This is a genomic window from Bradyrhizobium pachyrhizi (genome assembly GCF_029714545.1).
In the GTDB taxonomy this organism is placed as follows: domain Bacteria; phylum Pseudomonadota; class Alphaproteobacteria; order Rhizobiales; family Xanthobacteraceae; genus Bradyrhizobium; species Bradyrhizobium pachyrhizi.
The window spans coordinates 5,781,392-5,837,363 of the sequence record NZ_CP121667.1; the positions used below are offsets into that span (position 1 = coordinate 5,781,392).

The 55,972-nt window shown below is 65.6% G+C and carries 55 protein-coding genes and 2 tRNA genes (1 of these 57 only partly in view); 20 read left to right on the forward strand and 37 right to left on the reverse strand.

All coding sequences use genetic code 11. The features are described 5' to 3' along the window. Positions 1–109: 109 nt before the first annotated feature. Positions 110–400, reverse strand: coding sequence for an usg protein (locus QA639_RS27430; RefSeq protein ID WP_026192965.1), 291 nt, complete (start codon positions 398–400; stop codon positions 110–112). A gap of 394 nt (positions 401–794) precedes the next feature. Between QA639_RS27430 and groES the strand changes: the two genes are divergently transcribed. The 4 genes from groES (at position 795) to QA639_RS27450 (ending at position 3,909) form a co-directional block, all read left to right on the forward strand. Beyond that, positions 795–1,109 (forward strand): co-chaperone GroES, encoded by a 315-nt coding sequence (groES, locus tag QA639_RS27435; RefSeq protein ID WP_021077770.1) that lies wholly within the window; start codon positions 795–797, stop codon positions 1,107–1,109. A gap of 42 nt (positions 1,110–1,151) precedes the next feature. Then, positions 1,152–2,792, forward strand: coding sequence for a chaperonin GroEL (groL, locus tag QA639_RS27440; RefSeq protein ID WP_157343304.1), 1,641 nt, complete (start codon positions 1,152–1,154; stop codon positions 2,790–2,792). Between the two features lie 663 nt (positions 2,793–3,455). Next, the gene (locus QA639_RS27445; RefSeq protein ID WP_028352345.1) at positions 3,456–3,671 is read left to right on the forward strand and encodes a hypothetical protein; all 216 of its coding nucleotides are present in this window, start codon (positions 3,456–3,458) and stop codon (positions 3,669–3,671) included. A 40-nt stretch (positions 3,672–3,711) separates the two neighbouring features. After that, positions 3,712–3,909 carry a hypothetical protein gene (locus tag QA639_RS27450; RefSeq protein WP_057018449.1) on the forward strand — a complete coding sequence of 66 codons (198 nt, stop codon included), beginning with the start codon at positions 3,712–3,714 and terminating at the stop codon, positions 3,907–3,909. An 18-nt stretch (positions 3,910–3,927) separates the two neighbouring features. Here the strand turns inward: QA639_RS27450 and QA639_RS27455 are convergent, their stop codons facing one another. The 6 genes from QA639_RS27455 to QA639_RS27480 all read right to left on the reverse strand — a co-directional run bounded on the left by QA639_RS27455 (position 3,928) and on the right by QA639_RS27480 (position 11,277). Then, positions 3,928–4,722, reverse strand: a complete 795-nt coding sequence (locus QA639_RS27455) for a Crp/Fnr family transcriptional regulator (RefSeq protein WP_244481753.1) — start codon at positions 4,720–4,722, stop codon at positions 3,928–3,930. 281 nt (positions 4,723–5,003) lie between these two features. Next, positions 5,004–8,363: an adenylate/guanylate cyclase domain-containing protein gene (locus QA639_RS27460; RefSeq protein ID WP_283087725.1), complete on the reverse strand. Its 3,360-nt coding sequence runs from the start codon at positions 8,361–8,363 to the stop codon at positions 5,004–5,006. 227 nt (positions 8,364–8,590) lie between these two features. Further along, positions 8,591–9,682, reverse strand: coding sequence for a slipin family protein (locus QA639_RS27465; RefSeq protein ID WP_157343378.1), 1,092 nt, complete (start codon positions 9,680–9,682; stop codon positions 8,591–8,593). A 410-nt stretch (positions 9,683–10,092) separates the two neighbouring features. Further along, positions 10,093–10,159: transfer RNA gene (locus QA639_RS27470), tRNA-Ile, on the reverse strand. A gap of 2 nt (positions 10,160–10,161) precedes the next feature. Continuing rightward, positions 10,162–10,233 (reverse strand) — tRNA-Phe (locus QA639_RS27475). Positions 10,234–10,437: 204 nt separating this feature from the next. Further along, the gene (locus tag QA639_RS27480) at positions 10,438–11,277 is read right to left on the reverse strand and encodes a LysR family transcriptional regulator (protein ID WP_157343302.1); all 840 of its coding nucleotides are present in this window, start codon (positions 11,275–11,277) and stop codon (positions 10,438–10,440) included. Positions 11,278–11,400: 123 nt separating this feature from the next. On the opposite strand from QA639_RS27480, the gene QA639_RS27485 reads away from it, so the two are divergent. Further along, a complete protein-coding gene (locus tag QA639_RS27485) occupies positions 11,401–11,994 on the forward strand; it encodes a cysteine hydrolase family protein (protein ID WP_157343300.1) in 594 nt (197 codons plus the stop codon). Positions 11,995–12,017: 23 nt separating this feature from the next. On the opposite strand, the gene QA639_RS27490 is transcribed toward QA639_RS27485, so the two are convergent. From QA639_RS27490 to QA639_RS27535, 10 genes are all read right to left on the reverse strand, one after another. Further along, the gene (locus tag QA639_RS27490) at positions 12,018–13,514 is read right to left on the reverse strand and encodes an AMP nucleosidase (protein WP_157343298.1); all 1,497 of its coding nucleotides are present in this window, start codon (positions 13,512–13,514) and stop codon (positions 12,018–12,020) included. 107 nt (positions 13,515–13,621) lie between these two features. Further along, on the reverse strand, positions 13,622–13,972 hold the full coding sequence (locus QA639_RS27495) for a DUF779 domain-containing protein (RefSeq protein ID WP_157343296.1): 351 nt from the start codon (positions 13,970–13,972) through the stop codon (positions 13,622–13,624). A gap of 63 nt (positions 13,973–14,035) precedes the next feature. Beyond that, a complete protein-coding gene (gene adh, locus QA639_RS27500; RefSeq protein WP_157343294.1) occupies positions 14,036–15,553 on the reverse strand; it encodes an aldehyde dehydrogenase in 1,518 nt (505 codons plus the stop codon). Positions 15,554–15,740: 187 nt separating this feature from the next. Further along, positions 15,741–16,697: a GAF domain-containing protein gene (locus QA639_RS27505; protein ID WP_157343292.1), complete on the reverse strand. Its 957-nt coding sequence runs from the start codon at positions 16,695–16,697 to the stop codon at positions 15,741–15,743. Between the two features lie 218 nt (positions 16,698–16,915). Beyond that, entirely contained in the window at positions 16,916–18,154 is a 1,239-nt protein-coding gene (locus QA639_RS27510) for a DUF2778 domain-containing protein (protein WP_244978501.1), read from the reverse strand. Between the two features lie 329 nt (positions 18,155–18,483). After that, entirely contained in the window at positions 18,484–19,179 is a 696-nt protein-coding gene (locus QA639_RS27515; RefSeq protein WP_157343290.1) for a DUF899 family protein, read from the reverse strand. A 78-nt stretch (positions 19,180–19,257) separates the two neighbouring features. Beyond that, positions 19,258–20,760, reverse strand: coding sequence for a glycosyltransferase family 39 protein (locus QA639_RS27520; RefSeq protein WP_283087727.1), 1,503 nt, complete (start codon positions 20,758–20,760; stop codon positions 19,258–19,260). 7 nt (positions 20,761–20,767) lie between these two features. Further along, positions 20,768–21,901, reverse strand: a complete 1,134-nt coding sequence (locus QA639_RS27525) for a glycosyltransferase (protein WP_157343286.1) — start codon at positions 21,899–21,901, stop codon at positions 20,768–20,770. Between the two features lie 249 nt (positions 21,902–22,150). Next, entirely contained in the window at positions 22,151–22,357 is a 207-nt protein-coding gene (locus QA639_RS27530) for a hypothetical protein (protein WP_028336817.1), read from the reverse strand. Positions 22,358–22,423: 66 nt separating this feature from the next. Further along, positions 22,424–22,795, reverse strand: coding sequence for a hypothetical protein (locus tag QA639_RS27535; protein ID WP_050383285.1), 372 nt, complete (start codon positions 22,793–22,795; stop codon positions 22,424–22,426). Between the two features lie 139 nt (positions 22,796–22,934). Between QA639_RS27535 and QA639_RS27540 the strand changes: the two genes are divergently transcribed. Next, on the forward strand, positions 22,935–23,762 hold the full coding sequence (locus QA639_RS27540; protein WP_028336815.1) for a DUF72 domain-containing protein: 828 nt from the start codon (positions 22,935–22,937) through the stop codon (positions 23,760–23,762). 10 nt (positions 23,763–23,772) lie between these two features. Continuing rightward, a complete protein-coding gene (locus QA639_RS27545) occupies positions 23,773–24,246 on the forward strand; it encodes a DUF488 domain-containing protein (protein ID WP_157343284.1) in 474 nt (157 codons plus the stop codon). Here QA639_RS27545 and QA639_RS27550 read toward each other — a convergent pair. The 6 genes from QA639_RS27550 to QA639_RS27575 all read right to left on the reverse strand — a co-directional run bounded on the left by QA639_RS27550 (position 24,243) and on the right by QA639_RS27575 (position 30,451). Further along, entirely contained in the window at positions 24,243–25,160 is a 918-nt protein-coding gene (locus QA639_RS27550) for a PhzF family phenazine biosynthesis protein (protein WP_283087728.1), read from the reverse strand. The genes QA639_RS27545 and QA639_RS27550 overlap by 4 nt on opposite strands. 164 nt (positions 25,161–25,324) lie before the next feature. Continuing rightward, on the reverse strand, positions 25,325–26,641 hold the full coding sequence (locus QA639_RS27555) for an adenylate/guanylate cyclase domain-containing protein (protein ID WP_283087729.1): 1,317 nt from the start codon (positions 26,639–26,641) through the stop codon (positions 25,325–25,327). A gap of 139 nt (positions 26,642–26,780) precedes the next feature. Beyond that, positions 26,781–27,944 (reverse strand): ABC transporter permease, encoded by a 1,164-nt coding sequence (locus tag QA639_RS27560; protein ID WP_283087730.1) that lies wholly within the window; start codon positions 27,942–27,944, stop codon positions 26,781–26,783. A 31-nt stretch (positions 27,945–27,975) separates the two neighbouring features. Next, on the reverse strand, positions 27,976–28,935 hold the full coding sequence (locus QA639_RS27565; RefSeq protein WP_283087731.1) for an ABC transporter ATP-binding protein: 960 nt from the start codon (positions 28,933–28,935) through the stop codon (positions 27,976–27,978). After that, complete coding sequence (locus tag QA639_RS27570) at positions 28,932–29,729, reverse strand: HlyD family secretion protein (protein WP_283087732.1); 798 nt, start codon at positions 29,727–29,729, stop codon at positions 28,932–28,934. The genes QA639_RS27565 and QA639_RS27570 overlap by 4 nt, the downstream gene beginning before the upstream one ends. Further along, positions 29,726–30,451, reverse strand: coding sequence for a TetR/AcrR family transcriptional regulator (locus QA639_RS27575; protein ID WP_428841066.1), 726 nt, complete (start codon positions 30,449–30,451; stop codon positions 29,726–29,728). Before QA639_RS27575 ends, QA639_RS27570 begins: the two co-directional genes overlap by 4 nt. A 279-nt stretch (positions 30,452–30,730) precedes the next feature. On the opposite strand from QA639_RS27575, the gene QA639_RS27580 reads away from it, so the two are divergent. Then, entirely contained in the window at positions 30,731–31,600 is an 870-nt protein-coding gene (locus QA639_RS27580; RefSeq protein ID WP_283087734.1) for a bestrophin-like domain, read from the forward strand. Between the two features lie 29 nt (positions 31,601–31,629). On the opposite strand, the gene QA639_RS27585 is transcribed toward QA639_RS27580, so the two are convergent. Next, complete coding sequence (locus QA639_RS27585; RefSeq protein WP_028336807.1) at positions 31,630–32,040, reverse strand: DUF2000 family protein; 411 nt, start codon at positions 32,038–32,040, stop codon at positions 31,630–31,632. 293 nt (positions 32,041–32,333) lie between these two features. Here QA639_RS27585 and QA639_RS27590 point away from each other — a divergent pair, with 293 nt between their 5' ends. Continuing rightward, positions 32,334–33,551 (forward strand): NAD(P)/FAD-dependent oxidoreductase, encoded by a 1,218-nt coding sequence (locus tag QA639_RS27590; RefSeq protein WP_157343270.1) that lies wholly within the window; start codon positions 32,334–32,336, stop codon positions 33,549–33,551. 45 nt (positions 33,552–33,596) lie between these two features. Here the strand turns inward: QA639_RS27590 and QA639_RS27595 are convergent, their stop codons facing one another. The 9 genes from QA639_RS27595 to QA639_RS27635 form a co-directional block, all read right to left on the reverse strand. After that, positions 33,597–33,947: a DUF4189 domain-containing protein gene (locus QA639_RS27595; protein ID WP_420888210.1), complete on the reverse strand. Its 351-nt coding sequence runs from the start codon at positions 33,945–33,947 to the stop codon at positions 33,597–33,599. A 277-nt stretch (positions 33,948–34,224) separates the two neighbouring features. Then, positions 34,225–35,829 carry an NTP transferase domain-containing protein gene (locus tag QA639_RS27600; RefSeq protein WP_028336804.1) on the reverse strand — a complete coding sequence of 535 codons (1,605 nt, stop codon included), beginning with the start codon at positions 35,827–35,829 and terminating at the stop codon, positions 34,225–34,227. Further along, positions 35,826–36,527, reverse strand: coding sequence for an XdhC family protein (locus tag QA639_RS27605; RefSeq protein WP_283087735.1), 702 nt, complete (start codon positions 36,525–36,527; stop codon positions 35,826–35,828). Before QA639_RS27605 ends, QA639_RS27600 begins: the two co-directional genes overlap by 4 nt. Before the next feature lie 2 nt (positions 36,528–36,529). Beyond that, entirely contained in the window at positions 36,530–36,853 is a 324-nt protein-coding gene (locus QA639_RS27610; protein ID WP_018272401.1) for an XdhC family protein, read from the reverse strand. A gap of 12 nt (positions 36,854–36,865) precedes the next feature. After that, a complete protein-coding gene (locus QA639_RS27615) occupies positions 36,866–38,068 on the reverse strand; it encodes a vWA domain-containing protein (protein ID WP_028336802.1) in 1,203 nt (400 codons plus the stop codon). Between the two features lie 105 nt (positions 38,069–38,173). Then, the gene (locus QA639_RS27620; RefSeq protein WP_076828515.1) at positions 38,174–39,079 is read right to left on the reverse strand and encodes an AAA family ATPase; all 906 of its coding nucleotides are present in this window, start codon (positions 39,077–39,079) and stop codon (positions 38,174–38,176) included. A gap of 48 nt (positions 39,080–39,127) precedes the next feature. Further along, positions 39,128–39,934, reverse strand: a complete 807-nt coding sequence (locus tag QA639_RS27625; RefSeq protein ID WP_050383296.1) for an FAD binding domain-containing protein — start codon at positions 39,932–39,934, stop codon at positions 39,128–39,130. Positions 39,935–39,989: 55 nt separating this feature from the next. After that, a complete protein-coding gene (locus QA639_RS27630; RefSeq protein WP_028336799.1) occupies positions 39,990–40,475 on the reverse strand; it encodes a (2Fe-2S)-binding protein in 486 nt (161 codons plus the stop codon). 155 nt (positions 40,476–40,630) lie between these two features. Beyond that, the gene (locus QA639_RS27635) at positions 40,631–41,077 is read right to left on the reverse strand and encodes an SRPBCC family protein (protein WP_016840413.1); all 447 of its coding nucleotides are present in this window, start codon (positions 41,075–41,077) and stop codon (positions 40,631–40,633) included. A gap of 209 nt (positions 41,078–41,286) precedes the next feature. Between QA639_RS27635 and QA639_RS27640 the strand changes: the two genes are divergently transcribed. The 3 genes from QA639_RS27640 (at position 41,287) to QA639_RS27650 (ending at position 44,143) form a co-directional block, all read left to right on the forward strand. Continuing rightward, positions 41,287–42,642 (forward strand): 3-carboxy-cis,cis-muconate cycloisomerase, encoded by a 1,356-nt coding sequence (locus QA639_RS27640; RefSeq protein ID WP_157343268.1) that lies wholly within the window; start codon positions 41,287–41,289, stop codon positions 42,640–42,642. 83 nt (positions 42,643–42,725) lie between these two features. After that, positions 42,726–43,508: a 3-oxoadipate enol-lactonase gene (gene pcaD / locus QA639_RS27645; protein WP_069279692.1), complete on the forward strand. Its 783-nt coding sequence runs from the start codon at positions 42,726–42,728 to the stop codon at positions 43,506–43,508. Positions 43,509–43,759: 251 nt separating this feature from the next. Beyond that, the gene (locus QA639_RS27650) at positions 43,760–44,143 is read left to right on the forward strand and encodes a carboxymuconolactone decarboxylase family protein (RefSeq protein ID WP_028336796.1); all 384 of its coding nucleotides are present in this window, start codon (positions 43,760–43,762) and stop codon (positions 44,141–44,143) included. A 102-nt stretch (positions 44,144–44,245) separates the two neighbouring features. Here the strand turns inward: QA639_RS27650 and QA639_RS27655 are convergent, their stop codons facing one another. Then, positions 44,246–44,779 carry a hypothetical protein gene (locus QA639_RS27655; protein ID WP_028336795.1) on the reverse strand — a complete coding sequence of 178 codons (534 nt, stop codon included), beginning with the start codon at positions 44,777–44,779 and terminating at the stop codon, positions 44,246–44,248. Between the two features lie 194 nt (positions 44,780–44,973). On the opposite strand from QA639_RS27655, the gene QA639_RS27660 reads away from it, so the two are divergent. Then, entirely contained in the window at positions 44,974–45,732 is a 759-nt protein-coding gene (locus QA639_RS27660) for a hypothetical protein (RefSeq protein ID WP_157343267.1), read from the forward strand. Between the two features lie 94 nt (positions 45,733–45,826). Here the strand turns inward: QA639_RS27660 and QA639_RS27665 are convergent, their stop codons facing one another. Continuing rightward, the gene (locus tag QA639_RS27665) at positions 45,827–45,973 is read right to left on the reverse strand and encodes a hypothetical protein (RefSeq protein WP_016840407.1); all 147 of its coding nucleotides are present in this window, start codon (positions 45,971–45,973) and stop codon (positions 45,827–45,829) included. Between the two features lie 368 nt (positions 45,974–46,341). On the opposite strand from QA639_RS27665, the gene QA639_RS27670 reads away from it, so the two are divergent. From QA639_RS27670 to QA639_RS27695, 6 genes are all read left to right on the forward strand, one after another. Then, positions 46,342–47,259: an ABC transporter permease subunit gene (locus QA639_RS27670; RefSeq protein WP_028336793.1), complete on the forward strand. Its 918-nt coding sequence runs from the start codon at positions 46,342–46,344 to the stop codon at positions 47,257–47,259. Positions 47,260–47,269: 10 nt separating this feature from the next. Further along, positions 47,270–48,595 carry a high-affinity branched-chain amino acid ABC transporter permease LivM gene (livM, locus tag QA639_RS27675; protein ID WP_092088592.1) on the forward strand — a complete coding sequence of 442 codons (1,326 nt, stop codon included), beginning with the start codon at positions 47,270–47,272 and terminating at the stop codon, positions 48,593–48,595. After that, positions 48,592–49,425 (forward strand): ABC transporter ATP-binding protein, encoded by an 834-nt coding sequence (locus tag QA639_RS27680; protein WP_050387696.1) that lies wholly within the window; start codon positions 48,592–48,594, stop codon positions 49,423–49,425. The genes livM and QA639_RS27680 overlap by 4 nt, the downstream gene beginning before the upstream one ends. After that, positions 49,422–50,171, forward strand: a complete 750-nt coding sequence (locus QA639_RS27685; protein ID WP_018272406.1) for an ABC transporter ATP-binding protein — start codon at positions 49,422–49,424, stop codon at positions 50,169–50,171. The genes QA639_RS27680 and QA639_RS27685 overlap by 4 nt, the downstream gene beginning before the upstream one ends. A 165-nt stretch (positions 50,172–50,336) precedes the next feature. After that, positions 50,337–51,455, forward strand: coding sequence for a branched-chain amino acid ABC transporter substrate-binding protein (locus QA639_RS27690; protein ID WP_283087736.1), 1,119 nt, complete (start codon positions 50,337–50,339; stop codon positions 51,453–51,455). Between the two features lie 178 nt (positions 51,456–51,633). Then, positions 51,634–52,629: a P1 family peptidase gene (locus tag QA639_RS27695; RefSeq protein ID WP_283087737.1), complete on the forward strand. Its 996-nt coding sequence runs from the start codon at positions 51,634–51,636 to the stop codon at positions 52,627–52,629. A gap of 102 nt (positions 52,630–52,731) precedes the next feature. On the opposite strand, the gene QA639_RS27700 is transcribed toward QA639_RS27695, so the two are convergent. Further along, a complete protein-coding gene (locus QA639_RS27700; protein ID WP_157343266.1) occupies positions 52,732–53,529 on the reverse strand; it encodes an EF-hand domain-containing protein in 798 nt (265 codons plus the stop codon). A gap of 252 nt (positions 53,530–53,781) precedes the next feature. Here QA639_RS27700 and rpe point away from each other — a divergent pair, with 252 nt between their 5' ends. After that, positions 53,782–54,483 carry a ribulose-phosphate 3-epimerase gene (rpe, locus tag QA639_RS27705; RefSeq protein ID WP_283087738.1) on the forward strand — a complete coding sequence of 234 codons (702 nt, stop codon included), beginning with the start codon at positions 53,782–53,784 and terminating at the stop codon, positions 54,481–54,483. A gap of 13 nt (positions 54,484–54,496) precedes the next feature. Here rpe and QA639_RS27710 read toward each other — a convergent pair whose 3' ends face one another. Beyond that, positions 54,497–55,972 carry the 3' portion of a serine/threonine protein kinase gene (locus QA639_RS27710; protein WP_157343263.1) on the reverse strand. 3 nt of this gene lie beyond the right edge of the window, so only the last 1,476 of its 1,479 coding nucleotides appear in the window; the start codon falls outside the window, past its right edge; the stop codon is at positions 54,497–54,499.

Genomic DNA, 55,972 nt, shown 5'->3' on the forward strand with positions numbered 1-55,972 from the left:
TTCGCCTCCCGTCTTTTTGTGACGGAGAGAGGCTAACACAAGTCGCGCACCGCGAGGCGAGCAAAGGCGCACAGCGCGCTTTTGCCCCCAAAGCCGGGGTTCAGCCCGCTCAATGCAGCCGGAACACGCCGTCGACGGCACGCAGCTCGGCCGGCTTGACCAGCTTGGAATGCGCCACCGTCACCGAAAACAGCGGGCCCTCGAGCTTCGCTTGCCAGAACGCGAGGAAATCCTGCAGCGCCGGAAATTTCGGAAACAGGTCGTAGTTCTGCCAGACATACGTCTGCAGCAACGAGGGGTGATCCGGCATCCGATAGAGGATTTGCGCCGTCGTCAGCCCGTACCCCAGCAACTGCTTCCGGAAATCGTCGGAAACAACCCCACCAACTCGCGAGACCATGCCAACCTCCTGTGACGGAGCGCATTCACGTGGTGGCCGACCTCCCCCGCCGGACCACCGGCAATGGATGCGCTCACATGAGAGAAATGTGACGCACGCGACTAACCCATCTCAAGCCTAAATGTTTAATAGGTTGTTGAAATTTCTTGCGTTGGCAGCAGCTTACCGCATCTGCTAATAGCCCCGGCGCCCCCTCTCGGCGGCATTAAGGATGCCGAAATGATCTCGGCATCCTTCTGGCAGACCGCACTCACGAGTGCCAATTTTTCTGCTAGAGGCACTTGCCCGCCGCCAAGGCTTGGCCTATCTCCTGCCCAACCAGTCTGGCACTCGCTGGACTGGACTGCTAACTCTCCAAAAATCTACAGCATCTACAAATGTTTAGGAGGACTGCATGAAATTCCGTCCGCTTCACGACCGCGTCGTGGTCAAGCGTATCGACGCCGAAGAGAAGACTGCTGGCGGCATCATCATTCCGGACAGTGCCAAGGAAAAGCCCTCGCAGGGCGAAGTCATCGCCGTTGGCCCGGGCGGCCGCGATGAAGCCGGCAAGCTGATCCCCATCGACGTCAAGGTCGGCGACCGTGTCCTGTTCGGCAAGTGGTCGGGCACCGAGGTCAAGATCGACGGCGAAGACCTGCTGATCATGAAGGAAAGCGACATCATGGGCGTGCTCGACGTCCCCGCTTCCAAGAAGAAGGCGGCCTAAGCGCCTCTTTCCCTCCAGTCATTCTCTCAAGGAAAAACTCAGATGGCAGCTAAAGAAGTCAAATTCTCCGTCGAGGCGCGCGACAAGATGCTGCGCGGCGTCGACATCCTCGCCAATGCGGTGAAGGTGACCCTCGGCCCGAAGGGCCGCAACGTCGTGCTCGAGAAGTCGTTCGGCGCTCCCCGCATCACCAAGGACGGCGTCACCGTCGCCAAGGAGATCGAGCTCGAGGACAAGTTCGAGAACATGGGCGCCCAGATGGTGCGCGAAGTCGCCTCCAAGTCCGCTGACGCGGCCGGCGACGGCACCACCACCGCGACCGTGCTGGCCGCGGCGATCGTGAAGGAAGGCGCCAAGTCGGTCGCCGCCGGCATGAACCCGATGGACCTGAAGCGCGGTATCGACCTCGCGGTCGAAGCCGTCGTTGCGGACCTCCAGAAGAACTCCAAGAAGGTCACCTCGAACGAGGAGATCGCCCAGGTCGGCACCATCTCCGCCAACGGCGATGCCGAGATCGGCAAGTTCCTCTCCGACGCCATGAAGAAGGTCGGCAACGAGGGCGTCATCACGGTCGAGGAAGCCAAGTCGCTCGAGACCGAACTCGACGTCGTCGAGGGCATGCAGTTCGACCGCGGCTACATCTCGCCCTACTTCGTCACCAACGCCGACAAGATGCGCGTTGAGATGGACGACGCCTACATCCTGATCAACGAGAAGAAGCTCTCCTCGCTGAACGAGCTGCTGCCGCTGCTCGAGGCCGTGGTGCAGACCGGCAAGCCGCTGGTCATCGTCGCCGAGGACGTCGAAGGCGAAGCCCTTGCCACCCTCGTCGTCAACCGCCTGCGTGGCGGCCTGAAGGTCGCGGCCGTCAAGGCTCCGGGCTTCGGCGATCGCCGCAAGGCCATGCTGCAGGACATCGCGATCCTGACCGGCGGCCAGGCCATCTCGGAAGACCTCGGCATCAAGCTCGAGAACGTCACGCTGCAGATGCTCGGTCGCGCCAAGAAGGTGATGATCGACAAGGAGAACACCACGATCGTCAACGGCGCCGGCAAGAAGGCCGACATCGACGCCCGCGTTGCCCAGATCAAGGCGCAGATCGAGGAGACCACCTCGGACTACGACCGTGAGAAGCTGCAGGAGCGTCTCGCCAAGCTCGCAGGCGGCGTCGCGGTGATCCGCGTCGGCGGCGCGACCGAGGTCGAGGTGAAGGAGCGCAAGGATCGCGTTGATGACGCGATGCACGCGACCCGCGCGGCTGTCGAGGAAGGCATCGTCCCGGGCGGCGGCGTCGCCCTGCTCCGTGCCTCCGAGCAGCTCAAGGGCCTGCGCACCAAGAACGACGACCAGAAGACCGGCGTCGAGATCGTGCGCAAGGCGCTGTCGGCTCCGGCTCGCCAGATCGCGATCAACGCCGGTGAAGACGGTTCGGTCATCGTCGGCAAGATCCTGGAGAACAAGACCTACAACTACGGCTTCGACTCCCAGACCGGCGACTATGCCGACCTCGTCAAGAAGGGCATCATCGACCCGACCAAGGTCGTGCGCACCGCGATCCAGAACGCTGCCTCGGTTGCCGCGCTCTTGATCACTACGGAAGCGATGGTTGCCGAGCTGCCGAAGAAGAACGCCGGCGGCCCCGCGATGCCTCCGGGCGGCGGCATGGGCGGCATGGACTTCTGATCCAGCCACCCAAGGCAATCCACGAAATGCAAAACCCCGGCAGCGATGCCGGGGTTTTTGTTTGGGGCAGGCTCGCCGGGCGACTTACCGCAGCGCGGCCGATGCGAATACCTCCACAACCTCGCACTGATGCAGAGCCTTACGCTGCTCACAGCATGCACGTTATGCACAACACTCTCCGTAAATATACGTTGGTCTGAGTTGACAATTTCAAAAAAAATTTCATGCGAGAGTCGCAAACCGAACCGACAGTGTCGTCAGCGTCCCGCACAGTAGGCTCGGGACGAGATCGAAGTTCACTCAAAAATCTGAATTGAGCACGGAGCGTCAGCTCCCGTGACGCGAGCAAGCGTTGCGGAGAATGCGTTCACTTGCGAGGGAGGCAGTGCAGTGAGCGAAAGCGACAAGGCTCTCAGCCGAGCCGCCTGAAGAAGCGGCGTTGAAGTCACATTGAGGATTCGTTCAAGGAGGGACCTGGCCGGTTGGAAGAAGCCCAGTGACGAGAGCATGCAGCCCCCACTGCCCGATGCTCCGTCAACCCGCCGCAGGTGCGCGATGCCCCCCCAACTACCCCGCGCACCGATCTGGGGCCAATCCAACCGGCCGGACTATTCTGCAAGGCAAAAGGCAAAAAGCAAAAGGCAATATGGGAGGGAGGCGCTCATGGGCATGGTGATGGTCAGATGTCCGCAAACCGGACACGCGATTTCCACCGGAATCAAAACCGATCGCGAGAGCTTTCGACGCAGTACCGTGTTCTTCTCGCGCACGCCCTGTCCATTTTGCCGTGCGGATCACGCCTGGTTTGCGCGGGACGCCTGGGTCGACGAGCCGAGCATCCGCGTGCGGCGACGCCGCGGCGGCGGTTCACCGGCCTGAAAATGGCCACCACTTTTGACGACCGCGATGGAGGGACACCATGGCGCAGGTGCAGATCTCGACCGAAACGTCTGCCTGGCTGCTGCAGGCCAAGGACTTTCTCGATGAGGCACGACGGCTGAAGCCCGGTCCGAAGCGCAATGAGTTGCGCGAGACCGCAAAGGTGCTGCGCGAGATTGCGGAGCTCGAAAGGGTATCCTCCCCCACGCGGGAGCTTGATCGGCGGCCAGGAAGCTGATCGCACCAGGGAACGCGCTTACACGGCGTCATCCGCCTCGATTTCCGGGATGCGCGGATCGTTGGCCGGCGCCATTCCTCGCGTTCGAATCTTGCTACCCGAGAAGATCTCCTCGGCCTCGAGACGCATGACGCGATGGCATTCGCACGCCGCCGCCAATAGCCGCGCCCGGTCGATCTCGATCTGACCTCGTTGATCTGACCTGATCGCACCGCGCTTGCGCAGATTACCCATCAGCAAGGTCACCGTCGTTCGTCGTACGCCGAGGATTTGCGACAGCGCTTGCTGGGTCAGCGGGAGGACGTCGCTGTCGACGCGGTCGCGAAGCTGAAGCAGCCAGCGCGCCATCCGCGCCTCGACCGGGTGGAGCGCATTGCACGCGGAGCCGAGCTGAAACTGGATCAGCATCGATCTGACGTGCTTCTGGATCGCCTGCCGGATCCCCGGACTGCGGCCGAAAGCGGCATGAAAGCGCGCCGCCGGGACCCGCGAAGCGGTACCAGCCGCACGAACGACGGCGGTAATGCCTGACGGCGAGGCTCCGAGAACCGAAAGACTACCCACGGCCCCTTCGCATCCGACCACACCGGTCGCGACCGTCTGCCCATCCGCCATGTCGATCATCAACAGGATCGCGCCGCTGTGAGGAAAGAAGACGTAGTCGATCTCGTCACCGGCGCGCGCCAGGACTGCATCCTGTTCGAGCGCAACGGTCTCAAGTTCGGGTCTCAGGAGGTCCAGATCCGCCGGCGACAATGTCGCGAGAAGGCGATTACAAGTTCCACCGGAAATGCTCACCTGCGGGAACGTCAAGGGTCGCACAGCATACTCACTCAAACACAGGATGAAAAACAAATTCCAAACGCTTGACCGCAAGGCGGAATTCTCCGCAGCGGCGTTTTTAAAGTAGATGCAAATGCGCCAGCGGACGCAATAGCAAAATGCGCATCGTCGCACCGTAGAACTTCGGGAACCCAACAGTTCCAGTTTCGCACCGCTAGCGTCTTGCGCGACATCCGAGCCTGCTCTTTCACCACTTGCGCGGGCGCAGGAAGGTGGGCGGACGCGGTGTGACCGCTCCGCTGCGGCACCCGTCACGATGCGCGCGAGTGGTGGTCCGGCCACCGACGCGCCTGCGTGAGCAGTTCCTGCGCGTCCTTGACCTCGGCAAGATCGAGCGTCGAATCGAAACCGGCGAGCACCGGCGCCAGCAATTGAGATATCTCCTCTGCCCGGCCGCTGCGGCTGTAAAGACGTGCAAGTCCCAGCGCGCTGCGCAGCTCGAACGTCCTGGTCTGCTGCCTTCGCGCGATCTCGAGGGCGCGATGGAATGCATCCTCCGCGCCTGAAATGTCGGGGCTGTGACGACGCGACAGCAGCCCACCCTGCACGCGGTACAGCTCGGCATCGAGCCAGTGCTGCCCGGACTGCTCCGTCGCCTCGATCAGCTCATTGATGATGTCGAGCCCGGCATCGACATGCCCGGCCTCCGCATTGGCCACGGCAATCTGTAATCCCCAGAACGGTTCACAGAGGTAGCAGTCGTTCTCGTGAAGCAACGACCAGCCACGCTGCATCTCCGCAAGACCTGCGGCGCGATCGCCGGCACGCCACTTCTCCAGACCATTGAGATAGGTGCCGGCGGCGACATACAACGGCATCGTGTGGTCCCGCGCCAGGCCCAGGGCCAGGATCGTCTCGGTCTGGCGCAACCTGCTGCCGCACAGCCCGTCGAAGACGGCCTTGTGAACCAGCGCATTGGCGCGCGCGAGCGCGCGCTGTTTTCCGACGTCCACCGCGGCGCCCGCGAGCTGCCGGGCCCGATCGATTTCGCCGCGCGGCCAAAGCACCAGGGCGAGAAATCTCATGATGACGAACGGCAAGTCGAGCGTCGACGCCTTGAAGGTTGCCGGATCCGGCTCGGTCGCATAGGCCGCGAAGGCCTGCTCGAGATGGATGCCCGCGTTCAGGTACTCGCCCGCGAACCAGGAGGTTACCCCGCTGGCCCAGCGCGCGACGATGGTCGCCACCGGCGAATCCGGATGCCGCTCCGCTGCGCCCATGATCGCCTCCGCCAGTTCCCGCATCGGCGCGAGCTCGCCGTGGGTCAAGCAGGCGTTGAAGAGACCCGACTGGATCGGCGCCAGTTCGATCGGATCATCGATGTCGGAGGCGAACTGCCGGGCGCGCGTCCAGGCGGCGACCGTCTCGGGGGCGCTGTGCCCGAGACTGCCCCGCAGCGCGCGGCCGTAGGCGATTTGCAGATGGAGCCGGCCGATCATCCGATCCGGCTCGTCGGGCAGCTCATCGGCGATGGCGACCGCCTTGCCGAGATGCGCGATCGCCTCGCAATAGGCCGAGCGCTTCAGCGCCTGCTGACCGGCCTTGCGCCACCACGCCAGCGCGGTCTCGCCGAGCCCTGCCTCGGTGAAATGGTAGGCGACGACTTCCGGCTCGATCTCGGCCATCTCGGCAAACTTGTCGCGCAACACATCGCCGATATGCTTGTGAAGCAACTGCCGGCGGCTCTTGAGCAGGCTCTCGTAAGCCGCTTCCTGGACCAGCGCGTGCTTGAAACTGTAGCTTGCGTCCGGCGGCACGCCCCGGCGCAGCAGCAGCTCGGCCTCTTCGAGCTGGGCAAGCGCCGCGCCAAGCGTCAGATCATCGCGCCCGGCCACGCTGCGCAGCAGCGCATATGAGAACTCACGGCCGATCGCCGCACCGATCTGCGCCACCTCCTTGACCGGCGCCAGCCGGTCGAGCCGTGCCATCAGCGAGTCCTGCAGCGTCGCCGGGATCGCCAGCGGCGGCAGCGGATTGTCGAGGCGATAGCGCCCGGCATTCTCGACCAGCAGCCCCGACTCCATGACCATCTTGGTGAGCTCCTCGACGAACAGCGGGACACCATCCGTCCGCTCGATGATCTGCGCCATCATCTCGCCGGGCAGCAACCGGCCGACGGTCACCTGCTCGATCAGCGCGCGCGTATCCTGCCGGTCGAGCCGATCGAGCCGCAGCAGGCTGACATTGGCGAGCCCGGCCCATGGCGGCTCGAACTCGGGCCTGAACGTCATGAGCATCAGGATCGGCAGTCCCCTGATCCGGTCGACCGCGAGGTCGAGCAGTTCGAGCGACGTGGCATCGGCCCAATGCACGTCTTCGCAGACGACAAGCACCGGCTGCTGCCGGGCGAGGCCCTCGAGCTGGTCGAGCAACGCTGCGAATGTCTGCCGCCGCTGCTGCGCCGGGCTGAGGCCGAGCGGCGGATAGCGGTCGCCGGTCGGGATCGACAGCAGCGCCGCGACCAGCGGTGTCACGCTGGGCACGTGCTGCGTGCCGAGCGCCAGCATGGCTTCGAGCTTGTCCAGCTTCTGCTCCGGCGCATCTTCCGACCTGATGCCGGCGGCACGCTCGAGCTGGGCGACAAAGGGGTGCAGCGCGCTGTTGGTGTGATAGGGCGAGCATTGATACCGCACACGGCGGTGTGTCCCGGGCGCCAGGCTGTCGGAGAGCATCGCCACGATGCGCGATTTGCCGATACCCGCTTCGCCCGATATCAGCACCGCCTGGCCCTGGCCCTGCCACGCTAGTTGCTGGCGCGACAACGCAAATTCGATCTCCGCCTTGCGGCCGACGAAGCCGATCGAGCGCGCGGTGCGCACCGCCTCGAAACGGCTTTCCGATGCCGGCTCGCCTTCGACGGCCCACACCGCGATCGGCTCGGAGATGCCCTTGACCTCGCGGCGGCCGAGGTTGCGCAGCGTGAACAGATTGCCGAGCAGCCGGCGGGTCGAGGCAGCCACGACGACCACGCCCGGTTCCGCCAGGCTTTGCAGCCGCGCCGCGATGTTCGGTGCATCGCCGACCAGCGCCTGCTCCTCCGACGCGCCGCCGGAGACGAGGTCGCCGACCACGACGAGCCCGCTCGCGATCGCGATCCGCACCGCAACTCCCTCTTTCGCGCGGGTCTCGAGCTTGCCGATTGCGGCGATGACGTCGAGGCCGGCGCGCACCGCGCGCTCCGCATCATCCTCGTGGGCGCGGGGATAGCCGAAATAAGCAAGGATCCCGTCGCCGATAAATCTGGCAACGGCGCCGTCGTATGTCGTGATCACCTGCGCACAGGCTGCGCGATAGGCGCGGATCACCTCCCACATGTCCTCGGGATCGAGACGTGCCGATAACGCCGTCGAGCCGACCAGGTCGCAGAACATCACAGTGAGGTGGCGGCGCTCGGCATCGTGCGGTGAAACCGGCGCGGCGATCAGTCCGGCTTGATTGAGATCAGCGATCGCGCGCAGCATCTTGCGGCGATGGCCGAGCAGGACGCCGAGCCGGTCGAAGTCTTCATCCGTCAATTCGGGAAGAACGCCGAGGTCGATCCCGTTCTCGGCAAAACGCAGCGCGTATTGCCCAAGTCCCAGCTTCTCGAGCCATTCCGCAATCTGCTGCACTGGCTTCACCGACGGGTTGACGGCTGGCCGAATGGACCACGGTGCATGAACGTTATCGCAATCTGACCGGAGTGGCACCTCTGTTTTGCGGCGTGGCGCGGGACATGCGAATTGTGGCCGTGGCGGTGCCCGGTTACAGCCGTCTGCACGCTAACATTCGTACGAGTGCCGGCGGCCCGTCCCGGCGAAAAAAATCGAAGGGCCGCCCGTGGGCGGCCCTTCCTGTCTTACGCGCTCTCGGGCGCCTTGAGACGCACCAGCTTGGTCAGCAGCGCATCGAGGCCCTGGCCCTCGCCCGCATGCAGGTCGATGCGGCCGACCTTCTCGACCAGACGCTCGAGCGACTCCAGCTCCTTGAGCCGCAGCAGCAGAGGGTTCTCCTCCATCAGCCTGGCGGTGTTCAGGAGCGAACGCGTCGCCGCGGTCTCCTCCTGGCGGCGGATCAGGTTGGCCTTCGCCACCCGCTCCGCCTCCACCACCTTGTTGACCAGCTCGCGGATCTCGCCGGGCAGGATCACGTCCTTCACGCCGAGCTCGGTGACCTCGACGCCGCTGTCCGCGACACGGTCACGGACAAAGTCGCGAAGCTCCGTATCGAGCGCCGTCTTCGCAGACAGCACCTCGTCCAGCGTGCGGCCGGCCACCGCCTCGCGGATCGCGAACTGCACCAGGCGGTACAGCCACGCATCCACGTCGGGCACCGTTGCCACGACCCGCTCGGGATCGACGATCCGGCGGAACGCGGTCAGCGTCACGCGCAGCGCGATGCGATCCTTGGTCAGCATCTCCTGCGCCGTGATCTCGACCGCCTGGGGACGCAAATCGAGGCGCCTGACCTCGATCTTGCGGCCCGCGATCCAGAACGCGTGCCGGCCGGGCGCGAGCCGCTCGACCAGCTTGCCCTCGACCGTGAGCAGACCGGCCTCGTGGTTCTCGACCACCGCCTCGGTGATGACGCCGGCCCGGTTGGGCTGGATCATCGCGAGATGGCGTGCCGTGACCCTGGGATCGCTGGTGACGTCGATGCGCTCGACCTCGACCGACGTCGCGATCTTCCAGTACACGCGCGTCTGCCAGGGCGTCATCAGCTGCACGGGACGGCCGTCGAGGCTGACGATCGCGATCTCGTTCGCGCGGGTCTCGATCGCCTCGAACAGCTCGTCGGCCAGATCAGGGCGCGCGGCCTTGATCACCGCGAAGCGATCCGCGGGGAATTCGGTCCGCACGACGCTGAACAGCTCGGCCTTGAGCTGATGCAGGGGATCGAACAGGCGGTGACGTCCGGGCGCGAGCACCTGCTCGAGCCGGCCGTCGCGCATCAGCAACGCGCGCTCGCCATCCTTCACCGTCAAATTGGTCGTCAGGAAGTGCCAGGTCCTCTTCAGGGTCACGACACGCCTCCATCGTTTGCCGTCAGGCCCATGGGCCTGAGAGCGGGTTTCATTTTGCAAAGGACGTGAGGACGCGAACGCGGCTTCCTGTCAGCCAAGCGGGCCGTGGCTTAGAGCTTGCGCGATGACGGGCGCACGCGCGCGTTCGCGCGACGAATGTCGCGCGGCCGTGCGGAGCCACCCGGCATCAGCGCAAGCGGTATCCACCGCGGCGCAAAGCCGGTCTCACAGTGTCGATGTTCGGACGAAAAGCCTTGCGGCGAGACGGCCGGACTGCGACTGAAGCGCGCGTCCGGTCCCCTTCAGAGGTATCAGCTTTACAGGCTGAAACGGAGCGCTTGGAGCGGGAATCGAACCCGCGACCCGATGAGTATCATTCACCTGCTCTAACCAACTGAGCTATCCTTTGTGAGAGACCGGATTCGAACCGATACCTTCGGGATTTCATCCCCGACGCTCGCCCATGAGCTTCATCTCGCGATCTTCATTTCGGCGGAACACGACACCGCAAAGCGGCCCGCGCCGGTCGGGATCTCAACGAGCCCGAACCCGTGGCCGAAACGAAGGAGCGGGCTAATAGACGAAGCACGTCCGGGTTGCAAGAGGGCTGCGTGTGATTTTTTCATGACGCGGCGGTGCTGTGACCCAAGCGTCGCAGCAGGTCCCGTCATTGCGCGGGCACCTCATCCCCTCTGCGCGGCATCCTGGAAGCAGGCGCGCAGCCAGTCGATGGTGACGCGCGTTGCCGCGTCGCGCTTGAGATGGTTCTGCACCAGGAGCCAGACGTCGCGTCGCTTCGGCAGCAGCGTGGCGCGCAGACGGCGGTCGGTCAGCAGGTCCGCGCAGCTGTGCTCCGGCAACACACCGACCGCGTGATGCGACCGGATCAGCGTGTGGATGATCCGGACATTGTCGGTGACGCAGCGTGCGCGAAGCCGCTTCGCGCGCAGGAACTGCATTTCCGGAATCCCTCCGAGCTCGTCGGGATAGGCGCACAGCATCGCTTCGCCGGCTGTCGTCGTGGCCGGCTCGAAGAAATACGAGCGGACCTCGGCGAGCTTCGAGATCGCAAAGTCGCCCTTGTCGGGCTTGCGCAAGCGGATCGCGAGATCGGCCTCCCAGCGCGAGAATTTTACATTCTCGCTGGACGTCAGAAACTGCAGCGTCAGGCCCGGATGGGCGCGCAGGAATTCACTTGCGCGCGGCGCCAGCACCTCCTCGGCGATCGCACTGGTGGAGGCGATGCGCAGCCGCCCGACCGGACCAGGCAGGCTTTCGCCGATCCGGCCGATCTCCTCGGCATGCGCGGCCATCGCCTGGATGTGCGCGAGCACCATGTCGCACTGCCGGGTCGGCTTGCGGACACCATCGACGGCCTCGAACAGGCGCAGGCCGAGCGCGCGCTCGATCCGCGTCAGCCTGCGCCCGACCGTGGTCTCGTCGATGCGCAGCCGCGCGCTGGCGCCGGCGTAAGTGCCCTCGTCCCTGACGGCCGCGATGATGCGAAGATCGTCCCAGTTCATGGCGGCAGGCTACATCGTGCGGCCGCCACCTGCAATAACGCAGCCACCGGCTGCAATATCCCTGCATAACGGCAGGCCGCTTCCGGGCTATGTTTTCGGCGACACATCCGCTGGAGAACGACCATGACATCAGCCAAGACATTGATGCAGCTTGCCGGTATCGACCTCACCCCGCCCCGCCTCGGCGACAGCTGCCTGGTGCTGATCGATATCCAGAACGAATACCTTGCCGGTCCGCTGGCCCTGCCCGACGCCAACCCGGCGATTGCGCGCGCGACGGCATTGCTCGCCCGCGCCCGGGAAAGCGGCGCCGCGATCATCCACATCGCGCACAAGGGCCAGCCGGGCAGCCTGTTCGACCGCAGCGCGGAGCGTGGCGCGATCGTCGCGCCACTGGCGCCGCGGCCGGGCGAGATCGTGATCGAGAAGCAATTGCCGAACGCGTTCGCCGGCACCGACCTCAACGCGCAGCTTGCCGCGACCGGCCGCAAGGAGCTGGTGCTCGCCGGCTTCATGACGCATATGTGCGTGAGCTCGACGGCTCGCGCCGCACTCGATCTCGGCTTCCGCACCACGATCGACGCCGACAGCTGCGCCACCCGCGACCTGCCCGACGGTGTCGGCGGCACGATTGCCGCGAGGCTCATTCACGACGTCGCGCTCGCCGAACTGTCCGACCGCTTCGCGATCATCACCCGCGGCAACGCGCTCGCCTGAGGGCCGTTCCGCCCAGCGTTGCGCTACTGAAACGCGACCTCGGCGAAGCTGCGCAGCTTGCGCGAATGCAGGCGTTCGGATTCCTGCTGCTTGAGCCGCTCCAGCGCCTTGAGACCGATCTCAAGGTGCTGGCCGACGCGCTGGCGGTAGAATTCGCTGGCCATGCCTGCGAGCTTGATCTCGCCGTGCAGCGGCTTGTCGGAGACGCACAGCAGCGTGCCGTAGGGTACGCGGAAGCGATAGCCGTTGGCGGCGATCGCCGCCGATTCCATGTCGAGCGCGACCGCGCGCGACTGCGACATGCGCCGGATCACCTGCGGCCCGCTGATCTCCCAGTTGCGGTTGTCGACGCTGGCGACCGTGCCGGTGCGCATCAGCCGCTTGAGCTCGAAGCCGGAGAGCCCGGTCACCTCGCCGACGGCTTCCTCGAGTGCAACCTGCATTTCCGCAAGCGCCGGGATCGGCACCCAGAGCGGCAGCTCGTGATCGAGCACGTGGTCCTCGCGCACATAGCCGTGGGCGAGCACATAATCGCCGAGCCGCTGCGTGTTGCGCAGCCCGGCGCAGTGCCCGATCATCAGCCAGGCATGCGGCCGTAGCACCGCGACGTGATCGGTGATGTTGCGCGCATTGGACGGACCGATTCCGATATTGATCAGGGTGATGCCGCGATAGCCGGGCCGGACCAGATGAAAGGCCGGCATCTGCGGGACGCGTTCGGACGGGGTCCCGGTGGTGCCGCCGCCGAGCCGCGCATTGTGCGTGGTCACATTGCCGGGCGCGACGAAGGCCTCGAGACCGGCCTCGCCCGACGCAAGCCGCTGCTGGGAGAGCTGCACGAAGGCATCGACATAGAACTGGTAGTTCGTGAAGATCACGAAATTCTGGAAGTGCTCCGGGTCGGTGCCGGTGTAGTGGTAGAGCCGGCGCAGCGAGTAATCGACCCGCGCCGCGCGGAACAGCGCGAGCGGCTCCGGCACGCCCGGCGTCAGCTCAAAGGTGCCGTCGGCGATCGCATCGTCCATCGCCGCGAGATCGGGCGTATCGAAGATGTCGCGCAGCGACCTTGTGAACGCCGAACTGTCGGCGATGGTCAGCGCCGCCTCGATATTGATGTCCCGCCGGTAGGCGAAATGGATCGGGATCGGCTCGTTCGACTCGCCGATCTCGACCGCCACGCCATGGTTCTTGATCAGCAGCCCGATCTGCTCGGTGAGATAGGTCCGGAAGATGTCGGGCCGCGTGATGCTGGTCTCGTGGACGCCGGGTCCTGCGACGAAGCCGTAGGCAAGCCGCGAATCGAGCCGCGCATGCGACGAGGTCGTGATGCGGACGAACGGATAATGCGCCCGCACCCGCGTCGTGATAACAGCGCCGTTGACATAGGCCTCGAAACGATTGCGCAGGAAGCCGGTGTTGCGCTCGTAGATCTCTTCGAGACGGACAACGGCGGCTGCGGCATCGACGAACGCTTCGGTCGTGATCGGCGGCGGGGTTTCGATGGAGGGTGTGGGAGACATGTTCGCGTTGCACCAGATCCGTTGCCGAGCTTGGACTCGCCTGGATCAGCACAATATAACGACAATGGCCTCCAGTTCCAGATCGACGCCGATCGCGACAGGCTGCCCTACTCCGCCTCGCCGGGCGGCAACGCGCAGATTTCGGACCGGGTCAGGAACCGGCGCTCGCGCCCGTTGTCGAGCGAGAACATGCCGCCGCGTCCGGGAACGACGTCGATGATCAGATCGGTGTGCTTCCAGACGCCATACTGCGCGCCGCTGATGTAGAACGGCGCGCCGCCGATCTCGCCGAGCTTGACGTCGTGATCACCGATCAGGAATTCGCCTTGCGGATAGCACATCGGCGACGAACCGTCGCAGCAGCCGCCGGACTGGTGAAACAGCACCGGCCCGTGATCGGCGACGATCTCGGCGATCAGCTCCAGCGCGGCCGGCGTCGCGGTCACCTTGTCAGCCATCTCGACCTCCGTGATGGGAGCTTCGGCGGCCTCGCCGCCGAAGCCCGTCGCGTCTACAGGATCCTAGAAGAAGCCGAGCTTCTTCGCGCTGTAGCTCACCAGCATGTTCTTGGTCTGCTGGTAATGGTCGAGCATCATCTTGTGGTTCTCGCGGCCGACGCCGGATTGCTTGTAGCCGCCGAACGCCGCGTGCGCCGGATAGGCGTGGTAGCAATTGGTCCAGACCCGGCCGGCCTGGATGGCGCGACCGAAGCGATAGCAGCGATTGGCATCGCGGCTCCAGACCCCCGCACCGAGGCCATAGAGCGTGTCGTTGGCGATCGAGAGCGCTTCCTCGTCGGTCTTGAAGGTCGTGACCGACACCACCGGCCCGAAAATCTCCTCCTGGAACACGCGCATCTTGTTGTTGCCCTCGAACACGGTCGGCTTGACGTAATAGCCGCCCGACAATCCGCCGCCGAGATTGTTGCGCTCGCCGCCGGCCAAGACCTTGGCGCCCTCCTTCTTGCCGATGTCGATATAGGAGAGGATCTTCTCGAGCTGTTCGGAGGAAGCCTGCGCGCCGATCATGGTGGTCGGGTCGAGCGGGCTGCCTTGCGTGATCGCCGCCACCCGCTTCAACGCGCGCTCCATGAAGCGGTCGTAGATCGATTCGTGAATCAGCGCACGGCTCGGGCAGGTACAGACCTCGCCCTGGTTGAGCGCGAACATCACGAAGCCCTCGATCGCCTTGTCGAAGAAATCATCGTCTTCCGCGCAGACGTCCTTGAAGAAGATGTTGGGCGACTTGCCGCCGAGCTCGAGCGTCACCGGGATCAGGTTCTGCGAGGCGTACTGCATGATCAGCCGGCCCGTCGTGGTCTCGCCGGTGAAGGCGATCTTGGCGATCCGGTTCGACGAGGCCAAGGGCTTGCCGGCCTCGAGGCCGAAGCCGTTGACGACGTTGAGGACGCCCTTGGGCAGGAGATCGCCGACCAGTTCGAGCCAGGTCATGATCGACGCCGGGGTCTGCTCGGCGGGCTTGATCACGACGCAATTGCCGGCGGCGAGTGCCGGCGCAAGCTTCCACGTCGCCATCAGGATCGGGAAATTCCAGGGAATGATCTGCCCGACGACGCCGAGCGGCTCATGGAAGTGGTAGGCGACGGTGTCGTGATCGATCTCGGAGATCGATCCCTCCTGGCCGCGGATCGCGCTGGCGAAATAGCGGAAGTGGTCGATCGCGAGCGGTATGTCGGCCGCCATGGTCTCCCGGATCGGCTTGCCGTTGTCCCAGGTCTCGGCGGTGGCGAGCTTCTCGAGATTGGCCTCCATCCGGTCGGCGATCTTGTTGAGGATGAGCGAGCGCTCGGCGACGCTGGTCTTGCCCCAGGCGTCCTTGGCTGCATGCGCCGCGTCGAGCGCGGCCTCGATATCCGCGGCATCCGAGCGCGGGATTTCACAGATCGGAAGTCCCGTGACCGGCGAGACGTTGTCGAAATACTTCCCGGAATGGGGCTCGCGCCATTCGCCGCCGATGAAATTGCCGTAGCGCTTGGCGAACGGCGCCTTGAGCACGGACTGCATGTCCACCTTGTTCATGTGTTCCTCCGTTGGCACGCCGATGCACACGGCGTTGGCCGGAACGCTCGATCAAATCAGGCATACAGAACAGGGGCTCGCCCCAAGGGCCACGAGGGAACTGTCGCAAATCTGAGACAGAGTGCGCCGCAAATTGCACAGACGCAGCAGCGCTTTGGACGCAGCGCTCCGGGCTTCGTGAGATAGCCTAACGGTGCAAGCCGAGTTGCTTGAGCTTGCGATGCAAGGTCGCCCGGGACATGTCGAGGTCTTTGGCGGCCTTCGACACATTGCCGGCGGCGCGCGCTAGCGCCCGTTGCAACGCTGCTCGTTCCGCGGCAGCCAGGTCACCCGCGTCGCGCGTCTCGCCGATCAGATCGGCCGCCGGCAACGGCCGCGCCAGCGACGCCGCGTTGAGGCCGAGTGCACGGCGCGCAGCCCGCGTCGCACCGATCACGAGATCGTCGCGATCGACCGCCAGCAGCGAATTGACGGCGCGCTCGTTCTTCGGCGTCAGCAGAATTCGCGCATCGGGAAACGCGCGGCGAAAATTCTCGGCCTCGATCGTGCGCGCGGCGTCGGTGACCGTGGTCGCGATCAGCCGGGAAAATCCGCCGGTCAAATCCGCCCGGCAGGAGGAAACGTCGAGCGCGGCGGCAAGCTCGCCATGCTCATCGAAGATCGGTGCGGTGGTGCAGAACAGTCCGGAATTGCGGGTGAAGAAGTGCTGCTCGCGGTCGATCGACAGCGGGCGCTTCTCGACGATGCAGGTGCCGATGCCGTTGGTCCCCTCGTATTTCTCGCTCCAGACCGCGCCGGTCCAGAGCCCCCAGGCGTCGAAGGTCGCATCATCGGCGCCCGCACCGCGGCGGTCGACGACGACGCCGTCGCGGTCCGCGAGCAGCACCGAGCAGCCAACCCCGCCGACCGCAAGAAACAGCCGGTCGAGCGTGCTCTGAGCAACTTTCAGGAATCCGCCGAGCCGCTGCTGTGCAGCGGCGATGTCAGCCTGGCTGAGACGATGGGAAGGCAGGCGGCTCGCCGGATCGAGCGCGTGCAGATGGCCGGAACGACGCCACGACGCCGACAGGTCGGATGGCGCCCCACCTCCGGCAAGCACGTCGAGAACCTTGTCCGTATGCATGACGCCCGCCGACCGGGTCATGCTTCCCTCCCCTGCTCCCCGGGTTCTCTGCCCCTCGGGAACGCGGCGCTGTTGGCCCTGGCACCCTTGTATGCGACAGGATATAGCGCGCTCCACAGCCTTTCAAGGGATGGCAACCGGGACCTTCGGACAGGAACTGACGATGGAGCGGTGGCCGTTCCAGGCGGTTGACCGCGGGAGAGGCCAAGGGGACAAGCGTCCCCTCCAGCAGAATGCGCCTACTGAATCCGCGCGAGCACCGCGAGACGGCGGATGCCCTTGTTACGGTAGGCATCGAGGAACGCGTAATAGTCCTTGAACGAGACGCAGCCGTTGGAGTCGCCGTTCGGACCGAGCATGAAGGTGTGCGCGAGCAGGCCGACGCGGTTGAAGATCTTGCCTTCGCCGCCGATCGGGTTGAGCCGCAGCGCCGGCACGCCGTGGAACAGTGCCTCGCGCGGCTTGAGCTCATAAATGTGCGGCGGCGTCACGCCGACCATCTTCAGGTGCGAGGACCTGGGATCGTCGAGCCTGGAGCCGAGGCCCGAATGCGCCTCGAGGCGCGTGCCGTCGGGCAGGTACACGGTCCTGGCCGAGATGTCGTAGACCGCCGTCTGGCGGTCATAGGGCGGCGAGCCGCCGAGCATCGGGCTCTGGTCCAGCGTCGAAGGAATGCTGCCGGTCACGTTCGCATCGGCTGAAGCGAAGGAGAGCAATCCACCGCTCGACTCCCGCTTGCCCCACAGTTTCTCGACCATGGTCTGCCGTTCGTTCGATGCGATCGACATCACCGCGGCCTTGGCGCGCGCGGCCATGTCGCGAACGCCGCCGGATTTAGTCGCCTGCCTGGCCTCGGCAGGCTTCGCCTCGGCTGCCTTGTCGGCCCCCTTGGGCTGAACGTCCGCAGCGGGATCGTTGAGCACCACCTTCAGATTGGCGGCGGCCTGCTTCTTGGCGGTCTCGACCGACTTCGGCGCCGGCAACGGCTTCGATGTCTCGGCGAGCTCCGCGGAGGCGACCGCCCTCGCCGCTTCGGCGACCTTTGGCGCAGCGGCCTGCTTGATCGGGTCGATCTGCGATGCGGCGTCAGCCACGACGCTGGACGCGACGCCCTCGGGCGAGGCGGCCGCAAACCGATCGTTAAACATAAGCGACGATGCCGCGGCTTCCGACTTCGCGACCTCGGTCTTCGCGGGCGCCGCTGGTGCCGGCGTCAGGGACGCGAACACCTCGTTGAAGGCAGGCGTCGGCCGCGCAGCGACCGCGACGGGCCGCTTGATCACCGGCGCATCGAACGACGCATTGCCCACGGAGGGATAGACGCTCGCCGCAAAAATGTTGGCGTAGACGGTCCAGGCGCAGCCAAGCACCAGCCCCGCCACCGCGGCGCTGCCGAGGAAATGCTGTGGGAGGATTTTTCGGGAGGATTTCTTGCGGCTTGGCGCCCCAAGAACATACGCACTCGCACTCGTACCCATACGCCCGGCGCTCAAAACAGGTCCACCTTTGTCCCTCACTCGACGCGGGGTCGAACGGAGTTCGGCTCAACGTCGCGCGGGGGCACAGACGGCCATTAAGGCGACTTTTAGTTAAATGCGACTTAACCGGATGCGATCCCCTGCAGCGCGGGAAGTGCCTGTGGCGTAGGGCTTTTTTAAGATGACATTGGACCGCCAAAGCGGCTTTTCTGTCCCATCATGGGACATTCCGGCATGCCGCTCCAGCGCGGCATGCCGGAATATATTCAGGGGAGAATTTCCTTGCCGATCGCCCCGTAATCGCGCGGGGATCGAGCAAAAAACATCTCTCAGTAGCTGAGCTTCGGATACCAGTCCTTGCCGCGCCCTTCAGGCGTCGTGTCGAGCAAGGTCCAGAGCGGATCCATGTCCGGCGCGCCGCGCGGGTCCTGGCCGGGGTCCATGGTGCCCGCCCCCATTTCGCCGGCCCAGAAATGACGGATCGTGCCGTTGTGGCGCGTGAAGACATTGTATCCCGGCAGATCGCTGTCATCCTTGCTGACATAGTCGCACGTGTAGTCGCCCGACGCATCCGAGTAGATCCTGTGACGCGTCCAGCCGCGCGCCTTCTTCGCCTCGATCAATCGAGCGATCGGCGAGCGCGCCACGAACACGAACGACACGCGCTGCTCGATATCGGGCAGCTTCTCCTCCCAGGTGCTCATGAACGATGTGCACATCGGACACGGCTTCTCGCGCTGCGGGCCGTACATGTAGCTGTAGACGATCAGCGTCGGCTTGCTGCCGAACAGATCGGCGAGCGATGCCACGCCGGACTCGCCGGCGAACTCATAGGGCTTGATCACCTCGCCGCCCGGCGGCAAGGCGCGGCGCAGCGCGGCGACGCGCTCGATATGCCGGCGCAGCTCGATCTCTTCGACGAGCAATTCCTGGCGGGCGCTGCGATACTCGGCGCTCTCATTGGGAAAGCGCCTGACGTTGGTCGTGGCGAGCTCGGCGGCAGGCTTGAGAACGGAACTGGTCATGTTGGAACCTCGCGTGGTTGACGGGCTGTCTGGAAGACGAGCCGGCCCCGGACGATCCGACACTCAACGGCGAGGATTTTACTGCAGTTCCGGCGGCGGGGAACGGTCGAGGACCTCGCCCTTTACACCTTCCAGCAGGTCGAGCGCGTAGGTCTCGATGGTCAACGGCCCCCGCATGCGTTTGGCCTCGGCCACCGTTTCGACACGGGCGAAATTGTCGCGCAGCGAGGCCGGCATCGCCTGCTCGACCTCGTGCACATAGAGCAGCTTGCCGGCCAGTTGCGCCGGGCTCGGCTCTTGCATGTTGACCCAGCGAATGCGCTGGCCCTGCTGGGCGACGCAGGTGCCCTTGGGGAGATAGAAGGCGAGCCAGCCGGTGGTGCCGTAATCCGCCGCCAGCACGCAGCTCGCGCCGGTCCGCACGCGGGTCGCCTCGATCTCGTCCGCAAGCTCCTGCCAGCCGACACCGACGCTGCGCACGGTGGCGTCGCGGCGATAGCCCGAGAGCAAACCGGTGTTGGCCTGCACGATCAGCAGCGCGAACAGCACGACGCCGACGGGCGCGGCCCAGCGGCGGCAGAAATCGATCGTGCGCCGCTCGCGCGGCGCCCACTGCACCTGGACTGCCGCGACCGCGGCGGCCACGGCAAAGGCGGGATAGACCGGCGCGAACCAGTTGGCCTCGACCCGTGCATGCAATGCGTGCCAGGTGAAGTAGACCACGATGGTCCAGAACATCGTATTGACCAGCACGCGCGCCTCCAGCGCGCCGGCGCGGCGCCGATAGAGCGCGTAGAGGCCCATCACGCCGAGGATGAAGACCAATGGCGTTGCGAACGCAAACTGGGTCGGGATCAGCTCGGCGATGTAGGTCGGCCGGAAATCCTCGATCCGGGCGCGTCCCATCTGCTTGATGAACGACACCCAGTGATGCTCGGCATTCCAGCGGATGACCGGGCTGAACAGGCCGAGGGCGACCAGGCCGCCGAGATAGAGCCAAGGCGAGAGAAACCAGCGCCGCAGCTTCGGCACCATCGCAAGCCAGATCAGGATCGCCGGACCAAAGAACAGCGCCGAGTATTTCGACAGCAGCGCCGCGCCGGCGCTGGCGCCGACCGCAAGCCACCAGGCGCCGCGGCCGCTCTCCAGCACCTTTGCCAGCACGTACATCAGCAGGCTGGCAGCGACCAGCAGCGGCGCATCCGGCGTCACGATCAGCGTGCCGACGGCGGCCATCAGCGTCACATTGAGCAGGATCGTTGCGCTCGCGGCGATGCGCCGGCCGCCGAACAGGATCTCGGCCGCGCGGTAGATCGCCCAGCTCATCGGCAGTGCGAGCAGGATCGACACCAGCCGCACGCCGAACGGCGTATCGCCCGCGATCATGGTGCCGAGTCGGATCACCACCGCGACCATCGGCGGATGGTCGTAATAGCCGCCGGCGAGCGACTTCGACCACATCCAGTAATAGGCTTCGTCGAAGGTCAGCGGCGTCCATGCCGCGGCGGCCAGCCGCAACACGACCAGCGCGCACACCGCAAGCGCGGTGTTTCGGGCCAGCCGCGCCTCGTTCGCGTTCATGCCACCGTCATCGCTTGCGCCAGACGAACAGCCCGGACATCGCGTAATTCCACACCACGCCCATCAGTGCGCCGGCCGCGCCCGCCAGCCACCAGATCGGCTCCTGGTCGTAGACCGAGAACGCGACGCCGACATTGGCGAGCAGGCCGACGCTGCAGACCAGATAGAACAGCAGCAGGCCGCGCAGGATGCCAAAGCCCTTCAGCCGCTGGTCGCGATAGGTCAGGAAATTGTTGAGGATGAAATTGCTGGTCATGGCGACGATCGCACCAGTGGCCTGGGCCTCCGGGAATGGCGCCTTGAACAGCTCGAGCGCGATGAACAGCACGGTGAGGTGCACCACCAGGCCGAGCCCGCCGACGGCCGCAAACAGAATGAAGCGCAGCGAGATCAGATCATTGGTCAGCTTCGCCAGCACCAGGCCGAGGAAGTCGAGCGCGACCATGGAATCGAGCTTGCTCTCGCCATGCTGGCGGGCGCCGAACGTGTAGGGAATTTCGACCGCGCGCAGCTTGCCCTCTGCGGTCGCCACGACGTCGAGCAGAATCTTGAAGCCTTGCGTCGACAGCTGCGGCGCGAGCTGCTCGAAACGGTCGCGGCGGATCATGAAGAAGCCGCTCATGGGGTCGGCGATCTCGACCTTCAGCGTGCGGCGTGCGATCTCGGTGGCGAACGCGCTGGCGCCGGCGCGCTGCTTGTTGAAGCCGTCGGCCTTGTAGCCCTCGATATAGCGGCTGCCGACCACGAGCTCGGCCTCGCCGCTCTGCAGCAGCGCCACCATCTTCGGCAGCTGGGTCTCGTCATGCTGCAGGTCGGCGTCCATCACCGCGGCATAGGGCGCGCTCGAGGCCAGGATGCCCTCGATGCAGGCGCCGGACAGGCCGCGCCGGCCGATGCGGCGGATGCAGCGCACGCGGGAATCCTTCCGCGCCAGCGCGCGCACCACGTCCCAGGTTCCGTCGGGCGAATTGTCGTCGACGAAGATGACTTCCCAGGACACGTCCTTCAGGATCGCGTCGAGCCGGCGGTACAGCACCGTGACGTTGTCGCGTTCGTTGAAGGTCGGGACGACCACCGAAAGCAGCGGCAAGCTTGCTGCCTGCGATGAGGTTTCGGGGCTCGGCTTGATGGCTTCGTTCATGAGCGCCAGCGTATAGCCGCAGCCTCTCCCGCTGCCAAGGCAGGCCAACCCAAACGCGCGCTCGGAAAGCGGGAAAACGGGGCAAAACACCCCTGAAAATGCCAACGACCACGAACAAGGGGCGCGCGTACATCCGGCGCAGCCAATCAATGTCGTGGTCGTCCCAGCGCCGGAGCCCTGAAGCTGCAACGTCGCTGTTGGAAGCAACATAGGAAGGCCCCAGGCGGTCCGCAAGGGGCGCAGGAGGCGCTAGTTGTTCGGGACTTCCCGGATCACCGGGCCGCGTGGCGCCGGGGCTGCCGGCGCGGCCTCGGCGGCGGGAGCCGCCTGCGGCTGCGCGGCGGACCGGGTCGGGTTACGGAGCTGGCTCGGCGACGGCCCGTAGATGAACGCCGCTGCCAGCGCGATGGCTGCGACCAGTGCGCCCAGGAAGCCTGCCGTCGATTGTGAGCCCATGCCGATCATCCCTCGCCTGCACGGATTGATATCAAAAATCGGCCGGCCGCAACAGGATTTGGGAACCTATTTGGACGCGGCCTTGCGCCGGGTGAAGGCGGTTACAATGTCCTTCTGCGCGAGCTCGATCGCGCGGTTGGCGGTCGTCAGATTCGCGTCGGCGTCCTGCTTCGGAAATTGCAGCGACAGGAAGTCGATCAGCGACACCCGGAAGTTCTGCCGCTCCGAGGGACAGACATTGGCGATCAGCGAGGTGAATTCCTGGTCGGACATCGCCTTGTTGCTGTCGCGGGGATATTCGCGGGCGAGACAATTCCAGTAGGCGTCGCGGCCGGTGATCGCGAGCTTGTGCGCATCGTCGACCTCGTCGGCCATTGCAGCGGACGATATGGCGGCGGAGGACATGATCAAGAGGGCGGCCGCGACCAGCATGCGCATTGTTGTTCTCCATTTTGGCGCATCGTAGCGAAGAGCGACGGCGACGATAAGCACTGCCGCGCCGATCTGGCAAACTGGCCAATCACGATTATTTTGACTAGTCTTGCTTCCTGTTCCCTCCCTCACGATGAGTGCAGTCGTGGCCAAAGCTCCCACCAAGGCGACCAAGACAGACGCAGGCAACATCTATATCGGCATCGGCGGCTGGACCTTCGAGCCCTGGCGCGGAGTGTTCTATCCGGAGAAGCTCGCGCAAGCGAAGGAGCTGTCCTACGCCGCCTCCAAGCTGACCTCGATCGAGATCAACGGCACCTATTACGGCTCGCAGAAGCCGGAGAGCTTTCGCAAATGGGCCAGCGAAGTGCCTGACGGCTTCATCTTCTCGCTGAAGGGGCCGCGCTTCGCCACCAACCGCCGCGTGCTCGCCGAGGCCGGCGATTCGGTGAAGCGGTTCTATGATTCGGGCGTGCTGGAGCTGAAGGACCGGCTCGGGCCGGTGCTCTGGCAGTTTGCGCCGACCAAGAAGTTCGACGGCGCCGATTTCGGCAAGTTCCTCGAGCTGCTGCCGCGCAAGCTCGACGGCCGCGCGCTGCGCCATGTCGTCGAGGTCCGGCACGACAGTTTTTGCGTGCCCGAATTCGTCGCCCTCATTCGCGAGCACGAGGTGCCGGTGGTGTTCGCCGAGCACGGCAAATATCCGGCGATTGCCGACGTCGCGAGCGACTTCGTCTATGCCCGGCTGCAGAAGGGCAATGACGAATTGAAAACCTGCTATCCGCCGAAGCAGCTCGACGCCTGGGCCAAGCGGTTTCAGGACTGGGCCGCCGGCAGCGAGCCCGACGACCTGCCGAAGGTCGAGAAAACCGCGCCGAAGAAGGCGCCGCGCGACGTGTTCGCCTATGTGATCCACGAGGGCAAGATCCGGGCGCCGGCGGGCGCGATGGAGCTGATCGAACGGGTGAAGTGAGCGAGAACCGATGGCGAAGGCCAAGACGAAGGCATCGAAGCTGTTCACCATCGGCTACGAGCAGACGCCGTCCAAGGCGGTGCTCGACGAGGTCGAGCAGGCCGGCGTCAAGCTCCTGGTCGACGTCCGCGCCATCGCCTCCTCGCGCCGGCCCGGCTTCTCCAAGACCCAGCTCGCGGCGGGCCTCGACGAGCGCGGCATCGGCTACGTCCATTTGCGCGGCCTCGGTACCCCGAAGAGCGGACGGGAGGCGGCGCGCAGCGGGCAATATGCGCTGCTGCACAAGATCTATTCGGCGCACCTGAAGACGGCGCAGGCCAAGGAAGAGCTCGACGAGCTGTCGGCGCTGGTCAAGCAGTCCGGCCCGGTCTGCATCCTCTGCTACGAGCGCGACCACGAGCACTGCCACCGTCGCTGGATCGCCGAGATCATCGAGGAGCGCGACGGCGTCAGGATCGAGAACCTGGCGGCGGCGCAGGTCTAGCCTGCCCCGCCCGGCACGTTCAGCGTCCCCTCCATCATCTTCACGCAGCCGCCGCCGACATGCACCGAATTGATCGCACCGGCCTGCTTGCGCACCCGCGTCAGCAACAGGCTCGGCCGGCCCATGTCGACGCCCTGCCCGATCCGCAGCCGCAATTCGCCATCGCGCGCGGGATCGATATCGGCGAGCAGCGCCGCGCAAGCTGCGGTCGCGCTGCCGGTGGCAGGGTCCTCGGACAGGCTGCTGGCACCCGGATGGAACATGCGCGCCTGCAGGTCGAGCGGCTGCTCGCTCGCCGGCACGTCGCTTGTGTAGAAATAGACGACATCGCGGCCGATCTCGGCCAGCGTCCTGGCGAACGCCGCCGCATCGGGCCGGGCGCGCTTCAGCGCCTCGCGCGAGGCGATCTCCACCACCAGGAACGGCAGCCCGACCGAGACGACTTGCGGGGCGTGCCGATCGGTCTTCACATCAGCCGCCGTCAGCGACAGGCACGCGGCGGCCGCGGCTGCACTCACCTCGTTGGTCCGCTGCAACGCCTGCGGCGCGGTCAGCTCGGCCCCGATCACCCTGCCGCCATCGGACAGGATCTCGACCGGCACGAGGCCTGCCTTCTCCTCGAACCTCAAGCGCGCCGGCGCCTTCGCCGCCCGGCTCGCCAGCACGAACGCGGTGCCGACATTGGGATGGCCGGCGAACGGAATTTCCGAGCGCACCGTGAAGATGCGAACCTGGGCGTCGTTGGCCTTGTCCTGCGGCGGCAGCACGAAGGTCGTCTCCGAATAGTTGAACTCGGTCGCGATCGCCTGCATCGCTTCGGTCGAGAGCCCTTCGGCATCCAGCACCACGGCGAGCGGGTTGCCGCCGAAGGCGCGGTCGGTGAAAACGTCGACCGTGATATAGCGCCGCTGCATCTTGCTTGTCCTCGTGCTCCGGTCATTCCGATGACGTCATCGTAGCACGGCCCGCGCGATGCCCTTCAGAGCACTCGGTACAATCGCGGGCAAGTCACATGCAGGCAGCTCGCGCGGTTTGAGGAGACGTGCGTGATTGCCTCGGATCATGTGAGCGTCGCCGCCTATCCCAGCTGCCAGACGTGCACCGGGTGCTCGTAGCCCCGCACCGGAATCTCGCCGCGCGACACCGCGTCCTTGCAGTCGTCGCCGAGCGCCTCACGGACCGCGGAGGATATCAAAAACTGCGAGCCGAGCTCCTTGTTCAGCGCCTCGAGCCGCGCCGCAAAATTCACGGTGTCGCCGATGACGGTGTATTCCTTGCGCCGGGGCGAGCCGATATTGCCGGCGACGACCTCGCCGATGTGGATGCCGATGCCGATGCGCAGTGGCCAGCTCGTCGCCGCGTTGGTGCGCTCGTTCGCCGCGAGCATTTCACGCGCGGCGGCGACCGCCTGATGCGCGGCGTCGCCGGTCTCGAACGGCGCACCGAACAGCGCGAGAAAGCCGTCGCCCAAAAACTTGTTCACGATGCCGCCATGGCGATCGAGGATATCGACCAGCACGGCAAAGGCGCCATCGAGCCTGTCGACCACCTCCTGCGGCGAGCGGGTGCGCGCGCCGGCGGTGAAGCTGCGGAAATCCACGAACATCACGGCAACACGGCGGATGTCGCTCCCGGTGCCAGCGCCCTCCGTCATCAGACGTTCGACCACCTGCGGCGAGACGTGCTGGCCGAACAGATTGGTGATGCGATCGCGCGCGGTGGCGGCCGCGATGCTGGCCGCGAACTGCCGGCGCAGCTGCATGCCGACCGCGCCGGCCAGCATGCCGCAGATCAGGATGATCGCGCTCCGCGCGGCGTGATAGTAGATGCTGGTCTCGGCCGCGCCGCCGCCCGAGGGATGGAAGAACACCGCCATGTAGAACAGCTCGACCGCCGCGACGAAGCCGGTGAAGGTCGAGAGCCAGAAGTCGAGCCGCAGCGTCGACAGGATGATGAAGACGAAATAGATCAGCGGCGCCACGAAGCCGAGCGCCTCCTGCGGCCCCATGCTGTTCATGTGCAGCGCCAGCACGACGGTCGGCAGCGACGTCTCGACCAGCACGCCGATGTAGCGCCGGACCACCGGCAGGTCGCGCCCCTTGCGCATGTGCCAGCTGATCGCCCCGTGCACCCAGATCTCGAACAGGATCAGCGGAATGGTGACGTAGAAGACGTAGACGGGACTGAGGTTGCCGTGCCAGACGCGGCTGACCGCCTCGGGCGCAAAGAAATACACCAGCAGACTGATCGCCGCGAGGGCAGCGGCGGTAGCGATCAGCACCTTGATGCGGAGCAGCTCGGTGGTCATCACCTCGCGCATCAGGGCGTGATGGAAGTCCGCGGATACGGTCGCGCCTTGCGCCGCCTCGCCTTTCGTCGCCAAGATTTCAGCCATGCCCTCCACCCCGTCATTCCGGGATGGTCCGAAGGACCAGACCCGGAATCTCGAGATTCCCTGGTACGCAGTTGCGTACCATAGTTCGATGCTGCGCATCGCCCCGGAATGACGATCGTTGATGGGATCCATATTAGCCTCAATCGAGCGTGCGGCGGAAGCGCGTCACCGCGATCGTCATGGCGAACAGCATCAGGGCGACCAATGCGGCGGTGTCGTATTGCAGGTTCTGCATCGCCGCCCCCTTCAGCATGATGGCGCGGACGATGCGCACGAAATGGGTCAGCGGTAGCCCCTCGCCGATATATTGCGCCCAGACCGGCATGCCCGCGAACGGAAACATGAAGCCGGACAGCAGGATGCTCGGCAGGAAGAACATCATCGAGAGCTGCATCGCCTGCAGCTGGTTCTGGACGATGGTCGAGAAAGTGTAGCCGATCGACAGATTGGTGGTGATGAACAGCGTGGTGAGCAGCGCCAATAGCGTGAGGCTGCCGAGGACCGGCACGCCGAACAGCAAAATGCCGATGGCGATGATCAGCGTGGCCTGGATGAAGCCGACCAGCACATAGGGGATGATCTTGCCGAACATCACCTCGACCGGCTTGATCGGCATCGACAGCAGGCTCTCCATGGTGCCGCGCTCGATTTCGCGGGTCACCGAGAGCGCGGTGAAGATCAGCATGGTCATGGTCAGGATGGTCCCGACCAGGCCGGGCACGATATTGAGGCGCGAGTCCGCCGCCGGGTTGTAGCGGGCGTGGGCGCGGATCTCGAACGGCATGTCCGGGGGATCGCCGACGTGCAGATCATGCGCCAGCGCCGATTGCACCAGCGGCCCGAGTGCGCCGAGCGCCGAGCCCGACGCCACCGGGTCGGTGGCATCGGCCGCGACCAGCAGCGCCGGTCTGTCGCCGCGCCGCACCGCGCGCTCGAAGCCGCGCGGGATCTCGACGCCGAACAGCACCTTGCCGGATTGCAGCAACTCGTCGAACTCCTCGACGGTATGGACCTCGCGGACGAAATGGAAATAGGCGGTGTTCTCCATCGCCTTCAGGATCGAACGGCCGAGATCGCTGTCCTCCTGGGTCAGCACCGCGGTCGGCAGATTGCGCGGCGTGGTGTTGATGGCGTAGCCGAACAACGTCAGCTGCATCACCGGCAGCATGATGATCATGGCGAACGAGACGCGGTCGCGGCGAAGCTGAATGAACTCCTTGACGAGCATCGCGTAGCTGCGCCGCCAGAAGCCGAATGCCAGCTCCCTCGCCTCGCTGTTCTGGATCGTTTCCGTTGCGCTCATCGCAATTATCCCTGGAAATTATCCTTGAAAGTTATCCTTGAAAGTTATCCTTGGAGCGCCCCATCAGATCGATGAAGACGTCTTCGAGCGACGGCTCGCTGGCCTGCCAATGCCATTTCGAATTGTCCCGATAGGGCGCGATCGCGGCCTCGAGCGCCGCCTTGTCGCGGCCGGAGACGTGCAGGCTGGTGCCGAACGGCGCCACCATGTCGACGCCGGGCTTATCCGTGAGCTCGGCCATCAGGCCGTTGAAATCCTCGCCCGTCACCGTCCAGGTCGACAGCTCGGAGGCGGCGATCACCTCGTCCACCGTGCCGTGGGCCAGGAGATGGCCATAGGCGATGTAGGCGATCTCGTGACAGCGCTCGGCCTCGTCCATGTAATGGGTCGAGACCAGCACGGTGAGGCCTTCGGCGGCGAGCGCGTGGATCTCGTTCCAGAAATCGCGCCGCGCCTTGGGATCGACGCCGGCGGTCGGCTCGTCCAGCAACAGCAATTGCGGATTGGGCAGCGTGCAGGCGCCGAGCGCCAGCCGCTGCTTCCAGCCGCCGGAAAGGTTGGCGGCGAGCTGCTCCTCGCGACCCTTCAGCCCGATCCGCGCGATCATGTCGGCCGCAGCCCCGCGCGCGTCCGGCATGCCATAGAGCCGCGCCACGAATTCGAGATTCTCGCGCACCGACAGATCCTGGTAGAGGCTGAAGCGCTGCGTCATGTAGCCGACCTTGCGCTTGATCTTGTCGGCATCGCGCCGGATGTCGTAGCCGAGGCAGGTGCCCTCGCCGCTGTCGGGCGTCAGCAGGCCGCACAGGATGCGGATGGTCGTGGTCTTGCCGCTGCCGTTGGGACCGAGGAAGCCGTAGATCGAGCCGCGCTTGACCTGCATCGACAGGTCGTGGACGACCTCGCGTCCGCCAAACGACTTGGTCAAGCCCTTCACATCGATGGCGATGGAGGGTGCGTTGGACTGCGCGCTGGTGGAGCCGCCGTTCATCTGCGCTCCGCCACCGGCGTCTTAGGGGTGGTCTTGGGATTGAGATAGATGCTGATCGGCTGACCGACGCGCAGCACATCGGGCCGGCTTGGCCGCGCCTGGATCAGATAGACCAGCTTGTTGCGCTCATCGAGACTGTAGATGACCGGCGGCGTGTACTCCGCCGTGGTGGCGATGAAGTAGATCTTTGCCGTGAGGTCGGCGGCGCAATTGTCGCAGGTCACCCTCACCTCGTCGCCGAGCGCGAGCTTCGGCAGCTCGGCCTCCGGGACGAAGAAGCGCAGCTTCATGTTGCCGGGCGGCATGATCGACAGCACCGGGCGCTGCGCCTGCACCATCTCGCCCTCGCGGAAATAGATCTGCTGGATCGAGCCCGCGATCGGCGCAAAGCCCTTGCGGCGGTCGAGCCGGGTCTGCGAGGTGTTGACCCGCGCCTCCGCAACGCGCAGCGCCGAGACCGCGGAATCCAGATTGGCCTGGGTGCCGGCGCCGGTGCCGCGCAGCGAGGCCGCGCGGTCATAGCTCTGCCGCGCATTGGCGAGGGTCGCGTTGTTCTGATTGAGATCGGCGCGCTGCAAATCGTCGTCGACCGAATAGAGCAGATCGCCGGGCTTGACCTCGTCGCCCTCGCGCACATTGAGCTTGATGACGCGGCCGGATTCATCGGGGCTGACGAAGATCATGTCGGCCTCGACCCAGCCCTGGAAGCCGGGATCGCGCTTCTCCTGGCAACCGGCCAGCGTCGCCGCCAGCACGACTGTCGTCACGAGCTTCATCATGCGCGAGCCGGTCATGGCTTGCTCCGTTCGCCGAAGATCAGATCGAGATGAACCTTGAACATCGCGAGGGCATCGAGCGGCGCGTGCCGGGCAAACAGGCTCTGCCAGATCACCGCGACGATCGCGGGCGCCACGACGAGCTGGGGAAACTGCGCGAGCTGGCGCTGCCTGATCTCGCCGCGCGTGATCGCGAGCTGGATCAGCGCCTGCATCGCGGCCATCCCCTTCGACACCACCTCGCGGAAATAGAAGTCGGCGATCGTCGGGAAGCGCGGCCCTTCGGAGACGATCAGGCGGACGATGTCGCCGCGCCGGGTCGACACGATCTCGCGGATGAAGGTCTCGGCGAATCTCTCCACCGCATCGCGCACCGGGCCTGTGATGGTGGGCGGCGCGGCCATGCGATTGACCAGAGGCACCACTGCGGTGCGGATCAGCTCCTCGAACATCGACTCCTTGTCCTTGAAGTACAGATAGAGCGTGCCCTTGGCGACGCCCGCCCGCTTGGCGACATCGTCGAGCCGCGTCGCGGCAAAGCCGCGTGCGATGAACTCGTCCATCGCCGCCTCGACGATCGCAGCGCGCCGCTCCGCGGATTTCTCGGCGCGGTTCGCGGCAGGCTTCGGCTCGGGCAGCTTTGCCGAGGCCACCTTCGGGATCCTCGCCGCCGCAGCCCGGATCGTGGTCCGGCGCTTGGCGGGCCGGGAGCGGTTCGTTTCTTCGATGCGCTTTGTCATGGCCACAATATGACTGACCAGTCAGTCATTGTCAATGCGTTCAGAGAAAACGCCTACCGGCCGGAAGCGTTCCTGTTGGTCTTCCCGGCCCCTCAGAGGTGCGCATAGATTCGCGATCTCGCGGTGCAAATGCCCGAATTTGCTGCTTATTTCTGCCTCTCTGGGGAACAGAGGACGCAGGGAATGCCGGGGGCCAATCGCACCCATGGGCCCTGTGCAACAAAAAGGCGCAGGGGTGGCATCACAGGTGTAACCGGAGCATCCGGCTTTCCCTGCGCGATGGGCTACGGCTCACCTCGTGCTCAACCCGGCGAGATTGGGGGGATTTTGATACAACCGATCGGCTGGGGGGAAACACCTATGAGCGATTGGTTACACAACCTTTCTGTGCCGTGGATGGCCTTCATTGTCTTCGGCTTCACCTATCTTCTTGCCATTGTCATTTTCGCAAGCGTTGCGATCCTGTCGACCAAGGAGCGCGCAACGTCGTTCAAATCGATCTCGCCCGGCATGTTGCCGGTGCTCGGCATCCTTTTCGGCCTATTTGTTGCTTTCACCGCGGCACAGGTCTGGAGTGACAGTGATCGCGCCACCGCGGCGGTGAGCCGCGAAGCCAGTTCGTTGCGGGCGGTCATCTTGCTCGCCGGCGGCCTGCCGCCGGAGCAGGAGGCGCGCCTGCGCGGCCTCGTTCGCGACTACGTCGAGGAAACGGTCGCCGTGGAATGGCCGATGATGGCGCGCCAGGCTGCATCGCTCAAGGCAGCTCCTCCCGCGCTGACCGCGGCGTTGCGGCTTGTCGTATCAACGCCCGCGCAGAACCCGGGCCAGCAGACGACGCAGCACGAGATCATCACCAATCTGAATTCGGCACTCGATGCGCGACGACAACGGATCATCGTCAGTCAGACCGAAGTCGACTCGATAAAATGGTGGTGCCTCTACCTTCAGGCCATCTGCGAGCTATTGGTCATTGCCCTTGTTCACTGCGACAACCGGTTGGGATCCGCCATCGCGATGGGACTATTCGCGACCGGCGTCGCCACATCGGTTCTGCTGATTGCCGCGCATGATCGACCATTCACCGGCCAGATATCGATTGCGCCGACGCCGTTGCTGCAGATCATGCCGGACAAGGAGGCGAGCCGATAAGCGCCGGACCGCACTACGCGCGCGGTCCGCTACGCGTGAAACTTCAGCCCATCGAGGATCTTGTCGACCACCTTGCGCTCGGCGCGAATGGCGAGGCCGACCAGGTTGAGCTCGCTGCGCACGACCGCCTTCACCACCTCGCGGTTGGCGGCGTCATGCGTGGTCTTGAACATGTCCTCGGTGTAGAGCGCCGGCTGCACGTTGCGCGCCAGCGCGCGCTCCAGCGCCCGCGACAGCGCAGGCCCGTCGGCGCCGTAGATCAGAATCGGCTGGCCGATCAAAGAGAGATATCTGGTCCCCGAGCCGTCCTCGTAATTCTCGCCGATACATTCGGGGAACGAAGCCGCGATGCCACCGGCAAGAAACGACGCCACGTTGAGCTTCTGCCAGACTTCCAGGTCGGTGCGGATCACGACCGCGATCTTGGTGTCGAACTGCATGATGCAAGTCTAGCGGCAGGCAGGCGGCAAACGCCAGTTCTACAGGTGCAGACCACATCTGCCAGCGAGGCGCTGACGCTAGATTCCCGGGAGACCTGCCGGCGCATCCTGCCGACCTGAACCTGCCATTCCGCGCCGGCGAGAAGGACTTGTGATGAAGTCTTATCATTGGCAGCAGGGCGACGTCGCAAAGGCCCGATCCGTGCCGGGACGGAAAGCGATAGTCAGGTCCTGCGCCGCGTAGTAGGCTTCGGGCGTTCGATGACCATCAGCATATTTCAGGGCATTGCATCATGATCAGCAAGGCCGATGTTGTTGTTATTGGTTCGGGCGGATTGGGCGCAGCCACAGCCTATTACCTGAGCAAGCGTGGAGGTTTCAGCGTCGCCCTTGTCGACAAGCATGAGATCGGATCGCAAACCTCGCCCCGCGCGGCAGGCATGGTGAGTTGCGCGCGCAAGAGCGACCTGATGATTGGTCTCATCAAGGACGCATGCCGCAAGATCGAGGCGTTCACGGAAGAAACCGGCCAGCCGCTCGACTGGGTGCATTCGGGCAGCCTCAAGATTGCGCGCCGGCCGCAGGACGCCGAAGTGATCGAGGACGACTTCGAGCGCGGACGCCGCACCGGCCTCGACGTCGAGCTGATCTCTCCGGAAGAGGCGAGCGGTCTCAATCCGTTCCTGCAGCCGACGGGCGTCGTTGCGGCGATGCGGATCGGCGACGACCGGTATTTCGACCCGGCGCAGGTTGCCGTCGGTTTCGCCACGGCCGCCGCGGCCAACGGTGCAACCTTGCTGCCGAAGACCGACGTGCGCGCCGTCAACATCGTCGGCGGCACCGTGATCGGCGTGACCACCGCAAACGGCGTCATTGAAAGTCCGGTTGTCGTCGATGCGGCCGGTGCGTGGACGCGGCAGGTCGCGGAGGCAAGCGGGATCCGCGTGCCGCTGGTGCCGACCCGGCAGCAATTGATCGTCACCGAGCCTTTGGATGGCGCGCGGGCCGACCTGCCGATGATCCGCATCATGGATGCCGCGGTATATACCCGCCCGTGTCAGGGCGGCTTCCTGTGGGGTGTCTACGAGGAAACGCCGCGCTTCTTCGATATGCAATCGCTTGGGGCCGGCTTCGACGTCAAGGACATGCCGCTCGACATCGGCGTGCTTCATGCCGCCGCCGATGAGGTCAAGGACCAGCTCCCGTTCCTGCAAACCGCCAAGGTGCGGGAGTTTCGCGGCGGCATTCCGACGATGACCGCCGACGGCCATCATATTCTTGGCCCGGCCGCCGGAGTGACCGGGTTCTATTTTGCGAGCGGCTGCAACGTCGCCGGCCTGTCGATCTCGCCGACCGTCGGCGAGGCGCTCGCGGCCTGGATCGTGGACGGCAAGCCGCCCGTCGATCTATCGCCGATGTCGGTCATGCGGTTCAAAGACCAATCGTGGTCTGAAGACCAATTGGAGCGCGACGCCGCCTGGCAATACCGACACTTCTATGGCGCCGTCTGAGCGCGGCAGCGCGCTTTGCCCACCAGGCCGATTGCGGCGACTGCCCTACCCCTTGGCGTCGCAGGCCCAGGCACGGATCACGCATTCCTTGCCGCCATAGTCGTAGCACTTCTTGGTCGCGGCATTGAGCGAGCTCGAGATCTTCGGCGCCACGGCATAGCCATGGGCACCGCAGGGATTCTTCATGTCGATCGAGAGCGCGGCGCAGGCCCGCTTCATGGTCACGGTGGTGCAATCGCCCTTGCACTGCTTCAGCGCGGCGGCGCGCGCCGCACCTTCCGCCGGATAGTCATAGGCCTGGCCATAGGCTCCGCACTTGCCGACCGCGAACGCACCGGCCGCGCGCGCCTTGGGCACGAAGGTCTCCACGGAGAAACGGGTGGCGCCGAGCAGCAATGTCAGGACGAGAATCGTCAGCGCGCGACGCTGCGCGACGGCGGTCGAAATGATCAAGCGGAAATCCCCCAAAGCCCGGCGCGGACTGTACGCAGGGGTCGTTTCCAGATGGTGAATGACGGGTTGAGAGCGAGTTCTAGCCTTGCGTCGTCCCGGCGAAGGCCGGGACCCATAGCCACCGAACGCTGTTGTGGGCGAGGCAGCAGCCCCGGCCTCGCAAGACAATCGGCATTTGTGGCAATGGGTCCCGGCCTTCGCCGGGACGACGCGGATGGAGCTAGCCTCGTCTTGCCGCTTCCAGCGCCTGCGGGGTGTCGATGTCGAGGAAGGCGCTGTCGCCGTCGACCGGGACCTCGGCGACCACCTCGGCATGCTTGGTGATCAAGTGACGCGCGCCGATGTCGCCGTCGAGCGTCATCAGCTCCTTGAAGAAGCGCCGCGACCACAGCACCGGATTGCCGCGGCGGCCCTCGCTGACGGGGACCGCGATCAGATGGCCGCGGTCCGGCGCGAAGGTCTCGATCAGGCGATCGATCAGCTTCGCATCGATCAGCGGCATGTCGCCGAGGCAGACGATCGCGCCGTCGGCGCTGTCGGAGACCGCCGCAATGCCCGCCTTCACCGAGCTGGCGAGGCCGCCGGCGAAATCCGGGTTGCGGACGAATTTGACCTTGAGGCCCTCGAGCGCCTGCTCGACCAGCTCGGCCTGATGCCCGGTAACGACGATGACCTCGGAGGCCTTCGACGCCAGGGCCTGCTCGGCGACGATGCGCGCGAGCTTCTTGCCGTCGAGCTCGGCGAGCAGCTTGTTCGGGCCGCCCATCCGGGTCGAGCGGCCGGCGGCGAGCACGATCGCGGCGACGTTGCGGTTGCCTTCGGTGTCCGGCACGGTGCGCGGCTGCGGCCGCGTCACGATCTCCATGAGAAGTCCGCCGACGCCCATGCCGGTGAGATCCGACCGCTTCACCTTGATGCCGGCCAGCAGCCGCATCAGCACCCAGTCGAAGCCGTTCTCGACCGGCGAGCGCGCGCAGCCCGGCGCGCCCAGCACCGGCACGCCGCCGGCGCTGCCGATCAGCAGCAGATTGCCGGGATCGACCGGCATGCCGAAATGCTCGACCGCGCCACCGATCTCGGTGATCGCAGCCGGAATGACATCGCGGCGGTCGGCGATCGCGGACGCCCCGAACACGATGACGAGCTCGGCGCCGAGCCCGAGCAATTCCTTGATCGAGGCCGCGAGCACCGTCTCGTCATGCGGCACGCGGCGCTCGGCGATGATGGTGGCGCCGGCCGGCGCGAGCCGTTCGGCGGTGACGCGCAGCGTCTTGTCGATCACTTTCGGCGCGAGGCCCGGCAGCAGCGTCGAGACCACGCCGACCTTCTGGATCACATACGGCGCGATCCGCAGCGTATCCTTGCCGGCGACCGCGACGGCGGCATCGCGCAAGCGCCCCTCGACGCCGAACGGGATCAGCTTGACGGTCGCGATCATCTCGCCCTCGACCACCGGCTTGAACGCGGCGAGGGTTGCGAAGGTGATGGCCTCGTCGACGTCGTTGATGCGGTCGACCGCGGCGCGATCGATCACCAGCACGCCGGGGCGCGCCGCGAACAGATTGGCGCGGCCGGTAAAGGCGCGCTCGACATTGACGCCCTCGCCTGCCACCGCCTGCGCGATGCTGGCGGCCGCGGCGTCCTCGGAGACGTCGCCCTCGTCGAGCCGCACCACGACGATCTCGTCGACGCCGGCCTTGGTCAGCGCCTCGACCTCAGCGGGGCCGATCGTGGTGCCCTTCTTGAGCACCAGCGCGCCCTGGCGGAGGGTATGCACGGTGACGCCGCCAATCGCGTCGGCCGGACTGGCGGGACCGAACTTCATGCCGCTTCTTCTTTTTCTTTGGGGGGCAAGCGCAGCTGCGCGGTGATCTCGGCCATGATCGCGACTGCGATCTCCGACGGCGACACCGCGCCAATATCGAGGCCGATCGGCGCGTGGATGCGCGCGATGTCGCTGTCCTTGGCGCCCTGCGCGCGCAGCCGTTCGGCGCGCTTGGCATGGGTCTTCCGCGAGCCCAGCGCGCCGATATAGAAGCAGTCGCGGTCGAAGGCGTGCAGCAGCGCCGGATCGTCGATCTTGGGATCGTGCGTCACCGCGACGAAGGCGGTGTAGTGATCGACGTTGAGCGGCGGCAGCGCGACGTCGGGCCATTCGGCGACCAGCGGCACGTCGGGGAAGCGCTCCGGGCTCGCAAACGCGGTGCGTGGATCGACCACGGTGACGTCATAGTCGAGCGAGCGCGCCAGCGGCGCCAGCGCCTGGCTGATATGGACCGCGCCGATGATCACGAGCTTTGCGGTCGGCGCGTAGACGTTGAGGAACAGCCTCTTGGTCCCGACCTCGACATTGCCGCTCTTGCCCATCCGCAGCTGCTTTGCGAGCTCGGCGCGCAGCGGATCGGCGGCGATGTCCGCGGCCTTGACCAGGCGCTGATCGCCATTGGCGGTGTCGGTGACGATGATGACCGGGCGGCGCGCGGCGCGCTCGGCGTTCAGCTCTTTCAGGATCTCGAGTTTCACGGCTAACCGACCTTCTCGACGAACACGCGGATGGTGCCGCCGCAGGACAGGCCGACATTCCAGGCCGTCTCGTCGGCGACGCCGAATTCGAGCATTTTGGGCTGGCCGCTCGCGATGACGTCGAGCGCCTCGGTGACGACCGCGCCTTCGACGCAGCCGCCGGAGACCGAGCCGAGGAAGGTGCCGTCGTCATTGATGACGAGGCTCGAGCCGGCCGGGCGCGGCGCCGAGCCCCAGGTCTCGACCACGGTGGCAAGCGCCACGCCATGGCCCTCTTTCTGCCAGGTCTCGGCGGCCTGCAGGATGTCTTCGTCGCGGTTGAGCATGAGAGCGTCTCCTCAAGCAACAGAACGGATCAGGCTGCGGTGGTGCGCCGGCGGCGGGGATGACAGCGCCCCGATCAAGCCCTTGATGGAGGTCAAGTTATGCACCGGGCGAAATTCGTCAACGTGGGGCAACATCATTTTGATGCCTTGCGCCTTGGCCTCGAAGCCGGAGTAGCGCAGCAGCGGATTAAGCCAGATCAGGCGGCGGCAGGAACGGTGCAATCGGTCCATCTCGAAGGCCAGTTTGGCATCTGCCTCCCGTTCTAGTCCATCGGATATAAGGAGGACGATGGCGCCCTGCCCGAGCACCCGGCGGGCCCAGAGCTGGTTGAAGCTGTGCAGCGAGGTCGCGATCCGCGTCCCGCCGGCCCAGTCCTCGACCGAGGAGGAGCAGCTCGCCAGCGCCTCGTCGGGGTCACGGGCCCGTAACGCCCGCGTCACATTGGTCAGGCGGGTGCCGAACAGGAATACCGAGACCCGCTTGCGGTAGTCGGTGATGGCGTGCAGGAAATGCAGGAACAGGCGGGTGTACTCGCTCATCGAGCCGGAGATATCGAGCAGCGCCACGATCGGCGCCGGTTTCTCGATCCGGCCGAGCTTTCGGATGTCGATGATCTCGCCGCCGGTGCGCAGCGAGTTGCGCACGGTGCGGCGCATGTCGAGCCGCAGGCCCCGCGCATCCGGCTGGTAGCGGCGGGTGACGAGCTCGGCCTGCGGCAGCCGCATCTTGGCGATCTCGCGCGTCACCTCGGCGATTTCAGCCGCGGTCATCTGCGCAAAATCCTTCTTCTGCAGGATCTCCTTGTCGGAGACCGAGAGCTTGAGCTCCTGCTCCTGGGCCTGCGGCCGCTCCTCGCTCCGCGCCGGCTGGGCCATCGCCTCCTGGACGCGGCGCGAGGCCGGCGGCGGCTTCTTCCTGGCGTGGTCGGGCAGCGGCACCGAATCCAGCATGCTCTTCCACTCCTCGGCGGCGCGGAAGAACAGCATAAAGGCCTGGCGGAAGATCAGCGCGTGCTCGTGGCGCTTGACGAAGATCGCTTCCAGCGTGGCATAGAAATCGGAGCGATGGCCGACCTCGATCAGCTGCAGCGCGTCGAGCGCGTCGATCACCGAGCCCGGCCCGACCGGGAGCCCGGCCGCCCGCAGCGCGCGCGCAAAGCCGATCACGTTGTCGGCCATGTGGCCGGTCGGAGGCGCGAGGTGGTTGATCGCCATTGTTGTTTGGCCTCGTCATTCCGGACCGCACGAAGTGCGGATCCGAAATCTGGAGATTGCGGCGCGAGACTCCGGGTTCACGCTCCGCGTGCCCCGGAATGACGGCTAGTCGCTCGTCGCTTCCTTCAATGTCTTCTGCAGCGCATCGCCCTGCATGCGCGCGATGTCGTCCTGATACTTCAAGAGCGCGCCCAGCGTGTCGCCGACGACCTGCGGGGTCAGCGAGCGGGCGTCGAGCTCGGACAGCGCGGTGGCCCAGTCGATGGTCTCGGCAACGCCCGGCGACTTGTAGAAATCCTGGTTGCGCAGCGCCTGCACGAAGCGGACGACCTGCTGCGACAGCTTGGCGGAGATGTTCGGCACCCGCGACTTGACGATCGCGAGCTCGCGCTCGGCTGTGGGATAATCCACCCAGTGATAGAGGCAGCGCCGCTTCAGCGCGTCGTGGATCTCGCGGGTGCGGTTCGAGGTGATGATCACGATCGGCGGTGCCGGCGCCTTCACGGTGCCGAGCTCGGGGATCGTGACCTGGAAGTCGCTGAGGATTTCCAGCAGATACGCCTCGAACGCCTCGTCGGCGCGGTCGAGCTCGTCGATCAGCAGCACTGGAGGGCCCGCGACATCGGGCTCGAGCGCCTGCAGCAGCGGCCGCTTGATCAGGAAGCGTTCGGCGAAAATGTCGCTCGCGAGCTGGTCGCGATCGGTATCGCCGGAAGCCTCCGCCAGGCGGATCGCGATCATCTGCGCCGCGCTGCTCCACTCATAGACCGCGGAGGCGACGTCGAGGCCTTCATAGCATTGCAGGCGGATCAGCTTGCGTCCGAGCGCCGCCGACAACACTTTTGCGATCTCGGTCTTGCCGACACCGGCTTCGCCTTCGAGGAACAGCGGCCGGCCCATCCGCAGCGCGAGATAGGTCACGGTCGCGAGCGAGCGCTCGGCGAGGTAGCCGCGCGAGGTCAGGAGATCCTCGAGCGCATCGACGGAAGTGGGTAACGCCGATGCACTCATGGAACAGCCAGTCTTCGAACAGAGGTCAGCAAAGTCACGCCTTGGTACTTAGTCCTTGGCGTTCGCGGCTTCCACCGCCCTGCGCGTCAAAACGCCGATCAGATGGGCGCGGTATTCCGCACTGCCGTGCAGGTCGCTGTTCAGCCCGTCGGCCGAAACCGCGATGCCGTCGAGCACCTTGTGCGAAAAGCGCTTCTTCAGAGCGTCCTCGAACGCAGTGACGCGGAAGACGCCGTCGGAGCCCGCACCGGTGACCGCGACGCGCACGTCGGACGGACGCTTGGCCACGAACACCCCGACCAACGCATAACGCGAGGCCTGGTTGCGGAACTTGACGTAGGCCGCCTTCTTCGGCACCGGGAACATCACCTTGGTGATGATCTCGTCGGCCTCCAGCGCGGTCGAGAACAGGCCCTGGAAATACTCCTCGGCCTTGAGGCGGCGCTTGTTGGTGACGATGGTCGCGCCCAGCGCCAGCACCGCGGCCGGATAGTCGGCGGTCGGGTCGTTGTTGGCGAGCGAGCCGCCGATGGTGCCGCGGTGACGCACCGCAGGATCGCCGATCAGGCCGGCGAGCTCGGCCAGCGCCGGGATCGCCTCGCCCACGACCGCGGAGTTCGCGACTTCGGCATGCTTGGCGGTGGCGCCGATGACCAGCGAGCGGCCCTTCATCTCGATCGTATCGAGACCTTCGATGTGGGAGAGATCGACCAGATGCGGCGGGCTGGCGAGCCGCTGCTTCATGACCGGCACCAGCGTGTGGCCGCCGGCGATCAGCTTGGCGTCCTCGTTCTTCACCAGGAGGTTGGCGGCCTGCCGCACGGTGCCGGGACGGTGATATTTGAATTCGTACATTGGAATGTCCTGATCGCGGTCGCGATGAATTGCTGACTAGGCGAGGTCCGACTTGTTAAGCGAGGTCCGACTTCGCCATCGCCTTGGCGCCGGCGGCGATCGAGGCAACGATGTTCTGGTAGCCGGTGCAACGGCACAGATTGCCTTCCAGCTCCTCGCGGATCACCTCGTCGGAGAGCTCGTGGCCCTTGCGATGGACCAGGTCGACCGCGGTCATGATCATGCCCGGCGTACAGAAGCCGCACTGCAGGCCGTGATGCTCGCGGAAGGCCTCCTGCATCGGATGCAGCGGCGCGCCATCGGCCGCAAGCCCCTCGATGGTCTTGACCTCGTGACCGTCGGCCATCACCGCAAGCGTCGTGCAGGACTTCACCGCCCTGCCGTCCAGATGCACGACGCAGGCGCCGCACTGCGAGGTGTCGCAGCCGACATGGGTGCCTGTCAGCCGCAGGTTTTCGCGCAGAAACTGGACCAGAAGGGTACGGGGGTCGACATTCGCGTTCACGGGGTTGCCGTTCACGATCATTGAAATCTTGGCCATCAGCACTCTCTTATCTGCGCCACCGCATATCGGCGAAGCAGGCGGTTTTAAATCATTCCAGACGGCATAATATGGGCGCGCCCCGCGATGGGCAACCTTTCGAGCCACCCATCCAGGACATGGCCGGACCTGAATAATCCAGCCGAAAGGCAGGGCTAACCCTGCACCGCCTTGGCGAAATTTGCAAAGAATTCATCGGCCAGCTTCTTGGCGGCGCCGTTGATCAGGCGCTGGCCGAGCTGGGCGAGCTTGCCGCCGATCTGCGCCTCCACATTGTAGCTCAGAAGCGTGCCGCCATCCTTGTCGGCAAGGCCGACGGTGGCGCCGCCCTTGGCAAAGCCGGCCACCCCGCCCTCGCCTTCGCCTGAGATCTTGTAGCCGTTCGGCGGGTCGAGATCGCTCAATGTGACCTTGCCCTTGAAGCGGGCCGAAACCGGGCCGACCTTCATCTTGGCAGTGGCGCGGAAGCCGCCCTCGTCGGTTTTCTCCAGCTCTTCGCAGCCGGGAATGCAGGCCTTCAACACTTCGGGATCGTTGAGCTTGTCCCACACAGCCTGGCGCGGCGCTGCAAGCTGGACTTCGCCGGTCATTGTCATGGCCATGGGGGACCTCCTCGATCGCTAGAACCTTTTCCCCAAGTAAAGCAGCCGGGACACAAAGGAAAGGGCACCTTCGGAGGATGAGCGATGCATATTCGCAACCGCAGCAAGCCAAGCCCATTGTTCACGAAATTGCGCAATCCCCGCTGTTGAAAATGCCGGCAGCCCCAGGGCATTGGCATCGACGCGCGACAGTGGTTAGGTCGCCGGCCATGAGCACAGCCCTCTCCCCCCTGCTCGCGCCGATGCTGTCGAGCGCCGCGATGCGCGCGGTGTGCGACGACGCCGCCACGCTGCAGAACATGCTGGATTTCGAAGCCGCGCTGGCCCGCGCCGAGGTGGCCTGCGGGGTGATTCCCGCAGCGAGCGCAGGACCAATCGGCGCCGCCTGCAAGGCCGAATCATTCGACCTGGCCGCGCTGGCAGAGGCCGCGACGCGGTCCGGCAATCTGGCGATCCCGCTGGTGAAGGCCCTGACCGCCAACGTCGCCCAGGCGGATGCCGAGGCGGCGCGCTATGTGCATTGGGGCGCGACCAGCCAGGACGTCATCGACACCGCGACGATGCTGTCGCTGCGCGCGGGGATCGACGCGCTGCTGACCGACCTCGACCGCGCCGTTGCGGGCTTCGCCGGGCTTGCGCGCGCCCATCGCGACACCGCCATGGTGGCGCGGACCTGGCTGCAGCACGCGCTGCCGATGCCGTTCGCCCTCAAACTCGCCGAATACGGCGCGGCGCTGCATCGCTCCCGCAAGCGCTTGCTGCGCCTGCGCCGCGAGACGCTGGCGCTGCAATTCGGCGGCGCCGCCGGAACGCTCGCCGCGCTTGGCGACAAGGGCCTCGCGGTCGCCGCCGCCATTGCGCAAGAGCTTGATTTGCCGCTGCCGGATGCGCCCTGGCATACCCATCGCGACCGCATCGCCGAGGCCGCGTCGGTGTTCGCGATCCTCGCCGGCAGCTGCGGCAAGATCGCGCGCGACGTGTCGCTGATGATGCAGACCGATGTCGGCGAGGCCTTCGAGCCTGCCGGCGCCGGCCGCGGCGGCTCCTCCACCATGCCGCACAAGCGCAATCCGGTCGCCGCCGCGAGCGCGCTGGGGGCTGCGACCATGGCGCCGAATCTTGCCGCGACGATCTTCGCCGCGCAGGTGCAGGACCATGAGCGCAGCGCCGGCCCGTGGCATGCGGAATGGCCGACCTTGCCGGCCCTGATGCTGGTGACTTCGGGCGCGCTTGCCGCGATCGTCGATCTCGCCGAAGGGCTCGAGGTCGACGCGGCGCGGATGCGCGCCAATCTCGATGCGACTCAGGGATTGATCATGGCGGAAGCCGTCACCTTTGCGCTCGCCGACAAGATCGGCAAGAGCGACGCCCATCATCTGATCGAGGCCGCCAGCAAGCGCGCGGTCGCGGAGAAGAAGCATCTGCGCGAGGTGCTGTCGACGGATGCCAACGTCGCCGTACATCTCGACGCGAAACGAATCGCGGAACTGTTCGAGCCGATGGCCTATCAGGGCGCCTCGCAAGCGCTGATCGACCGCCTGCTGGCTTCACTGGATGACAAATAGCGACGATGTCGTTGCCGGGCAGAAGCGCGAAGCGCGTCTTCGCGCACATGACCCGGCAAGCGCATGACGAGAGGGACAAGACGATGCCGATGATCAACGCCGACGGGTGCCTGCTCAACGTCCAGGTGGACGGCCGCGACGGCGGACCGACCTTGATGCTGTCGAACTCGCTCGGTTGCACCCTGCAGATGTGGGAGCCGCAAATGCGGGCGCTGACGCAGCTGTTCCGCGTCATCCGCTACGACCGCCGGGGTCACGGCAAATCAGGCGTGCCCGCGGGCCCGTACTCCATGGAGCGCTTCGGCCGCGACGTGCTGGCGATCCTCGACGACCTCAACATCGAGAAGGTGCACTGGTGCGGCCTGTCGATGGGCGGCATGGTCGGACAGTGGCTGGGAGCGAATGCCCCGGAAAGATTCGGCAAGATCATCCTCGCCAACACCGCCTGCTACTATCCCGATCCGACCAACTGGCTGAACCGCATCAAGGCGGTGAAGGAAGGCGGCATCGCCGCCGTCGCCGACACCGTGATCGCGGGCTGGCTGACCGCAGATTTCCGCGAGCGCGAGCCGGAGACCGCGGCGCGCATGAAGGCGATGCTGGTTGCCTCGCCGGTCGAAGGCTATCTCGCCTGCTGCGAGGCGCTGTCGACACTCGACCAGCGCGCGCTGCTGCCCAGGATCAAGAGCCCGACCCTGGTGATCGCAGGAAAGCAGGACATGGCAACGCCGGTGTCGGCAGGCGAAATGATCCGCAGCGGCATTCCCGGCGCCAGCATGACGCTGCTCGATGCCGCGCATATTTCCAATGTCGAGCAGTCGCACGCCTTCACCGAGGCCGTGGTCGGCTTCCTGACGCAGCGGTAACGGTCGTCGTCATTCCGGGGCGATGCGAAGCATCGAACCCGGAATCTCGATCCGCATCCATAACTTCGAGATTCCGGGTTCGGTCCTGCGGACCGCCCCGGAATGACGTAACCGGGAAGGATGCTCTATTGGCGACAATCACTGTGTAGCCCGGATGCAGCGAAGCGAAGTCCGGGACAAGTCTTCGGCAGACGCTGCCCCCCGGATTGCGCTGCGCTTTATCCGGGCTACGATTTCATGAGGAGACATCCATGGACGACAATCAGCGCCGCGACGACGGCATGACGCAGCGCCGCAAGGTGCTCGGCAATGAATGGGTCGACAAGTCGATCAAGAACCGCAATGCGTTCAACACCGACTTCCAGGACCTGATCACGCGCTATGCGTGGGGCGACATCTGGACCCGGCCGCATTTCGATCACCGCACCCGCCGCGTGCTTGTGATCGGCACCATGGTCGCGCTCGGCCAGTGGGACGAATTCCGTCTGCATGTGCGCGCCGCGCTCGCCGAGGGCGGCTTCACGCCCGAGGACATCAAGGAGATCCTGCTGCAGCAGGCGATCTATTGCGGCGTGCCGGCGGCCAATCACGCCGTCAAGGAAGCCGGCGCGATCATTGCCGAGCTGGGAGCATGATCCGGAAAAGTGCGAAGCGGCTTTCCCTCGCGACAAACGCGGAACGCGTTTGCGCGGAGATCATGCTCAAACAACGAACTAAAGCGCGATGACTATCGCGCTTTAGGGCTGCTGAAGGGATAGCTGGCCTGCGGGCGTTTCGGTGGTCGTTGCTGCATTGGCAGATGCTTGAGCTCGCTTCGGCGAGGTCTCGAACAACATCACGATCGCGGTCCCGAGCAGCATCAGAAGCTCGGACGCATGCATGCGCATCGCTTCGACCTCGCCGACCTTGGAAGCCATCATCATGCTGGCGAAGCTCAGCACGCTGCCGAGGCAGAGCGCCACCGCAAGTGCCTCATCGGCGCCACTGCTGTTCTTGCGCAGCGGCGAGAACGCGGCCATCGCGAGGAAGACCGCGAAGAACGCCACCACGGTGATCCGCGCCAGCGCGAGCAGCCATGCGAGGCGCACCGTCGCCATCTTGCCGAGGTGCAGATAGTCGCTGGCATAGAACGCGATCGACACGCTCGGCCGCTCATAGAGGCCGTGGATCGGCGACACCATGATGCTGAAGGCGATGATGCTCCAGACCGGAATGAAATAGGCCGCAAGCAGCGCGCCGTTGAAGGAGCTGATCCGCCAGTTGTTCGACATTGCCGCTTCCCGTGCATCCGGCGCCTTTCAGACCGGCGACGGTTCAGGGCGCGAGCTAACGCCGATCAATTGCCGGCAGCAATTTAAACCCTTTGTTAAGGTTAAGCACGATGCGATGGTTCCGGATCGATGCGATCGGGCCCGGCCGGGATCTGCGCAAGATCGGCGCCGGCCGGGGATAGGGGGGGGGTAAAATGACCGAAAGAACGCGCGTTTTCGTCGCAACGCCCTGCTACGGCGGCGATCTGAAGATGGCCTATGTGTTGTCCGCCTTGAAGCTTCAGGCTGCGGCCACGACCCGGGGCATCGACATACAGTTTCATCTGATCGGAAACGAATCGCTGATCGTGCGCGCCCGGAATGAACTGGCCCACCAATTCCTTGCATCCGGCGCCAGCCATCTCCTGTTCATCGATGCCGATATCGGGTTCGAACCCGAGTCCGTCTTCCGGCTGCTGGATTGCGGCGCCGACGTTTCGGCCGCGGCCTATCCGCTCAAGCACATCGATTGGGCAAAGGTGCAGCGGGCTGCGGACGCCAAGCGCAAGAACCTCGCGTCATCCTCGCTGGACTATGTCGTCACATGGGAGGGCGACCAGATCACGGCGCGCGGCGACGGCTTCGCCAAGGTCCGCTATGCCGGAACCGGCTTTCTCATGATGAAGCGATCCGCCCTCGTCAGGCTGTGCGACGCCCATCCCGAACTCAAATATCGGGCGAACCACAAGTCCAACGACTTGAACACCGGCGACCTAGTTCGCGCCGACCTCGACCGCGTGTCGCTGTTCGAATGCATGATCGACAAGACGACCGGCGAGTATTTGTCCGAAGATTACGCGTTCTGCCGGCGCTGGATCGATCTCGGCGGCGAAATCTGGCTCGACCTTCGAAGCGAGCTTACGCATTTCGGTTCGTACGCCTTCCGCGGCCGCTTCGTCGACCAGTTGGCCTGAACAAGACAGCCCAAGCGAAAAGGGTCTAAGCCCGAACAAGGAAGGCCTCGCCTTTTGGCGAGGCCTCCCTGCTAGTTCGGCTCAATTGTCCGAATTAGCGCTCCGGATTGGGCTTCTGGCCCTGCCGGCCCGGATCCTGCTGTTGCTGGCCGGGCTTCTGGCCGCCGCCCTGCTGCTGCTGGCCGGGCTTCTGACTCGGGTTCTGGTTCGGCTGGCCCGGATTCTGATTTGGGTTGCTCATTCAGCTACTCCTTTGCTTTCATGAAGCTGGGGACAACGCGCGCGTCGCAAGCGCAGTTGCTCGGGGAACACGGGTTCCGGCGTGATCATTGCAGGGCAAAGCCATGTCGGCCCTGTGACATCGGAACCGCATCCGCCAAACTAGTTATGTACAAGCCCTTTCTGCTACTGCCACGCTGTTGCCGCGGCCGGGGTTCCACTGTTAGAAAACGACACGACGCGACGGATCAGGCTGCCGGGGCCCTCGCCGCGTCACCCTCGACGAAGCGTTTTCAAGCGAAGTGGGAACCGGTTCGCGTGAAGAAAGCGCGTCCAGATCAACACGAGAGCCTGGTCGGTTCTCAACCGAACGGGCTCTGACGGCAGCGCATGGATTATTTCGCCCAGCAACTGATCAACGGCCTCGTGCTCGGTTCGATCTACGGCCTGATCGCCATCGGCTACACGATGGTCTACGGCATCGTCGGCATGATCAACTTCGCGCATGGCGACATCTTCATGATCGGCGGCTTCATCGCGCTGATTTCGTTCCTGGTGCTGGTGTCGCTCGGCCTCACCGCGATCCCCCTGATCCTCCTGATCGTGCTGCTGGTCTCGATGGCGATCACCGCGCTCTATGGCTGGACCATCGAACGCATCGCCTACCGACCGTTGAGGCATTCGTTCCGCCTGGCGCCGATGCTGTCGGCGATCGGCATGTCGTTCGTGCTGACCAATTTCTCGCAGGTGTCGCAGGGCGCACGCGTCAAGCCGGTGCCGCCGATCATCACCGGCGGCTACACGCTGCATGAAGGCCCGGCGGGCTTCGCCGTGCAGCTCTCCAACATCCAGATCATGGTCGTGCTCGCCACCATCGTCGTGCTGGCGCTGTTCACCTGGCTGGTCTCGCGCACCCGGCTCGGACGCGACATGCGCGCCTGCGAGCAGGACCAGACCATGGCCGCGCTGCTCGGCGTCGACGTCGACCGCACCATCTCGATGACCTTCGTGATCGGCGCCGCGCTCGCCGCCGTCGCAGGCATGATGTATCTCTTGTATTACGGCCTGGTCGATTTCTTCATGGGCTTCGTCGCCGGCATCAAGGCGTTCACCGCCGCCGTGCTCGGCGGCATCGGCTCGCTGCCGGGCGCGATGCTCGGCGGGCTCGCGATCGGCTTGATCGAGACGTTCTGGTCGGCCTATTTCTCGGTGGAGTACAAGGACGTCGCCGCGTTCTCGATCCTGATCGTGGTGCTGATCTTCATGCCGACCGGCCTGCTCGGCCGTCCCGAAGTCGAAAAAGTCTGACAGGCACTTCGTGAGCGCGACCTCAGCCCGCCCCTCGCACGCCGCGCAGCCCTCGGGCAGCGCCTTCATTCTCAAGAAAGCCCTGATCAGCGCCCTTGTCGCGCTGGTGCTGTTCTCGCTGATGATCGGCATTCGCACCGAGGCCGGGCCGCAGGGCGGCCTGATCTACTGGACGCGGTTCGGCGACCTCGCGGCCCTCGTCGGCGCGGTGTTCGGCGGCAGCATCGTCGTCGAGCTGCTGCGGCAATGGTGGGGGCCGGTCGACAAGGACCGCATCGTGCCGAAGCCGGTGCAATCGGCGATGTCGTTCGCCGGCCGCTGGCTGGCGCCGGCGCTGCTGGTGTTCACCTTTCTCGTGCCGGTCATCTTCTACAACCAGCGCTACATTCTCGACCTGTCGATCCTGGTCCTGACCTATGTGATGCTGGGATGGGGATTGAACGTCGTGGTCGGCCTCGCCGGCCTGCTCGACCTCGGCTATGTCGCCTTCTATGCGGTCGGCGCCTATTCCTACGCATTGCTCGCGACCAATTTCGGATTGTCGTTCTGGGTCTGCCTGCCGCTTGCCGGCATCCTGGCGGCGTTCTGGGGCGTGCTGCTCGGCTTCCCGGTGCTGCGGCTGCGCGGCGACTATCTCGCGATCGTGACGCTCGCCTTCGGCGAGATCATCCGCCTCGTCATCATCAACTGGCAGAGCCTGACCGGCGGCCCCAACGGCGTCTCGGGAATTCCCCGCCCGACCATGTTCGGCATTCCGCTGACGGCGGGTGACGACGGGCTCGCCGCCAAGCTCGGCATCGAATTCTCGCCGACCCACCGCCTCGTCTTCCTGTTCTATCTGATCCTGGCGATGGCGCTGATCACCAACTGGGTGACGATCCGGCTGCGGCGGCTGCCGATCGGCCGCGCCTGGGAGGCGCTGCGCGAGGACGAGGTCGCCTGCCGCGCGCTCGGCATCAACACCACGACGACCAAGCTGACGGCGTTCGCGACCGGCGCGATGTTCGGCGGCTTGGCCGGTGCGTTCTTCGCCACGCGGCAGGGCTTCATCAGCCCGGAATCCTTCACCTTCCAGGAATCGGCGCTGGTGCTGGCGATCGTGGTGCTCGGCGGCATGGGCTCGCAGCTTGGCGTGGCGCTCGCCGCGCTGACCATGATCGGCGGCTTCGAGTTGTTCCGCGGCCTCGATCAATACCGCATGCTGGTGTTCGGCATGGCGATGGTGCTGCTGATGATCTGGCGGCCGCGCGGGCTGATCGGCCATCGCGCGCCGACCGTGTTCCTGGAACGCAACCAGGCGATCTCGTCCGACCTCGTCAAGGAGGGCCACGGATGAGCGGCGACCCCATCCTCACCGTCGACCGCCTGATGATGCGCTTCGGCGGCATCGTCGCGGTCAACGAGCTGTCCTTTGCGGCCGAGCGGCGCAAGATCACCGCGCTGATCGGGCCGAACGGCGCCGGCAAGACCACCGTGTTCAACTGCATCACCGGGTTCTACCGGCCGAGCGGTGGCGCGATCCGCCTCGCCCACGACGACGGCCGCACCATCCAGCTCGAGCGGCTGAACGATTTCCGCATCTCCAAGCAGGCCAAGGTGGCGCGCACCTTCCAGAACATCCGGCTGTTTCCCGGCATGACCGCGCTGGAAAATCTGATGGTCGCCCAGCACAACGCGCTGATGCGCGCCTCGGGCCTGACCCTGCTCGGGCTGCTCGGCCTGCCGTCCTGGCGCGAGGCCGAGCAGCGCGCCATCGATCTGGCGCGGACCTGGCTCACGCGCGTCGGCCTGCTCGACCGCGCCGACGATGCCGCGGGCAACCTGCCCTATGGCGACCAGCGCAGGCTCGAAATCGCGCGCGCGATGTGCACTGAACCTGTGCTGCTCTGTCTCGACGAGCCGGCGGCGGGTCTGAACGCGCGCGAGAGCGGCGGGCTCAACGAGCTGCTGCTGTCGATCCGCAACGAACAGGGCACCTCGATCCTCCTGATCGAGCACGACATGTCGGTGGTGATGGAGATCTCCGATCACGTCGTGGTCATGGATTACGGCGTCAAGATCGCCGAAGGCACGCCGCAGACGGTGCGCGACGACCCCAAGGTGATCGCCGCCTATCTCGGCGCAGACGAGGAAGAGGCGATCGCCGTGATGGAGAGCGGCACGTGAGCGCGGCACAGGCAACGACGCCCCTGCTCGCGGTGCGCGGCGTGCGCGCGGCGTATGGCAAGATCGAGGCGCTGAAGGGCGTCGATATCGAGATCAATCGCGGGGAGATCGTCGCCCTGATCGGCGCCAACGGCGCCGGCAAGTCGACGCTGATGATGACGATTTTCGGCAGGCCGCGCGCCCGCGCCGGCGCCATCGAATTCGACGGCCGTGACATCACCGGCGTGCCGACCCACGAGATCGCGCGGCTGCGGATCGCACAATCGCCGGAGGGCCGGCGGATCTTTCCGCGCATGAGCGTCGCGGAAAACCTGCAGATGGGCGCCGATGCCACCGAATGCAGCGAGGCCGAACGTGCAGCCGGGCTGGAGCGGGTGTTCGCGCTGTTCCCGCGCCTGAAGGAACGCGTCGCACAACGCGGCGGCACGCTGTCGGGCGGCGAGCAGCAGATGCTGGCGATCGGCCGCGCCCTGATGAGCCGGCCGCGGCTGCTGATGCTGGACGAGCCCTCGCTCGGGCTCGCGCCGCTGATCGCGCGCCAGATCTTCGACGCCATCCGCACGCTGAACCGGCAGGACGGCCTCACCGTGCTGATCGTGGAGCAGAACGCCAACCATGCGCTGAAGCTCGCCCATCGCGGCTATGTCATGGTCAACGGGCTGATCACGCTGGCCGGAACCGGCGCCGAATTGCTGCAGCGCCCGGAAATCCGCGCCGCCTATCTGGAAGGCGGCCGCCGCGGCTAGCTTGACGTTCGTGCCGCCCCCGCAAGCAAGACGCGGCGGATGCAGCGTCGATTTGCCTGAAAATTGCCGGTGACTTCGCCGCGAAATCAGCTGAGAATGCGCGCGGTTTTGGGGCCCGGCGTGCCGGGCCCTTCCGCAAGAGGCAACGACCACGAGGGACGTCTCATGAAATCACTGAAGCTGATCGGCCTGGCACTTGGCGCTTCGTTCGCATTATCGGCGAGCGCGTTCGCGCAAGACATCACCATCGCCGTCGCGGGCCCGATGACGGGCTCCGAATCCGCTTTCGGCCGGCAGATGAAGAACGGCGCCGAGCAGGCGGTCGCCGACATCAACGCCGCCGGCGGCGTGCTCGGCAAGAAGCTCGCGCTGGAAGCCGACGACGACGCCTGCGATCCGAAGCAGGCACGCTCGATCGCGGAAAAGATCGGCTCTTCGAAGATCCCGTTCGTGGCCGGCCATTTCTGCTCGTCGTCCTCGATCCCGGCCTCCGAGGCCTATGCCGACGCCAACGTGCTGCAGATCACCCCGGCCTCGACCAACCCGCTGTTCACCGAGCGCAAGCTCTGGAACGTGGCGCGCGTCTGCGGCCGTGACGACCAGCAGGGCCTGGTCGCCGCCGACTACATCATGAAGAACTACAAGGGCAAGAACGTCGCGATCCTGAACGACAAGACCACCTACGGCAAAGGCCTCGCCGACGAGACCAAGAAGGCGCTGAACAAGGCCGGCTTCCAGGAGAAGATGTTCGAGTCCTACAACAAGGGCGACAAGGACTTCAACTCGATCGTCTCGCGCCTGAAGCGCGACAACATCGATCTGGTCTATGTCGGCGGCTACCACCAGGAAGCCGGCCTGATCCTGCGCCAGATGCGCGACCAGGGCCTGCAGACCGTGCTGATGGCCGGTGACGCCATGAACGACAAGGAGTTCGCCTCGATCACCGGCCCCGCCGCCGAAGGCACGCTGTTCACGTTCGGTCCGGACCCGCGCAACAAGCCGACCGCGAAGGCGATCGTCGAGAAGTTCAAGGCCAAGAACATCGACCCCGAGGGCTATACGCTCTACACCTACGCCGCGATGCAGGTCTGGACGCAGGCCGTCACCAAGGCCGGCACCACCGACGCCAAGAAGGTGATGGACGCCATCAAGGGCGGCGAGTGGGACACCGTGCTCGGCAAGATGGCCTTCGACGCCAAGGGCGACATCAAGGCGATCGACTACGTCGTCTACAAGTGGGACGCCAAGGGCAACTACACCGAGATCAATCCGAAGGGCTCCTGAGCCTCTCGCGCGTCTGATCCAATCAGAGATACGAGAACGCCCCGGTCCGCCGGGGCGTTTTTTTGACCTGATGCCTGCAAGTCTTACCGCACGTCTCCGCCCGCCCGTGCCCGACGGTTGATGCATCCGTCGCGGCTGCTATACCGGATCGATCGGACAGCAGGCGGATGGACCCATCGTGAAAAACCTTCTCACCGATATTGCCGGCGTTGCCGTCGGCCATGCCGACGATCCAACGGTCGCCTCCGGCGTCACCGCCATCCTGTTCGAGCGGCCGGCGGTCGCCTCGATCGATGTCCGCGGCGGCGGTCCCGGCACCCGCGAGGAAGCGCTGCTTTCGCCGCACAACGTCGTCGAGGCAATCGACGCCATCGCGCTGTCCGGCGGCTCGGCGCACGGGCTCGATGCCGCCGGCGGCGTGCAGGCCTGGCTCGCCGAGCGCGGCCGCGGCTTCCGCATCCGCGACGCGGTGATCCCGATCGTGCCGGGCGCGATCTGCTTCGACCTGCTCAACGGCGGCAACAAGGCGTGGGGACGCTTTCCGCCCTATCGCGACCTCGGCTACGCGGCGGCAAATGCCGCCTCCGATGACTTCGAGCTCGGCAGCGTCGGCGCCGGCATGGGCGCGACCACAGCCAACCTGAAGGGCGGCCTCGGCTCGGCGTCGGCACTAACCGATGACGGCGTGAAGGTGGCGGCGCTCGCGGTGGTCAACGCGGTCGGCAGCGTTACGGTCGGCAGCGGTCCCTGGTTCTGGGCGGCGCCGTTCGAGGTCGGCGGCGAGTTCGGCGGGCGCGGCCTGCCGCCGTCGTTCACGGCAGACATGCTGAAGGCGCGGCTGAAGGGCGGCGCCGACGCCAGCGCCGCCGAGAACACCACCCTCGTCGTGGTGGTGACCGATGCGCAGCTGACGAAGCCGCAGGCGCGGCGGCTTGCGATGATCGCGCAGACCGGCATGGCGCGCGCGATCTATCCGGTGCACGCCCCGCTCGACGGCGATGTGGTGTTTGCCGCCGCGACCGGCGCCAAGCCGATCGATCCGCTGTTCGGCCTCACCAGGCTCGGTGCGCTCGCCGCCAACACGGTGGCGCGCGCCATCGCCCGCGGCGTCCATTCGGCGACCGCGCTGCCATTCGCCGGCGCGCTGCCGAGCTGGCGGGACAGATTCGGTTAGTTCGAGTTGAAGCGACGCGCTCGCGGAGACTCTCCCTCGCCCGGAACGCGGGGCGAGGCGAAGCAGACGCAGCCTGCGCTATTCGATGCCCAGTGTGTCGAGCTACGCGCTGACAGAAATCGCAGCGAAGTCCTGCGCCGAGATCGCCTTCGCCTGGCGCTGGATCAGCTGCTCGACGATATTGTAGGACGAGGCCGCGTTGAGGGTCGCGGAGGACGCGGCCGGCGTCGTCATCGACACCTTCGAGCCGTCGGCGTAGGTCGTCGTCGTGGTGGTCGAGCCGTCGCTGTTGGTCACCGACGTCGAGGTCGCGCCGTCCAGCGCCTGCATCAAGGGATCGGAGCTCGATCCGCCCGCGCCGCTGCCGGAGCCGGATCCATCGGTCGAGCCGCTGGCCATGTGATGGCGATGATGGCCACCGCCCTTGTGGCCCTGCAAGGCCTGGGACATCTCGTCGAGGCTGACGTTACCGTCGCCGTTGCTGTCGAGCTTGGAGAACACGTCGTCGGCCTGCGCCGTGTTGGTGCCGCCGGCGCCAAGCGCGTTCTCGAATTCGGACTGGGTGATCTTGCCGTTGCCGTCGGCATCGATCTGCGAGAACAGGTCCTTGAGCGCATCCGACCGGCTGGCCGCCGTCGGGCTGTTTGAAACCGCGGTCTGCGACTGGCTTTGCGCGGAAATCAGCGCGCCCATCGTCAGCGGCGAAATCTGCGAAGAGCCGCTGCCCGAGCCGGTGCCTGTGCTGCTGCCGGTCGACGTCGATGTACCGGTCGAAGGGGCGAACAGGCCGGTGGTCTGGCTCCCCTGACTGGAGCTGCCGGTCCGGGTCGTCGACTTCGACGACATCAGCGAGCTCAAGAGGTCAATGGCCGACGACGCAGCGCCAAGGGCGAACAGCATGGCAATACTCCAACAGGGCCGCGCCTGGCGGCTCAAACGCTGGTCAGTGGCTGAGCAAAGGGCGTGCCATGGCAAAAACCCAGCAAAACCAGGCGTTCCCGCATCGAAGCGGGTTCCGCGCGCCCGGCAAGAGCTGCCGCCGGCGGAAGAATTTTCCGGTCGCGGAGCGCCGTCCGCTCGCATTGCCCGCCACGCGTCCGCATGTTAGGCGGACTCACCCGTCGCCCCCTGAAGTGTTCCGGAACAGCTGACATGACTCAGTCATTCACCCCGCGTCCCCTCGTTATCGCTCCGTCGATCCTGGCGTCGGATTTCTCAAGGCTCGGCGAGGAGGTCCGCGCCGTCGACCAGGCCGGCGCCGACTGGATCCATCTCGACGTGATGGACGGACACTTTGTGCCGAACATCTCCTACGGCCCCGACGTCATCAAGGCGATGCGGCCGCACACCAAGAAGATCTTCGACGCCCATCTGATGATCTCGCCCTGCGATCCCTACCTGGAGGCGTTCGCCAAGGCGGGCTGCGACCACATCACGGTGCATGCCGAGGCCGGCCCGCATTTGCACCGCTCGCTGCAGGCGATCCGCGCGCTCGGCAAGAAGGCCGGCGTCTCGCTCAATCCGGCAACGCCGGCAAGCGCGATCGAATATGTGCTCGACCTGATCGACCTCGTGCTTGTCATGTCGGTCAATCCCGGCTTCGGCGGCCAGGCCTTCATCCGCTCGGCGATCGGCAAGATCAGCGATGTCAGGGCGATGGTCGCGGGCCGCCCGATCGACATCGAGGTCGACGGCGGCGTTGCACCCGACGTCGCGGGCCAGCTCGCGGCCGCCGGCGCCAACGCCTTTGTCGCGGGGTCCGCCGTGTTCAAGGGCGGCACCGTCGAGGCCTACAAGACCAACATCGCCGCGATCCGCCATGCGGCAGCCGAGGCACGCGGCGAAGCGATCTGATGAGCCGGGGGAGCTAGAACACTACGGGCGGCGTGGCCGCGGCATTCGCCGCTTGCTCCGCCGCCTCATCGCCCTCGCCGCCGTCCGCTTGCGACGCCAGCCGCGACGGCCGTACCACGGTCACCGTGCACGGCGCTTCCCCCGCGACCCTGGCGGACACGCTGCCGAGCAGCGCGCGCCGCAGCGAGTTCTGCCGCGCGCCGATGATGATGTGATCGACCAGATTGAGCGCGGCGAATTCCAGGATCGCGGCGGCGGGATCGATCGCCTCCAGCACATGCACGGTCAGCCGCCCTTCCTCGAGCCCGAACGGCCGCACCCAGTGCTGCAGCGCCACCAGGCGGTCGACATGCTTGTTCTGGCCCTGCTCGTCATGGGTGCGGTCGATCGCCAGGCGATTGAGCTTCAGCACATTCACGCAGGCGAGCCGCGCCGACGGCGAGGTCGACAGCACCCGCTCGGCGGTGACGCGGATGGTGTCGTTCAGCGCCTCGGCACCCTCGCCGATATCGAGCGCGACGGCCACGATCGGGCTCGAGGCGAGCTGGGCCGCGACATCGGACTTCGGTCGCGGCGGCACCGCGCCGAGATTGAAGCGGCGGCGCCAGACCGTGGTGAGCGGGTCGCGACTCAGCCGCTGCGCCCGCGCCGTCAGCTTCACCTGATCGGGATGGCCGAGATCGAATGCAAGCTGCGCCGCGGTCGGATAGCGCGCCACGGGGTCGATCTCCAGGCAGCGCAGCACGATCTCCTGCAGCCAAGGCGGATAGTCTGGCTTCAGCTCGCGCGGCGGATAGGGATCGCGCCACAGCCGCCGACGCATGCCGCGCAGGCTTTCGGTCTCGCCGAACGGACGGACGCCGGTGGTGAAGAAATAGAGCAGCACGCCGAGCGAAAACAGATCGCTGCGCGGATCGTCGCGTACGCCGAGCAGGCGCTCCGGGGCCATGTAGGGCGCGGTGCCGTAAGGCAGCCGAAACTCCTCCTGCAACAGATCGGGCAGATGTCGGTGATGCGAGAGGCCGAAGTCGATCAGCACCGCCTCGCCGCGCTCGCGGAACATGATGCTGCTCGGCTTGATGTCGTGATGGATGACGTTCTGCCGGTGCAGGCTGGCGAGCGCGGTGGCGACCTTGCCGCCGATCACCCTCACCTCCTCATACGGCATCGGCAGCTCGCCGAGCCGCTTGTAGAGCGTCTGCCCGGGGATGCGCTCCATCACCACATAGGCCTGGCGTTCGAAGTCGCCGGTGCCGAAACAGGCCGGCACGTGCGGCCCAGACAGCCGCGGCAGGATCATCTGCTCCATCTCGAAGCTGACGATCGCGGCCGGATCCTCGCCCTCCGAGGTGAGCGGCACTTTCATCAGCAGCGGCACGGTGATGCCGGGATGGGTGACGCTCCACAGCGTTGCCATGCCGCCGCGGTGCACGCGTTCGCCGATGGTGAAGCCATCGATCTCGGCGCCCGCCTGCATCGCCAGCGTCGC

Bases quoted from the DNA above. Each gene is read 5' to 3' on its own strand.
- groES (WP_021077770.1), top strand. From the start codon at position 795: ATGAAATTCCGTCCGCTTCACGACCGCGTCGTGGTCAAGCGTATCGAC.
- QA639_RS27430 (WP_026192965.1), bottom strand. From the start codon at position 400: ATGGTCTCGCGAGTTGGTGGGGTTGTTTCCGACGATTTCCGGAAGCAG.
- QA639_RS27615 (WP_028336802.1), bottom strand. From the start codon at position 38,068: ATGGCGATCAACCACCTCGCGCCTCCGACCGGCCACATGGCCGACAAC.
- QA639_RS27585 (WP_028336807.1), bottom strand. From the start codon at position 32,040: ATGCAGTTCGACACCAAGATCGCGGTCGTGATCCGCACCGACCTGGAA.
- QA639_RS27635 (WP_016840413.1), bottom strand. From the start codon at position 41,077: ATGGCCATGACAATGACCGGCGAAGTCCAGCTTGCAGCGCCGCGCCAG.
- QA639_RS27620 (WP_076828515.1), bottom strand. From the start codon at position 39,079: ATGAGTGCATCGGCGTTACCCACTTCCGTCGATGCGCTCGAGGATCTC.
- QA639_RS27625 (WP_050383296.1), bottom strand. From the start codon at position 39,934: ATGTACGAATTCAAATATCACCGTCCCGGCACCGTGCGGCAGGCCGCC.
- QA639_RS27590 (WP_157343270.1), top strand. From the start codon at position 32,334: ATGATCAGCAAGGCCGATGTTGTTGTTATTGGTTCGGGCGGATTGGGC.
- QA639_RS27480 (WP_157343302.1), bottom strand. From the start codon at position 11,277: ATGAACTGGGACGATCTTCGCATCATCGCGGCCGTCAGGGACGAGGGC.
- QA639_RS27655 (WP_028336795.1), bottom strand. From the start codon at position 44,779: ATGTCGAACAACTGGCGGATCAGCTCCTTCAACGGCGCGCTGCTTGCG.
- QA639_RS27680 (WP_050387696.1), top strand. From the start codon at position 48,592: ATGAGCGGCGACCCCATCCTCACCGTCGACCGCCTGATGATGCGCTTC.
- QA639_RS27555 (WP_283087729.1), bottom strand. From the start codon at position 26,641: ATGGCTGAAATCTTGGCGACGAAAGGCGAGGCGGCGCAAGGCGCGACC.
- QA639_RS27445 (WP_028352345.1), top strand. From the start codon at position 3,456: ATGGGCATGGTGATGGTCAGATGTCCGCAAACCGGACACGCGATTTCC.
- QA639_RS27560 (WP_283087730.1), bottom strand. From the start codon at position 27,944: ATGAGCGCAACGGAAACGATCCAGAACAGCGAGGCGAGGGAGCTGGCA.
- rpe (WP_283087738.1), top strand. From the start codon at position 53,782: ATGACTCAGTCATTCACCCCGCGTCCCCTCGTTATCGCTCCGTCGATC.
- QA639_RS27610 (WP_018272401.1), bottom strand. From the start codon at position 36,853: ATGCTCAACCGCGACGAAGACATCCTGCAGGCCGCCGAGACCTGGCAG.
- QA639_RS27640 (WP_157343268.1), top strand. From the start codon at position 41,287: ATGAGCACAGCCCTCTCCCCCCTGCTCGCGCCGATGCTGTCGAGCGCC.
- adh (WP_157343294.1), bottom strand. From the start codon at position 15,553: ATGAACAAGGTGGACATGCAGTCCGTGCTCAAGGCGCCGTTCGCCAAG.
- QA639_RS27525 (WP_157343286.1), bottom strand. From the start codon at position 21,901: ATGAACGAAGCCATCAAGCCGAGCCCCGAAACCTCATCGCAGGCAGCA.
- QA639_RS27465 (WP_157343378.1), bottom strand. From the start codon at position 9,682: ATGCGCGACGGCCGGCTCGAGCAGGTGCTCGCGCCCGGACGTCACCGC.
- QA639_RS27700 (WP_157343266.1), bottom strand. From the start codon at position 53,529: ATGCTGTTCGCCCTTGGCGCTGCGTCGTCGGCCATTGACCTCTTGAGC.
- QA639_RS27565 (WP_283087731.1), bottom strand. From the start codon at position 28,935: ATGAACGGCGGCTCCACCAGCGCGCAGTCCAACGCACCCTCCATCGCC.
- QA639_RS27690 (WP_283087736.1), top strand. From the start codon at position 50,337: ATGAAATCACTGAAGCTGATCGGCCTGGCACTTGGCGCTTCGTTCGCA.
- QA639_RS27575 (WP_428841066.1), bottom strand. From the start codon at position 30,451: ATGACAAAGCGCATCGAAGAAACGAACCGCTCCCGGCCCGCCAAGCGC.
- QA639_RS27580 (WP_283087734.1), top strand. From the start codon at position 30,731: ATGGGCTACGGCTCACCTCGTGCTCAACCCGGCGAGATTGGGGGGATT.
- pcaD (WP_069279692.1), top strand. From the start codon at position 42,726: ATGCCGATGATCAACGCCGACGGGTGCCTGCTCAACGTCCAGGTGGAC.
- QA639_RS27630 (WP_028336799.1), bottom strand. From the start codon at position 40,475: ATGGCCAAGATTTCAATGATCGTGAACGGCAACCCCGTGAACGCGAAT.
- QA639_RS27490 (WP_157343298.1), bottom strand. From the start codon at position 13,514: ATGTCTCCCACACCCTCCATCGAAACCCCGCCGCCGATCACGACCGAA.
- QA639_RS27495 (WP_157343296.1), bottom strand. From the start codon at position 13,972: ATGGCTGACAAGGTGACCGCGACGCCGGCCGCGCTGGAGCTGATCGCC.
- QA639_RS27550 (WP_283087728.1), bottom strand. From the start codon at position 25,160: ATGCAGCGGCGCTATATCACGGTCGACGTTTTCACCGACCGCGCCTTC.
- QA639_RS27505 (WP_157343292.1), bottom strand. From the start codon at position 16,697: ATGACCCGGTCGGCGGGCGTCATGCATACGGACAAGGTTCTCGACGTG.
- QA639_RS27485 (WP_157343300.1), top strand. From the start codon at position 11,401: ATGACATCAGCCAAGACATTGATGCAGCTTGCCGGTATCGACCTCACC.
- QA639_RS27670 (WP_028336793.1), top strand. From the start codon at position 46,342: ATGGATTATTTCGCCCAGCAACTGATCAACGGCCTCGTGCTCGGTTCG.
- QA639_RS27520 (WP_283087727.1), bottom strand. From the start codon at position 20,760: ATGAACGCGAACGAGGCGCGGCTGGCCCGAAACACCGCGCTTGCGGTG.
- QA639_RS27650 (WP_028336796.1), top strand. From the start codon at position 43,760: ATGGACGACAATCAGCGCCGCGACGACGGCATGACGCAGCGCCGCAAG.
- QA639_RS27510 (WP_244978501.1), bottom strand. From the start codon at position 18,154: ATGGGTACGAGTGCGAGTGCGTATGTTCTTGGGGCGCCAAGCCGCAAG.
- QA639_RS27600 (WP_028336804.1), bottom strand. From the start codon at position 35,829: ATGAAGTTCGGTCCCGCCAGTCCGGCCGACGCGATTGGCGGCGTCACC.
- QA639_RS27450 (WP_057018449.1), top strand. From the start codon at position 3,712: ATGGCGCAGGTGCAGATCTCGACCGAAACGTCTGCCTGGCTGCTGCAG.
- groL (WP_157343304.1), top strand. From the start codon at position 1,152: ATGGCAGCTAAAGAAGTCAAATTCTCCGTCGAGGCGCGCGACAAGATG.
- QA639_RS27515 (WP_157343290.1), bottom strand. From the start codon at position 19,179: ATGACCAGTTCCGTTCTCAAGCCTGCCGCCGAGCTCGCCACGACCAAC.
- QA639_RS27665 (WP_016840407.1), bottom strand. From the start codon at position 45,973: ATGAGCAACCCAAATCAGAATCCGGGCCAGCCGAACCAGAACCCGAGT.
- QA639_RS27570 (WP_283087732.1), bottom strand. From the start codon at position 29,729: ATGACCGGCTCGCGCATGATGAAGCTCGTGACGACAGTCGTGCTGGCG.
- QA639_RS27545 (WP_157343284.1), top strand. From the start codon at position 23,773: ATGGCGAAGGCCAAGACGAAGGCATCGAAGCTGTTCACCATCGGCTAC.
- QA639_RS27530 (WP_028336817.1), bottom strand. From the start codon at position 22,357: ATGGGCTCACAATCGACGGCAGGCTTCCTGGGCGCACTGGTCGCAGCC.
- QA639_RS27535 (WP_050383285.1), bottom strand. From the start codon at position 22,795: ATGCGCATGCTGGTCGCGGCCGCCCTCTTGATCATGTCCTCCGCCGCC.
- QA639_RS27660 (WP_157343267.1), top strand. From the start codon at position 44,974: ATGACCGAAAGAACGCGCGTTTTCGTCGCAACGCCCTGCTACGGCGGC.